The sequence below is a fragment of the Streptomyces sp. NPDC001536 genome (genome assembly GCF_042894505.1).
Taxonomy (GTDB): domain Bacteria; phylum Actinomycetota; class Actinomycetes; order Streptomycetales; family Streptomycetaceae; genus Streptomyces.
The window spans coordinates 1-57671 of sequence record NZ_JBIAVQ010000022.1; the positions used below are offsets into that span (position 1 = coordinate 1).

Here is a 57671-nt window from a genome sequence, read left to right on the forward strand (position 1 = left end):
GCGCTGGGGTTTGTCTCCCCCTGGTTCGGCCCTCACCTAACGCGCCGGGGGCCTTGTTTTCAAACACGTCCCCCCCGGGGGGCGGGCGGGGGCGCGGGGGGGGGGGGGCCCGGGGGGGGCCCCCCCCCCACCGCGTTGTCACACGCTGCGCGTCGGCAGCGGCTTTCCGTACCAGAGCTCGATCAGACGGGCCGCGATCGAGATGCCGTAGGGCGGCAGGACCTCGCCGGAGTCGAAGGCGGCGCTCAGTTCGTCGCGGGAGAACCAGCGGGCCTCGCCGATCTCGTCGCCGTCGACGTTGATCTCGGTGGAGGTGGCGCGGGCCAGGAAGCCGAGCATGAGGCTGGACGGGAAGGGCCAGGGCTGGCTGGCGATGTACTCGACCTGACCGACGGTGATGCCGGCCTCCTCGAAGACCTCGCGGCGCACGGCTTGCTCGATGGACTCGCCGGGCTCGACGAAGCCGGCGAGTGTCGAGAAGCGGCCCTCGGGCCAGTGGACCTGGCGGCCCAGCAGGATCCGGTCGTCCTCGTCGGTGACGGCCATGATCACGGCGGGGTCGGTGCGCGGGTAGTGCTCGGCACCGCAGGCCTGGCAGCGGCGGATGTGGCCGGCCGCTGCGATGACCGTGCGCTCACCGCAGCGGGAGCAGAAGCGGTGGGTGCGCTGCCAGTTCTCCAGACCGACCGCGTGCACCATCAGGCCCGCCTCGCGCGGTGACAGCAGCAGCCCCGCCTCGCGCAGACCCGCGGGGCGCGCGGACTGGTCGATGCGGCCGGGCAGGGCGTCCTTCTGGAGGGCGAAGTAGCTGACGCCCTCCTCGTCGATGCCCAGGAAGTAGCGGTGGGCCTCGGTGAGCGGGGCCTCGAAGGCGGGCGTCATGAGGAGTTCGGTACGGCCGTCGGCCGTCTCGTCGATGAGGACCTGACCGCCGGACACCACGAAGCAGCGGGTCGTGGGGTGGCTCCACGCCGCCGCGAGCCAGGCCTCGTCGAGCCGGTGGTGGGCGGCCCGGTCGATGCCGCTGGGGGCGGTGAGCGAGATGGGTCGATCGGCGGTGTGGTCGGTCCAGGTGGTCACGGGTACTTCCAACTCCCCCGGTGGAACGGATTGTTTCGGCGGGCGGTGCGGCGGGACGTACGGCGGGAGGCGACCGCGTCCGGTGTTCGGCGGTGCGGGACAGCCCTTCCAGTCTGCCCCGCGCTCCGTGCCGGTCCGGACGCTCGGGATGATCAGGGTGCGTGCCGCCAGTGCTCAGCGAGGTCCCCCCACAGGTACGCGGTGGTCTCGACGCCCTTGAGGAGCAGGTCGAGCTCGACCTTCTCGTTCGGCGCGTGCCAGCCGTCGGAGGGGACGGAGATACCGAGGAAGAGCACGGGGGCGCCGAGCACTTCCTGGAGGTCAGCGGCCGGCCCGGAGCCGCCCTCGCGGGTGAAGCGGACGGGCTTGTCGAAGGCGCGGCCCATGGCGCGGACGACGGACTGCAGGGCCGGGTGGTCCAGCGGGGTCAGACACGGGCGGGTGGCCGCGCCGAACGTGATCTCGCAGCGGATCCCGGCGGGCACCTGCTCGGCCACCCACGCGCGGACGGCCTTCTCGATGTGATCCGGGTCCTGTCCGGCGACGAGGCGGAAGGACAGCTTCACCATCGCGGAGGACGGGATGATCGTCTTGCTGCCGGGGCCCTGGTAGCCGCCGCCGATGCCGTTGACCTCGGCGGTGGGGCGGGCCCAGACGCGCTCCAGGGTGGTGTGGCCGGCCTCGCCGTGGGTGGCGTACGACTTGGCCGTGCGCAGCCATTGCCGCTCGTCGAAGGGCAGCTCGGCGAAGAGTTCGCGCTCGCGGTCGGTCAGTTCGACGATGCCGTCGTAGAAGCCGGGGACGGCCACGCGTGCGTGCTCGTCGTGCAGGGCGGCGACAAGGCGGGCGACGGCGGTCGCCGGGTTGGGCACGGCGCCGCCGAAGGAACCGGAGTGGATGTCCTGGTCGGGGCCGTGGAGCCGGATCTCGCACTCGGCGAGGCCGCGCATGCCGGTGCAGACGGTGGGGGTGTCCTCGGCCCACATGCCGGTGTCGGAGACGATCACGGCGTCGGCGGCGAGCCGCTGCGCGCGGTCCTCGACGAGGGCACGGAAGTGCGGCGAGCCGGACTCCTCCTCGCCCTCGATCAGCAGCTTGAGGTGCACGGCGGGCGTGCTGCGGCCGGTCGCGGCGAGGTGGGCGCGGACGCCGAGTGTGTGGAAGAACACCTGGCCCTTGTCGTCGGCCGCCCCTCGCGCGTAGAGCCGGTTCTCGCGGACGACGGGTTCGAAGGGCTCGCTGTCCCAGCCGTCCTCCAGGACGGCGGGCTGCACGTCGTGGTGGCCGTAGACGAGGACCGTCGGTGCCCCGGGGACGTCGGAGGGCCACTCCGCGAAGACGGCGGGGGCGCCGGGCGTCTCCCAGACCTCGGTGGTCGGGAAGCCGGTCTCCTGGAGTCTGGCGGCGAGCCAGTCGGCGCTGCGGCGTACGTCGGGCGCGTGGTCGGGCTGGGCCGACACGGAGGGGATGCGCAGCCACTCGGCGAGGTCGTCGAGGAAGGCGGTGCGGTGCTGCTCGATGTACGTACGGACGGCGCTGACGGCACTGTCAACGGGGTGGCTCATGGTCACGAGCCTATCGGCCCGCACCGACATCCTCGGTGGGCGGTTCCTCACAGTTCGCTTGCGCGGAAGGGGCGGAAGGGACGGAAGGGTCCTCCAGCAGCAGCCGCTCCAGCGCACTGCGGTCCGCGAGGCCGTCCGGCCGGTCGATCTCACCGCTGCGGACGTACAGGAACGCGGCCGTGACCGACTCCAGGGGCACCCCCTGCTGCTCGGCCCAGGCGAGCCGGTACAGGGCGAGCTGAAGCGGGTCGGCGGTGCGGTCGCGGTTGGTCTTCCAGTCGACGATCTCGTACGTCGCCGTCTCGCCGTCGCCCTCTTTGTAGACCGCGTCGATACGGCCCCGCACCACGCGACCGGCGATGGCCAGCTGGAAGGGGGCCTCCACGCGATAGGGCGTGCGATGGGCGTACTCGGTGCGCTCGAAGGCGTCCTTGAGAGCTTCCAGGTCGCGTTCGTCGGCGATCTCGGCCTCGCCGCCGGGCAGTTCCTCCGGTTCCAGCATGGGCAGCGTCAGCGCCTCGAAGCGAGCCTCCACCCATGCGTGGAACCGGGTGCCTCGGCGTGCGGCGGGTTGCGGGGGGCGCGGCATGGGGCGCGCGAGTTCCTGCGCGAACCCGTCCGGGTCGGCGGCCAGACGCAGCAGCTGGGACGCGGTGAGCGACGCGGGCAGGGGTACGTCGGTGACGGCCTCCCGCGCGCGCAGGAGCTCGCCGGTGAGGGCGTCGAGGTCGCGGTCCCAGGAGGCGAGGGTGCGGGCCTCCTCCGGGGTGAGGCGGGGGCGGGCGGGCTCGGTGTCCGGGTCGGGTTCCGCCGGGTGGGCACGCGCGTGCGTGGTCGCGTCCGTGTCCGGTGCCGTCGCCTGGTGCGGGACGGTCGGGCGGTCCGTCGTCCAGGTGTCCCAGTCGGCGGAGTCGTCGAGGTCGCCGGAGTCGTCGGGGAAGGCCTCGTCCTCGTAAGGAGGCTCGTGGTAGGGAGGCTCGTCGTCCTCCGGTGGCGGCCAGTCCGGGTCGCTGTACGTCTCCGGGTCGTGCTCGGCGGCGGGGTGGCCGTCCGCGTGGGTGGCGAGGCGCTCCAGGTGGGTCAGGACCGTCTCGGCGGCGGTGCGGCGGCGGGTCAGGGCGGTGTCGTCGAGGGGCAGGGGCCAGACCTGGTCGACGGTGGCCGCGTGCAGGGCCGGGTTCTCCTCGTCCTCGGCGGGCTCGTCCGCCCACGCCTCGATCTCGCCGTGGCCGGCCTCGCAGTGCTCGTACAGGGCCTGGAGGAAGTCGGACGGGCCGCGGGGCTTCTTCTGGGCGGGCCCCCACCAGTGGCCGGAGCCGAGGAGGAGGGAGCGGGGGCGGGTGAAGGTGACGTAGCCGAGGCGGAGTTCCTCGGTGTGCTGGTGCTCCTTCATGGCCTCCTGGAAGGCCTTGAGGCCGCGGGAGTCCCACGCCTCCACGTCGGGCAGGGTGGCGGCGTCGCCGCGCAGGTCGTGCGGCAGCACCTTGCCCTGGGCGGTCCACTTCTCGCGGCCCTGGGTGCTGGGGAAGGTGCCGGTGACCAGGCCGGGGACGGCGACGACGTCCCACTCCAGGCCCTTGGACTTGTGCGCGGTGAGCACCTTGACCGTGTTCTCGCCGCCGGGCAGGGCGTTGTCGAGGCCCTTCTCGTACTGGGCGGCGGTGCGCAGGAAGCCGAGGAAGGCCAGCAGGGTCGCCTCGCCGTCTCCCGCGGCGAACGAGGCAGCGATGTCCAGGAAGTTGGACAGGGTCTCGCGGCGGCGGGCGGCCAGGGCGTGCGGGGACGCCGACAGCTCGACCTCCAGGCCGGTGACGGCGAGGACGCGGTGCAGGACGTCCATGAGCGGGTCGGCCAGGGAGCGGCGCAGGTCGCGCAGCTCGGTGGCCAGCCGCGCGAACCGCACGCGCGCGTCCGGTGAGAAGGGCAGCCCGTCGTCGTCCCCTCCTCCGTCGAACGGTGTCTCCAGGAAGGTGTCCAGGGCGTCCGCGAGCGATATCACCTCGGACGGGTCGACCCCCTCGACGGCCTCGGCGAGCCGACGGTCCGGGTCGTCGTCGCCGTCCACACGCGCGTGGGACACGAGTCGCCGGGCACGGCGCCCCAGGAGGGCGAGGTCGCGCGGGCCGATGCGCCAGCGGGGGCCGGTCAGCAGCCGGACCAGGGAGGCATTGGCTCCGGGGTCCTGGAGGACCTCGCAGACGGCGACCAGGTCGGCCACTTCGGGCAGGTGCAGCAGGCCGGAGAGTCCGACCACCTCGACCGGGATGTCCCGGGCGACCAACGCGCCCTGGATCTCGGCGAAGTCGGTCGCCGTGCGGCACAGGACGGCGATCTCGCCGGGCGCCTTGCCGGTGTTCACCAGATGCGCGATCGAGCCGGCGATCCAGTCGATCTCCTCGGCGTGGGTGCGCAGCAGGGCGCAGCGCACCATGCCGTCGCGTTCGGCGCCGGGGGCCGGGCGGAGGGCCTCCACGCCCGCGTGCATGGCGCGCAGGGGTTCGGCGAGGCCGTTGGCGAGGTCGAGGAGGCGGCCGCCGCTTCGGCGGTTCTCGCTGAGCGACTGACGGGTGGCCAGCCGGCCGTCGGCGTGGGCGAAGTGCTCGGGGAAGTCGTCGAGGTTGGCGACGGAGGCGCCGCGCCAGCCGTAGATCGCCTGGCAGGGGTCGCCGACCGCGGTCACCGGGTGGCCGGTGCCGGCGCCGAAGAGGCCTGCCAGGAGGACGCGCTGGGCGACGGACGTGTCCTGGTACTCGTCGAGCAGCACCACGCGGAACTCGTCGCGCAGGATGCGCCCCACGTCGGCGATCTGGGCGAGTTCGGCGGACAGGGCGATCTGGTCGCCGAAGTCGAGGAGATCGCGCTCGCGCTTGGCGGCGCGATAGCGGACGACCAGGTCGGCGAGCTCGCGGCGGGCGGCGGCCGCTTTGGGGACTTGCCTCAGAGCGTCATTGCTGAGCTTGGCGCCCTCCAGGGAGAGCAGCAGCTCGGCGTCGTACGCGCGCAGCGCCTCCGGTCGTACGAGGTGTTCGGCGAGCTCGGCGTCGAGGGTGAGAAGGTCGCCGACCAGGTCCGGGAAGGAGCGGGTCAGCGCCGGGTAGGGGCCCGGGGCTTCGCGCAGCACGCGCGCGGCGAGCTGGTAGCGGGTGGCGTCGGCGAGCAGCCTGGAGGTCGGTTCGAGCCCGATGCGCAGACCGTGGTCGGTCAGCAGGCGGCCCGCGAAGGCGTGATACGTCGAGATCACGGGCTCGCCGGGCGGGTTGTCCGGGTCGATGACGTCGGGGTCGGTGACGCCCGCCTTGATGAGCGCCTTGCGGACGCGCTCGGCGAGCTCGCCGGCGGCCTTGTTGGTGAAGGTGAGGCCGAGGACCTGCTCGGGGGCGACCTGGCCGGTGCCGACCAGCCAGACCACGCGGGCGGCCATCACCGTCGTCTTGCCCGACCCGGCACCGGCCACGATCACCTGCGGTGCGGGCGGCGCGATGATGCAGGCCGTCTGCTCCGGGGTGAACGGGATACCGAGGAGCTCCTTGAGCTGATCGGGATCGGTGATGCGGGCGGCCATGTCGGAGAGGCTAGCGGCGCCCACTGACAGTCGAGGACGAATCGCCCTCCAGGCCCTGTCCGGGTCAGAAGAAGCGCAGGTCAGCACGGGTGGTGCAACCGATCACACCAGTGCGGTCACTCGACCACGTGCCGCCCCTCGGGCCGCGCGCTGCACGAGGCCCGGAACGCGCAGTGCGTGCAGTGCTGCCCGGCGCTCGGCGTGAACCGCTCGTCGAGGACCTTGCCGGCGGCCGTGGCGAGCAGATCGCCGACCCACTCCCCTTCGAGCGGCTCCTGTGCCTGCACCTTGGGCAGCGTCTCGCCGCCGTCGCGCTTGGCGGCGCCCTGACGCAGCTGGACGAGTTCCGCACCGCCAGGCTCCGGACGTACCCCGTCGAAGGCCTCGTCGACGGCACCCTCCCGGACGGCCAGCTGGTAGACGGCGAGCTGCGGGTGGTGCTCCACCTCCGCCTTGCTCACCGCCTGCTTGCCGGTCTTGAAGTCGACGACGTAGGCGCGGCCCTCGCCGTCCGCCTCGACGCGGTCCATCTGGCCCCGGATGCGCACCTCGTAGTCGCCGGCTCCGAGGGTGACGTCGAAGTCGTGCTCGCTGGCGACCGGTGTGCGTCCGGTGCGGTCCATGACGTGCCACTGAAGGAAGCGTTCGAGCGCCACGCGCGCGTTCTCCTTCTCCTGCGCCGACTTCCAGGGCGCGTCGAAGGCGAGCGCGTTCCACACCGAGTCGAGGCGTTCCATGAGGACGGCGAGATCGGCCGGGGTGTGCCCGGAGGCGACCTCGTCGGCGAGGACGTGCACGACGTTGCCGAAGCCCTGGGCGACCGTGGCGGGCGCGTCGGCCTTCACCTCGCGGCCCAGGAACCACTGGAGGGCACAGGTGTTGGCGAGCTGGTCGAGGGCGCTGCCGGAGAGCACGACGGGCTGGTCTCGGTCGCGCAGCGGCACCTTGGACTCGGTCGGCTCGAACATGCCCCACCAGCGGTAGGGGTGGGCGGACGGGACGAGCGGTCGGCCGTCCTCGTCTGCGAGTGCGGCGAGCCGGGCCAGCCGGCGGGCGGCGGCCTCCCTGAGGGTGTCCGAGACACGTGGGTCGACGGTGGTGGCACGGAGTTCGGCGACGAGCGCGGCGACGGACAGAGGGCGGCGCGGGCGGCCGGTGACGTCCTTGGGCTCGACGCCGAGTTCGGTGAGGAAACGGGAGGGCTGGTCGCCGTCGTCCGCGGGCGCCTTGACCGCCGTGACGACCAGGCGTTCACGCGCGCGTGTGGCGGCGACGTAGAACAGACGGCGCTCCTCGGCGAGCAGGGCTCCCGGGGTGAGCGGTTCGGCGAGTCCGTCGCGGCCGATCCGGTCGGCCTCCAGGAGGGAGCCGCGGCGGCGCAGGTCGGGCCACAGGCCTTCCTGGACGCCCGCGACGACGACCAGGCGCCACTCCAGGCCCTTGGAGCGGTGCGCGGTCATCAGGCGGACGGCGTCGGGTCGGACGGCACGCCGTGTGAGGGTGTCGGCGGCGATGTCCTCGGCGTCGATCTCCTCCAGGAAGTTGAGGGCGCCCCGGCCGCCGGTGCGCTCCTCCGCGCGCGTGGCGGTCGCGAACAGCGCGCACACGGCGTCCAGGTCGCGGTCGGCGTTGCGTCCGGCCGCGCCGCCGCGCCGGGCGGCGCGCTCCAGGCGCGTGGGCCACGGTGTGCCCTCCCACAGGTCCCAGAGCGCCTCCTCGGCGCTGCCGCCGCCCGCGAGACGCTCACGGGCCTTGCGCAGCAGTGCTCCCAGCCGCTGGGCGCCGCGCGCGTACGCGGGGTCGTGCACGGCCAGCCGCTCCGGCTCGGCGAGCGCCCGCGCGAGCAGCTCGTCGGAGGGCGGCGGCAGCGGGTTGCCGGCGGCCCGCTCCTCGTCGCGCAGGGCCCGTCCGAGGCGGCGCAGGTCGGCGGCGTCCATGCCGGCTAGGGGGGAGGCGAGGAGCGTGAGGGCGGTCTCGGTGTCGAGCCAGCAAGGGGGCGGCTCTTCACCGGGTGCCTCCCCAGCGGGCGCATCCTCAACGGATGCCTGCTCAGCGGACGCCTCCCCAGCGGGAGCAGCCTCCTCGGTGGGTGCTTCCCCAGCGGCGGCCTCCCCCACAGGAACCCCGTCCGGACGCCCCGAGGCCTCCGCCGTCGCCACGGCCCGCAACGCGGTCAGCAGTGGCGCCACCGCCGGTTCGTGCCGCAGCGGCAGATCGTCGCCGTCGATGTCGAGGGGCACCCCCGCCGACGTCAGGGCGCGTCGGACCGTAGGGATGGTGCGTGACCCCGCGCGCACCAGCACGGCCATCTCGCCCCACGGGACGCCGTCCTCCAGATGCGCCCGGCGCAGGATGTCGGCGATGTTGTCCAGTTCCGTGCCGGGTGTCGGGTAGGTGAAGACCTCGACGCGACCGCCCTCCCGGACCGGGGCGAGCTCGCGGTGGGCGCGTACCTTCTCCGCCGGGAGCCGGGTCAGCGGCATCCGCTGGGTCAGCAGCCGGGTCGCGCCCAGCAGGGCTTCGCCGGAGCGGCGGGAGGTGCGCAGGACCTCGACGGGTGCCGGACGGCCGTCCACGCGCGCGAAGGCGTGCGGGAAGTCCAGGATGCCGTTCACGTCGGCACCCCGGAACGCGTAGATCGACTGGTCGGGGTCACCGAAGGCGACGAGGGTGCGGCCACCGCCGGCGAGGGCGTGCAGCAGCCGTACCTGTGCCGGATCGGTGTCCTGGTACTCGTCCACGAACACGGCGTCGTACTGCGCGGCGAGCCGCCCGGCGACCTCGGGGCGGTGGGCGAGGAGCACCGCGCGGTGGACCAGTTCCGCGTAGTCGAGGACACCTTGCAGGTCGAGGACGTCGAGGTACTCGGCGAGGAAGGCGGCCGCGGCCCGCCAGTCGGGGCGGCCGATGCGGCGGGCGAAGGCGTCCAGGGCGCCCGGGCCCAGGCCCAGTTCGCGGCTGCGGGCGAGCACCGCGCGGACCTCGTCGGCGAAACCGCGGGTGGTCAGGCAGGCCCGCAGCTCGTCCGGCCAGCGCACATGCGCGAGGCCGAGGCGCTCCAGGTCGGGCTGGCCGGCGAGCAGGCCGCGTACGGCGACGTCCTGCTCGGGGCCGGACAGCAGCCGAAGCGGCTCCACGAACAGGTCGCTGTCCTGGTGGGCGCGGACCAGGGCGTAGCAGAACGAGTGGAAGGTGGTGGCCCGGGGCGCGCGGGCGGCCCCTGTGCGCAGGGCCATGCGGTCGCGCAGTTCGACGGCCGCCTTGCGGCTGAACGTCAGCACCAGCACGCGCGCGGGGTCACCGCCCCGGGCGATCCTGGCCGCCACGGACTCCACGAGCGTGGTGGTCTTGCCGGTGCCCGGACCTGCGAGGACGAGCAGCGGACCGGCCCTGTGCTCAACCACGGAGCGCTGTGCGGCGTCCAACCGAGGGGGATCCACGCGGGTCGGCGGGGTACGCACCAGTCGGTAAGCGCCACGGCTCCCCTGCCGCACCTGGGGGTGCGGCAGGCGCCTGGTGAAGGAAGAGGAGCTCACGTGGTTCGCCGGTCCTGGTGGGTGTGCTGTTCGGGCGTCCGCCGTGCGTGCAGGGCGGTGATCGCGGGATGAGGGGGACGCGTGCAGCCGACGCTACGCCGACGGAGAGATCGGAAGCAGGTCTTCCGCTTCTTCCCGTACGACCCACACGGCGCTCGCGACACCTGCGTCCCTCGCCCCACGAACGTACGGCATGCCACGGACGTGCCCGCTTTCGTCCGTTTCCCCCGTACGGATCACAGGCTCCCCCCGGACCCGTCCGATGGCGGAAGCTGTCAGGTGTGACCCTCCGCGCGTTCACCGCCGTCCCACCGCGCCCGCTTCATGTCGAGGCGCGGCAGGTGGCCCTCGGCGGCCCTGCTCGCCGTCTTCAGCGGCGTGCCCTCGGCGCGGTAGTGGTCGAGCGCCCGCAGCTCGTGGCCCGGGAGCAGGACACCGTCCGAGCGGACGACCCGCCACCACGGGACGGCTCCCCCGTAGAGGGCCATCACCCGGCCGACCTGGCGCGGGCCCCCTTCCTCCAGCCACTCGGCCACGTCGCCGTACGTCATGACGCGCCCGGGCGGGATGAGTTCCGCCACTTCCAGGACGCGCTCGGCGTACTCCGGCAGGGCGTCGCGCGGAAGACTCTCGTCACTCATCCGCCCCATCCTGCCCCACCCCACCGACAATGTGACGCGCTGACCACCGTGCGTATCCCTCGCCCCGGGGCGGCGCTTCGGGCAGACTGTGCGCCCCCGCGTTTGCACCCTGATGCCCCCGTGTGTCGGTGGGGCATGCCACCATCGTGCGGGCGGTGACCGGTGATACGAGATCAAGAAGAGACGATGAAGCAACAGGGCGTGCACCCGGAGGGCGCGGAGAGCACCTCTGACGCTTCGTCGCGCCCGGACACCAGTGAGGAAGAGACGGCGGCCGAGTTCGAGGACGAGACGCACAGCGACGAGGTCGAGGGCGACGAACCCCTCCTCCCCGCGCGCGTGCACCGTCCGTCGGACCTCATGCGGCTCCTCGTCGGTGTGCTGGCGGTGGTGATCCTGCTGGCCATCGCCGCGTTCGCGCACGGCACCACCTCGGGTCTCGAACAGGACATCAACAAGGGCACCGGACAGGCGCCCGACCTGCTCATCAAGATCGCCGGCCTGGCCTCCAGCATCGCGATCCTGCTGGTGCCGGTCGCCTTCGCGATCGAGCGGCTGATCAAGCGCGACGGGCTGCGCATCGCGGACGGCGTGCTCGCGGCGGTCCTCGCGCACGGAGTGACCCTCGCCACCGACCTGTGGGTCGCCAAGGCCGCCCCCGACTCGATCCAGGAGGCGCTCACCCAGCCCTCCCCCGGTGACATCCAAGCCCTCACCGACCCGGTGCACGGCTATCTCGCGCCGGTCATCGCGTACATGACGGCGGTCGGCATGTCGCGCCGGCCGCGCTGGCGCGCGGTGCTGTGGATCGTGCTGATGCTCGACGCCTTCTCGATGCTCGTCACGGGCTACACCACACCGTTCTCGATCATCCTGACCGTGCTGATCGGCTGGACCGTGGCCTACGGCACGCTGTACGCGGTCGGCTCGCCCAACGTCCAGCCCACCGGGCGGACGCTGATGGCGGGCCTTCGGCACGTCGGCTTCCACCCGGTGAGCGCGGCCCGCGAGGAGGTCGCGGAGACGCCGGAGACCGGCGACCGCGGCCGGCGCTACTTCGTCACGCTGGAGGACGGTCCGCCGCTGGATGTGACGGTGGTCGACCGGGAGCAGCAGGCACAGGGCTTCTTCTACCGCGCGTGGCGCAATCTGACCCTGCGCGGCTTCGCCACCCGCAGCAGCCTCCCCTCGCTGCGCCAGGCCCTGGAGCAGGAGGCCCTGCTCGCCTACGCGGCCATCGCCGCGGGTGCCAACGCCCCCAAGCTCATCGCCACCTCCGAACTCGGCCCCGACGCCGTGATGCTCGTCTACGAGCACACCGGCGGCCGCACCCTCGACTCACTCGCCGACGAGGACATCACCGACGACCTGCTGCGGGACACCTGGCACCAGGTGCGGGCCCTTCAGTCCCGGCGCATCGCCCACCGGCGCCTCGTCGGCGACGCGATTCTGGTGGATCGTTCCGGCACGGTGATCCTCACCGATCTGCGCGTCGGTGAGATCGCGGCCGGTGACCTGCTGCTGCGCATGGACATCTCCCAGCTGCTGGTGACGCTCGGCCTGCGGGTGGGCGCCGAGCGCGCGGTGGCCGCGGCGGTGAGCGTGCTCGGCCCCGACACCGTGGCCGACTGTCTGCCCATGCTCCAGCCCATCGCCCTCAGCCGCTCCACGCGCGCGACGCTGCGCACCCTGGCCAGGGAACGCGCCCAGCGAGAGCGCGACGCGATCCTGGAGGCGTCCCGGCAGGCCAAGCAGGCCCGGCTCGAGGAAGCGCACGACGACGCCGTACCCGTACTCGAGAAGCCCGACAAGAAGGCCGTACGCGCGGAGGCGCGGGCCGAGAAGCGGGCCATCGACGAGGCGCTGGACGAGGCCCGCGAGGAGGACCTGCTCACCCAGATCCGTCACGCGGTGCTGCTCATCAGGCCGCAGGCGCCGGTCGAGCCGGCCCGTCTGGAGCGGGTGCGGCCGCGCACCCTGATCAGCGTCATCGCCGGTGCCATCGGCGCGTACTTCCTGCTGACGCAGCTCACCCACATCGAGTTCGGCCCGCTCATCCAGAACGCCGAGTGGGGCTGGGTCGCCGCCGCCGTGCTGTTCTCGGCGGCGAGCTACTTCGCGGCGGCGATGTCGCTGCTGGGATTCGTGCCCGAGCGGGTGCCGTTCATGAGGACCGTGGGAGCGCAGGTCGCCGGGTCGTTCGTGAAGATCGTCGCGCCGGCCGCGGTGGGCGGTGTCGCCCTCAACACGCGCTTCCTGCAACGCCAGGGGGTGCGGCCCGGGCTCGCGGTGGCCAGTGTGGGCGCCTCGCAGCTGTTCGGGCTCGGCTGCCACATCCTGATGCTGCTGTCCTTCGGCTATCTGACCGGCACCGAGAAGACACCGTCGCTGTCGCCGTCCCGGACGGTCATCGCGGGCCTGCTGACGGTGGCGGTCCTCGTGCTCGTCGTCACCTCCGTGCCGTTCCTGCGGAAGTTCGTCGTCACGCGCGTGCGGTCGCTCTTCGCGGGCGTCATCCCCCGCATGCTCGACGTGCTCCAGCGGCCCCAGAAGCTCCTCACCGGCATCGGCGGCATGCTCCTGCTGACCGCCTGCTTCGTGATGTGCCTGGACGCCTCGATCCGCGCCTTCGGCACCGAGGGCTCCTCGATCAGCCTCGCCAGCGTCGCCGTCGTCTTCCTCGCCGGCAACGCGCTCGGTTCGGCGGCCCCGACACCCGGCGGTGTGGGCGCGGTGGAGGCGACCCTGACGGTCGGTCTCATCGCCGTGGGCCTGCCCAGCGAGGTCGCGGCACCCGCCGTGCTGCTGTACCGGTTGCTGACCCTGTGGCTGCCGGTGCTGCCGGGCTGGCTGGCCTTCAACCACCTGTCCCGCAAGGGCGCGCTGTAGGCACGGACCTACGTCGTACGCGTGCCTCGTACGACCGTCACGCGCGCGTACCTCGTACGGCCCGTGCCCCGAGCGGCCCGGGAGGCCCGACCGCAGGATGGGGTCATGCCGAACCCTCCCCGCCCGCGCGTCGCTGCCCTGGCCGTCTCCGCCGTCCTGCTGTCCACCCTCCTGGCGGGCTGCGGCGACGACTCCGAGGACCAGGACGTCACGGCTCAGAAGCTGAGCTGGAAGGACTGCCCGGCACCGAACGCGGCGGAGGGCGGCGGTGACGCCCCGTCACCTCTGCCGAACGGCGACAAGTGGCAGTGCGCCACCCTGAAGGTGCCCCTCGACTGGGCCGAGCCCAAGGGCGACAAGATCGGGCTCGCGCTGATCCGGGCGAAGGCCAGCGGCGACGAGAGCAAGCGGATCGGCTCCCTGATCTTCAACTTCGGCGGCCCCGGCGGCTCGGGCGTCACCACGCTGCCCGCCTTCGGCGAGGACTACGCGAAACTGCGCACCCGCTACGACCTGGTGAGCTTCGACCCGCGCGGGGTGGGCCGCAGCGCCCCCGTGGAGTGCCTCAACGACCTTCAGCTCGACGCGTACTTCCAGCTGGACGCGACCCCCGACGACGCGGCCGAGCGCACCAAGCTCCTGGACGACACCAAGGAGTTCAACGCGGCCTGCGAGGACAACTCCGAGAAGGTGCTCCCCCATGTGCGCACCACCGACGCGGCCCGCGACATGGACCTCATGCGCCAGATCCTCGGCGACGAACAACTGCACTACTTCGGAATCTCGTACGGCACCGAACTCGGCGGCGTCTACGCCCACCTGTTCCCCAAGAAGGTGGGCCGCGCCGTCTTCGACGCGGTCGTCGACCCGACCGAGGACTCGGAGCAGGGCTCTCTCGGGCAGGCCAAGGGCTTCCAGCTCGCACTCGACAACTTCGCCGAGAACTGTGTGTCGCAGACCGAGGACTGCCCGATCGGCGACAGCGCCCAGGACGTCAAAGCCCGTATCGCCAAGCTGCTGAAGGACCTCGACAGCACGCCGATCCCCGGACTCGGGCTGCGCAGGCTCACCCAGACCGCGGCGACCAGCGGAATCGCCCAGTCGCTGTACTCGCAGGACTTCTGGGAGTACCTCACCGAGGGCCTGGAGCAGGCGTACGCCGGGGACGGCCGGGTGCTGATGCTGCTGGCCGACTCCATGAACGGGCGCAACCAGGACGGCGAGTACAGCAATCTGAGCGCGGCCAACATCGCCATCAACTGCGCCGACGACAAGCCCCGTTACACCGAGGACTACGTGGAGCGGAAGCTGCCCGAGTTCCGGTCCGCCTCGCCGATCTTCGGTGACTACCTGGCGTGGGGCATGGTCAGCTGCACCGACTGGGCGGTGCCGGGCGCCGCCGAGCACCCCGACGTGAGTGCGGTGGGCTCGGCGCCGATCCTCGTCATCGGCAACACCGGCGATCCGGCCACCCCGTACGAGGGCGCGCGGAAGATGGTGGAAGCGCTGGGCGAGGACGTGGGCGTGGAGCTGACGTACAAGGGGCAGGGGCACGGCGCGTACGACAGCAAGAACACGTGTGTGCAGAGCGCGGTGAACGGCTACCTGCTGGACGGGAAGGTGCCGACGGCGGGGACGATCTGCTCCTGACCCGAGGATTCCGGAAAATCAGCAGGTCAGAGCGTTATCCACAGGCATGCGCAGCCGTGATGCGGGCCGCCTACCATGGCATGACCGCCATCCGCGGCACGGTGCGGACGGCCTGCAAGGGGGGACTGCGATGACGCGTTTCGTACGGTGGACGGCTCTGGCCGCCGCCGCGGCACTGCTGGTGGGGGGCTGTAGCGGCGGCTCGTCCGACGACGGCAAGGGCGGCGAGGGGACGAACACGGCCACTCCGTCGTCGGGTGCCTCCGACACCGAGGCGGCGGTCGCGCCGCCGTCCTCGCTGACCTCCCAGAAGCTCGACTGGAAGGGCTGCGAGGGCACGGCGGACTCCCCCGCGCCGAGCAGCGAATGGCAGTGCGCGACGCTCAAGGTGCCGCTGGACTGGGCGAAGCCGGAGGGGAAGACGATCGGTCTGGCGCTGATCCGCGCCAAGTCCCGCGGTGACAAGAGCGAGCGCATCGGCTCGCTGCTGTTCAACTTCGGCGGCCCGGGCGGCTCGGGCGTGTCCATGATGCCGCTGTACGGCGCGACGGTCTCCACCCTCCGCGAGCGGTACGACCTGGTGAGCTGGGACCCGCGCGGGGTGGCCGCCAGCGAGGGCGTCCGCTGTCGCAGCGACAAGGAGATCCAGTCCGCCGAGAGCGTGGACGCCACGCCGGACACCGCGGCCGAGGAAGCGGCGTACTTCAAGGACGCCGCCACCTTCGGCAAGGGCTGCGAGAAGTCCGCCGGGGCACTGCTCGCGCATGTCTCGACCACCGACACCGCCCGCGACATGGACCTCATGCGCCAGGTGCTGGGCGACACGAAGATGCACTACTTCGGCATCTCCTACGGCACCGAACTCGGCGGCGTCTACGCCCATCTGTTCCCGAAGAACGTGGGCCGGCTGATCCTCGACGCGGTCGTCGACCCGAGCGCCGACACGGTGGGCCACGCGGAGAACCAGACCCGCGGCTTCCAGCGGGCGCTCGACGACTACCTGAAGTCGACCGGCCAGGACCCCGAGCAGGGCACGCGGAAGATCGCCGACCTGCTCAAGGAGCTCGACGCGAACCCGCTGCCGACCGGCTCCGACCGGAAGCTCACCCAGACGCTCGCCGTCACCGGCATCGTCCTCCCCCTGTACAGCAAGGCCAGCTGGCCCACCCTGACCAGTGCGCTGGAGGCCGCGGAGCAGGGCGACGGCTCGGAACTGCTGACCCTCGCCGACGGCTACAACGAGCGGGACACCGCGGGGCACTACGGCACGACGACCCACTCGCAGCGGGTCATATCGTGCCTGGACGACAAGCAGCGGCCGACCGCCGCGGAGACGAAGAAGCTGCTGCCGACGTTCGAGAAGCTCTCGCCCGTCTTCGGCGCCTTCCTGGGCTGGGACACGGCCGGCTGGTGCCACGACTGGCCGGTGACCGGACAGTGGGACACCCCGGAGGTCAGCGCTCCCGGTGCTCCGCCGGTCCTCGTGGTCGGCAACACCGGCGACCCGGCGACGCCCTACGAGGGCGCCCGCAAGATGGCGGACGAGCTGGGCAAGGACGTCGGTGTGGTGCTCACCTGGAAGGGCGAGGGGCACGGGGCGTACGGCAGCGGGAGCGACTGCGTCGACTCCGCGGTGAACGCGTATCTGCTCAAGGGCACGGTGCCGAAGGACGGCAAGGTCTGCTCATGACGACGGCGGGGGTTGCCCGCACTCGTGGTGCGTGCAACCCCCGCCGATCGCAGCAGGTCCGGTCAGTACACCGGCTTGTCGGGCTCGATCTGGTTGACCCAGCCGATCACGCCGCCGCCGACGTGCACGGCGTCCGCGAAGCCCGCGGACTTCAGCACGGCGAGGACTTCCGCACTGCGGACACCCGTCTTGCAGTGCAGGACGATCTTCTTGTCCTGCGGCAGGCTCTCCAGGGCGGTGCCCATGAGGAACTCGTTCTTCGGGATCAGCTTGGCGCCCGGGATGGAGACGATCTCGTACTCGTTGATCTCGCGGACGTCGATGATCTCGATGTTCTCGCCGTCGTCGATCCACTCCTTGAGCTGCTTGGGAGTGATCGTCGAACCGGCGGCCGCCTCCTGGGCCTCCTCGGACACGACGCCGCAGAAGGCCTCGTAGTCGATGAGCTCGGTGACGGTCGGGTTCTCGCCGCAGACCGCGCAGTTGGGGTCCTTGCGGACCTTGACCTGGCGGTACTGCATCTCCAGGGCGTCGTAGATCATCAGGCGGCCGACGAGCGGCTCGCCGATGCCCGCGAGGAGCTTGATGGCCTCGTTGACCTGGATGGAGCCGATGGACGCGCACAGCACGCCCAGGACGCCGCCCTCGGCGCAGGAGGGCACCATGCCCGGCGGCGGGGGCTCCGGGTAGAGGCAGCGGTAGCACGGGCCGTGCTCGGCCCAGAAGACCGAGGCCTGGCCGTCGAAGCGGTAGATCGAGCCCCACACGTACGGCTTGTTCAGCAGCACGGCCGCGTCGTTGACGAGGTAGCGGGTCGCGAAGTTGTCGGTGCCGTCGACGATCAGGTCGTACTGGCTGAAGATCTCCTTCACGTTCTCGGCCTCGAGCCGCTCTTCGTGGAGGATCACGTTCACGTACGGGTTGATGCCGAGGACGGAGTCGCGCGCGGACTCGGCCTTGGAGCGGCCGATGTCGGCCTGGCTGTGGATGATCTGGCGCTGCAGGTTCGACTCGTCGACCTCGTCGAACTCCACGATGCCGAGCGTGCCCACGCCCGCCGCGGCCAGGTACATCAGCGCCGGCGAGCCCAGGCCGCCGGCGCCCACACACAGCACCTTGGCGTTCTTCAGCCGCTTCTGCCCGTCCATCCCGACGTCGGGGATGATCAGGTGGCGGGAGTACCTGCGGACCTCGTCTACGGTGAGCTCGGAAGCGGGCTCGACCAGGGGTGGCAGCGACACGGGGACTCCGTTGGTCGGTCAATCACTACAGTTGTTCTCCCCGTAACACTGCCATGGCCTTCTTCATTCCGAGACACCTGTTCCGATCCGCGAGACGATTTCGTCCCAGTAGCCGGGCATGGTCTCCCAGGGATCGATGCGGCCGCCCCGGTCCGTGCGGTCCGTGAAGTAGATGGTGGAGGCGCCCTGCCAGCGGGCTATCCGCAGCGCCTCGTCGAGATGGCCGCCCGGCACCCCGTGGACGAGGTGGCAGAAGCGCTCGGGCGGATGGTCGGCGGTCCACTCCGCCACCTGCGACCAGCGGTAGTCGCTCCACGGGCCGGAGAAGGTGACCAACTGGTCGGCGCTCTCCGCGTAGCCGGGGTGCGGATGGGTGCCGTGGCCCAGGACGACATGGGCGTCGTCGCGGATCACGCGGAGCGTGGCGACCGTGCGGCGGATCTCCGGGAGCGCCGCACGTTCGGTCGGGCAGCGGTCGAGGAGGAAGCCGTCGGCCTTGTACCAGTCGATGTAGCGGTGCGCGTCGGAGATCATCTCGCCGAAGCCGCGCGCTCCGTACGTCGTGTCGATGTGGCCGAGGACCCGGACGCCCGCGTTGCGCAGGCGGCCGGCCGCCTCCAGGCAGTGCGGGTCGGGGCGGCTGCCGGGACCGTCGGCGACGTTGAGGACGACCCAGTGGACGGGGGTGCCGGGGCGGGTGAGTTCGGCCCATTCGGCGGGGGCGACCAGGGGGTGGGCGAAGCCGGGGACACCGACGCCGGTATGGAGTTCGGTGCCGGACGCGGTCTTCTTCGTGCTGGTCAGATGCGGCATGCCGCCTCCATCCAGATGTCGGCGAGGGACTCTTCGAGGTTGATCCGGGGGCGCCAGCCGAGCCGGTCGCGTGCGGTGCGCACATCGGCCTGCTGCCAGCTGCCGCAGCCGTCCGGGTACGGGTACGCGGCCGGAGCGGCATGGTCTGGTTCGGAGCGGGGGTGGCCGATGGATGCCCTCAGCGGGCCGGGAGGTCCGTCGAGTTCGTGGAGCGCGCCCCCGTATCCGGCCACGCGGGCCAGGACGGCGGCGGCGTCCCGGAGGCGGACGGCACGGCCGGAGCCGATGTTGATGACCCCCTGCGCGGCGGAGAGGCTGGCGGCGTGGACGGCTCGGGCGACGTCGCGGACATCGATGAAGTCGCGCTGGGCGCCGAGGCCGCCGAGCTTGAGTTCGCCGTCACCGGACTGCATGGCGCGGCGCATGGCCTCGGCGAGGCGGCCGAGCGGGGAGCCGGCGGGGGTGCCGGGACCGGCCGGTGAGAAGACGCGCAGGACGACCGCGTCCAGGCCGGATCCCAGGACCAGTTCGGTGGCGGCGAGTTTGCTGACGCCGTACGGGCCGCCGGGGCGGGGGACGGCGTCCTCGGCGGTGGAGGAGCCGGGCTGGCTCGGGCCGTACTCGGCACCGCAGCCGATCTGGACCAGCCGTGCCCCGCAGCCGCTGCGGCGCAGGGCCTCGCAGACGGTGGCCACGGCGACGGTGTTGTGGCGGGCGAGGTCACGGGCGCCGCCGCGGGTGGCGCCCGCGCAGTTGATGACCACGCCGGGGTGGACCGCGTCGAGGAAGCGGGTGAGTGCTCCGGGGCTGCCGGACGCGAGGTCGAAGCGGACGTCGGCGTCGTCGCCGCGGCCGAGGGCGGTGAGCTGGACGGCCGGGTCGGCGAGCAGGCGGTCGGCGACGAAGCGGCCGAGGTAGCCGTTGGCTCCGATCAGCAGGACCCTCATCGTGCGGCTCCCGTCGCCGGGTCTTCGGGTCGGGAGGTGTTCATGTGGTGCTCTCCTGTCAGAACGGTGTGCCGCCGATGGTGGGGCGAGATGCCCGCGGCGGCCTGGTGGTGTGGGTGGGGGCGCGCGGGGCGCCGCCGTACTGCTTCGTCGTGCGATGTCGGGTCCACGCCCCGTCGCCTCACCACTGCTGGTCCGTGGGGGCGTGGGCCGAGGCCCTTGTGAGCCTGCGGGTCGCGTGCAGCAGGAGGGTGAGCGCTCCGGCCGCGCAGGCGAGCGTCGGGACGCCGCCCGGGCCCCAGGCCTCGGTGAGGGTCTCGATCGGGGTGCCCAGGAAGTCGCAGCCCGGGAGGCGGGCGGTGAAGACCGAGGCGATGGCCGTGAGCTCCGCCATGACCGTGACGGTCAGGACGAGTGCGGGGGCGTGGGTGAAGCCGTGGGTGGTGAGGAGACGGGACAGGAAGAAGAGGGCGCCCAGGGTGAGGGTCTGGGCGGGGCGGGCGGGTTCGTCCAGGGCTGCCGAGGTCGGGATCAGCAGGGCCGTCAGGGCGCACAGGTACAGGGCGAACACGCCGAACAGCAGCGGCAGTACGGAGGCGGTGAAGTCCTCCAGGCCCCGGCTGAGCGTGAGTCTGCGGCGGGCTCGGGTCGTGAAGAGGTGGGCGGTCCAGGCCGCGGGGGCGCAGGACAGGGTGAGGGCCAGGACGGGGGCGGCCGTCAGGGGCCAGGGGCCGTCGGGGGTGCCGGTGGGGAGGGCGTCGGGGCCACCGCCGACGGCTGCCTGGAGCAGGCCGTCGCCGAGGAGGGCGTAGGCGATCAGCCAGCAGGTCAGGGTGAGGATGCGGGGTGGTGAGTGGTGGGTGGCGCTCAGGGGGCCGCGGGTCAGTGCGGCGCGCAGCGACAGAGCCACGGCGACCGTGCCCACGACCGCCGCGACCAGGCGGGGCTGACCGTCGGTGAGTCGGAGGCCGGCCACGGTCGCGGCGCACAGGGCGCCCGGTAAGAGGGTGAGCAGGATCCAGTCGGCGCTTGCTCGGGGCGCGTCGGTGGGCGTGGCGGGTGCGGGGGTTTCGCCGTCTCTCGACACGCGCGCGTACATCTCCTCCGCGAGGGAGAAGACGTCCCGGTGGCGGAAGCGGGTCGCGGTGCGGTCGGTGACGCCGTGCGCCTCCAGGCCCGCCGCGATCTCCAGGGGGTCCACGGCCCGTTCGCACAGCTCGCGGTGGCGGTGGATCAGGGCCTTCACGGGGTCCGCGGCGGCGCGGCGGGGGGCTGGGGGCTGTCTGCGGGCCGGGGTCGCCTCGGGGGCGCGGGAGGTCTTGCGGCCCTCGTCTCCGGTGGCTGTGACGGTTTCGGCGCCGTCGGCCTCGACGCCCGCGCCCTCAGCACCGTCACCCTCAGCGCCGTCGGCCTCGGCACCCGCCCCCTCAGCACCGTCGCCCTCAACGCCCTCGCCCTCTGCGCCCTGTGCGCCGCCGCCGTCCCCCGCCAGCCACTCCTCCGACCGCGCGTCCCACGGGCCGGGGCTGGCCGGGGTGCCGGGGCGGTCCAGTTCGCCGAGGTCGCTCATCGCGCTCCCTCCGTGGCGGGCAGCGGGCTGTTGGCACGTACCGGAGGACCTGCCGCCCAGCCGGGGCCGCCACGGGCCACGACCCGTGCCCCGGAGTCCGTCCAGCGGCCGGGCATATGGGCCTCGGCGGGGACGGCGAACGGGAGCGGCTCTCCTGTGGTGCCGTCGAGGACGACCCGGCGGACCGGGTGCCGCGAGACGATCTCCAGGTAAATGCCGTGAAATGCCGTGATGTTCTGGTCGACGGTGAACAGTTCGAGCGCACGCGCGCGTGCGGCGGCGCCCAGGCGCTCACGGCGCTCGGGGTCGCGCAACAGGGTCACGCACGCCTCGGCGAGCGCCCGCGGATTGCGCGGGGGCACGACGAGTCCGGTGCCGCCGATGACCTCCACCACCGCGCCCACGTCCGTGGACACGGTCGCGCGGCCGCAGAACATGGCCTCCACCAGGCTGATCGGGAAGCCTTCGACCACGCTGGACAGGACGGTCACGGCGCCCGACGCGTACGCGTCGGCGAGGGCCGGGACGTCCGGGCCGCCGATCTCCCCGAAGGAGACCGGGTTGTCGCCGACGGCGTGCAGTCCGTCCGCCTCGTCCGGGAAGAGCTGCGCGGCCAGCGCCTTGCAGTGGCCGAGGTAGGCCGTGCCCTCGGGTCCGGCGGGCACGCCGATGATCCGCAGCCGGGTCTTCGGCTCCTCCTTGCGGATCTCCGCGAAGGCGTGCAGGAGGGAGATGAGGTCCTTGGTCGGTTCGATACGACCGACCCAGATCAGGGTGTCGGGGTCCGCGCCCTCCGGGGACTCGCCGACCTCCGCGAAGCGGGCGGCGTCCATGCCCGGATAGACCGTGCGGATCTTGTCCCGGTCGGCACCGCAGCGCTCCTGCCAGCGGCGGGCGTGCGTGTTGCCGGGGGTGACGAGCGCGGCGCGGCCGTAGATCTCGGCGGCGAGCCGGCCGTGGAAGGCGGCGAGCAGCGACCGCACCGACGGCGAGGCCTCCGTGGCGGACAGGTAGTGCGTCCGCAGCCGCACCCCGTACTCGGTCACCAGCAGGGGCACGTCGGAGAAGTGGCGGGCGAGCAGTCCGGGCAGCGCGGCCGGACCGCCGGAGGCGGCGTGGCACAGGTCGACCGAGCCGAGCCCGTCGTCCTCGTACCAGTCGAGGGACAGGGGGCGCAGCGCACGCTCCAGGTGGGCGGCCACGGCGAGCAGATCGGGTACCCGCGCCTCGCGGGCCGGGCGGCCGGCGCCCGGCGCACGACAGGCGCGTTCGAGGGCGCGTACGGCGGCCTCGGAGCGGAGCGCGCCCACCAGCCCGCCCTCGTCGCGGGCCAGTTCGGCGAGACCGTACAGGGCGTTGCCGAAACGGTCCGCCTCAAGGGCCGACGGCTCCTCGGAGGGCCCCGCGCAGAGCACGGCCGCCAACTCGCCGTAGCACTCGGCGAACCGTCGGCGCGCGCGGCGCCCGTACCCGACGCCGTCGTCCTCGGCCGTCCACAGGGGCGCCGTACGCACCCGGCTGACCTGCGGAGGAAGCGGGACCCAGCCCTCGTCCTCCTGCTGCTCGCTGCGGCTGAGCGCGTAGATGTCGAACTCGTGCTGCCCGAGCCCGCGCACGAGCCGGTCGCACCAGAGCCTGGCGTCACCGCTCACATACGGATAGCCACCCTCCGTAAGCAGTCCGATGCGCACGAGCGCACCCCCGATCTCCCGTATGGGGAGCCGCCGTTGGTCCGACGGCTCGCAGCGGGACGAACGTATGCGGACATGACGGTGGCGCGACGGACGGTTGTCCATCGCGCCACCAAAAGGGGTGAACGGTCGTAACTTTCCCGTGCGGGCCGCGTTCGATCGCGCTAAGAGATCAAGCAGTTACGTTACGTCAGGCCGCGGCCAGCTCCCTGCGTGCCGCTCTGCGCCTCGCGGCCACTTCGGGATCGAGCGCCGGTACGGCGGCCAGGAGCTGCCTGGTGTACGGGTCCTGGGGGTTGTCGTACACCTCGTCAGCGGGCCCCGACTCGACGATCCGGCCGCGGCGCATGACCGCGACCCGGTCGCTGACCTGCCGTACCACGGCGAGGTCGTGGGCGACGAAGACGAGCGCGAGTCCGAGTTCGCGCTGCAACTCGCCGAGCAGGGCGACCACCTGGGCCTGGGTCGTCACGTCGAGCGCGGAGACCGGCTCGTCGCACACGATGACGCGCGGGTCGGCCGCGAGCGCCCGCGCGATTCCCACGCGCTGGCGCTGTCCGCCGCTGAACTCGTGCGGATAGCGGTCGTAGTGCGCCCCTTGGAGCCCCACGCGCTCCAGCAGCTCCGTCACGCGCCCCCTGATGCGGGTCTCGTCCTTCTCGCCACGCGCGCGTAGCGGGTCGGCGATCGACTCGCCCACACTGCGCCGGGGGTTGAGGGAGGAGACCGGGTCCTGGAAGACCATCTGGACGTCGGGGCGCACCCCGCCGCCCGGCCTGATCTCCCCCGCGGTCGGCTCCAGCAGCCCGACCAGCATGCGCCCGAGCGTCGTCTTGCCGCTGCCGCTCTCCCCGACGATGCCGAGGGTCTCCCCGCGGCGGATCGTCAGCGACACGTCGTCCACGGCGGCGAACGCCCGCTTGCCGCGGCCGAACTCGCGCCGGAGACCGCGCGCTTCGAGGACGACGTCCGCGGCCTCGGCAACGGTCCGAGCCGACGGCTCCGGATCCGAGGGCGCGTCCGAGGCCGACGTCGAACGCGCACCCGAGGCCGGCGCCGAAGACGCGTCCGGCGATTCCACCGGCGCGCCCGATGCGGCACCGGCCGCCCCGGCCGCCCCAGCGACCGCGCCCGCCGTCACCCGCCGCGCGTCCACCCGGGGCACCGCCCCCAGCAGCTCCCGCGTATACGTCTCGGAAGGAGCCGTCAGCACGTCCCCGACCGCCCCGTGCTCGACCACGCGCCCGTGCCGCATCACCAGCACCTCGTCGACGCTCTCCGCCGCCACGCCCACGTCGTGCGTGACGAGGAGCAGCCCCATGCCGGTCTCCTCGCGCAGCGTGTGCAGCAGGTCGAGGATCTGGGCCTGGACGGTGACGTCGAGGGCGGTGGTCGGCTCGTCGGCGATCAGGAGGTCCGGTTCGCAGGCCAGCGCCATGGCGATGAGCGCGCGCTGGCGCATGCCGCCGCTGAACTCGTGCGGGCGGGACCGGGATCGCCTCACCGCGTCCGGAATCCCCACCCGCTCCAGCACCTCGACGCCACGCGCGCGTGCCGCTCGTCGCGACACACGCGCGTGCACGCGGTACACCTCGGCGATCTGGTCGCCGATCGCGTAGTACGGGTCGAGGGACGACAGCGGGTCCTGGAAGACCATCGCGGCCTTCCCGCCCCGCAGCCTCCGCAGCTCCTCGTCCGACGCCGCCGGTACGTCGACGCCCGCGACCTCGATCGCACCGCCGACCTTCGCGCCCGTGCCGCGATGCAGCCCCAGCAGGGCGGAGGCGACCGTGGACTTGCCGGAGCCGGACTCACCGACCAGGGCGAGGGCGGCGCCCTGCTCCAGCCGGAAGGAGAGTCCGTCGACGGCCCGCAGCTCGCCGAACTCGACCGTCAGGTCGGTCACTTCCACCAGACTCATGCGAGCACCACCCGTCGGTCGGCCACCGCGTACAGCACGTCCGCGACGGCGTTGGCGACGACCACGAAGAAACCGATGACCAGGACCATGCCGACCACGACCGGCAGGTCGATCACATTGACGGCATGGACGAGCTCCTGACCGATGCCCGGCAGGCCGAAGAGCGTCTCGGTGAGGACGGCTCCGCCCACCGCGCCGCCGAAGTTGTTGGCGTTCAGCGCGATGACCGGCGCGAGCGCCCCGCGCAACGCGTGCCGCCCGATGATCGACCGCTCCCCCACGCCGTACGCGCGGAAGGTGCGGATGTGGTCCTCGGCGAGCGTCTCCAGCATCGACGCGCGCGTGAGGCGCGCGAACGCGGCCGCCTCGATGAGTGCCAGCGAGAGCCAGGGCAGCAGCAGGTTCCACGCCCACTGCTCGGGGTCGTCGGTGAAGTTCACGTACTGCGGGAACGGCAGCAGTTGCAGCTGCCCGCAGACGACGATCATCAGGACCAGGCCGATGACGAAGACCGGCGTGGCCACGCCCGCGAGCGTGATGCCGGTCAGCACCCGCTCGGTGAGCCGGCCGCGCCGCCACGCGGACAGGATGCCCGTGCCGACACCCAGGATCAGCCACAGCACCATCGCGCCGAACACCAGCGACAGGCTGACCGGCAGCTTGGTCAGGATCAGCTGGGTGACCTGCTGGTCGCTCTGGTACGACAGCCCCAGGCAGGGCGCCGAGCAGTGCTCCACGGCGGTGCCGGTCGAGTAGTCCTGGCCGGCGACGAGTCCTTGCAGGAAGTGCCAGTACTGCGTGTACAGCGGGTCGTTGAGGTGCAGTTGGTCGGCGACCTGCTGCACCTGGGCGGGCGAGCAGCGCGGGCCGCAGGTGATCTGGGCGACGTTGCCGGGGGTGACGTAGAAGACGACGTAGACGATCACCGAGATGGCGAACAGGGTGACCAGGGCGCCGAGGAGGCGCCGCAGCACGAAGCCGGTGAAGCCGCTCATGCCTTGGCCTCCCTCTTGCGGCCCGTGCCGACGCGCAGACGGGATGCCGCGCGCGGGTCGAGCGCCGTGCGGACGCCGTCGCCGAGGACGGTGAGGGCCAGCACCGTCACGAAGAGCGCGCCGGCGGGCAGCAGCAGGTACTGCGGGGCCGCCTGGTACCAGACGTCGGCGGCGGTCAGCATCTGTCCCCAGGAGGGCGTCGGGGGCTTCACGCCGACGCCCAGGAAGGACAGCGCGGCCTCGACGGTGATGTTGATCGGGACGAGGAGCGCGGCGTAGGTGATGACCGGCGCGGCGAGTCCGGGCAGCAGCTCCCGGCGGGCGATCCGCCAGGTGTTCCAGCCGCTGAGCCGGGCCGCGGAGACGTAGTCGAGTTCCTTGAGGGTGAGCGTCTGCGCGCGCGTGATCTTCGCGATGGTGCCCCAGGCGACGAAGCCGATCACCAGGGCGACCAGGACGGGTCGCGGGAAGTCCGACGGCACGATCGCGAGCAGGGCCAACGCCATGATCATGAGGGGCAGGGAGACGATGATGTCGGTGAGCCGGCTCAACAGTTGATCAACCCATGGACTGCCGAGTGCGGCTGTCACGCCCACCACGACGCCGATCAACACCTGTACGACGGTGGCGGCCAGCGCGACGCCCAAGGACACCCGGGCCCCGTACACGAGCCGCGCGAACATGTCGCGCCCCGTCTGCGGTTCGACGCCGAGCCAGTGGTCGCCGCTGACGCCCCCGAAGGAGCCGATGGGCACGCCGCCGCGCGCGGAGTCCACCAGGGCCGGGTGGTAGGAGGTCGGGTCCTGGCCCTCGATGGCGACCAGCAGCGGTGCCGCGAGCGCGACCAGGACGAGCAGCGCGACGACGACCGCCGCGCCGAGGGCGGCGCGCTGCGTCCGCAGCCGCCGCCAGAACTGACGGGCCCCCGAAGCCCCCGAGGCGACGGACGCCTCGGGGGCCTGGGTGGCGACAAGTGCCTCGCTCACGGCGCTACTTGACCGCGACCTGCGAGATGTCCAGCACACCGGTCCAGTCGCTGATCACGACGTTCCTGATGTCCTTGCCCACCAGACGCTTGTAGACCGGGTGGAACAGCGGCACGGTCAGTGCCTGCTCACCGATCTTCTTGTCCAGTGCACCCCACCGCTTGGCGGCAGCGTCAAGATCGGTCAACTTGTTGATCGCGTCAATCTCAGCATTGACCGACTTGTCATTGAGCAGGCCCGTGTTGAAGTTCGCACCGTCCTTCACGATCTGTCGACCATCGAAGATCGGCGCGAGGAAGGGACCGCCGGACGGCCAGTCCGCACCCCAGTGGGCGAGGAAGAAGCCGGGCTCCGTCTTCACGTTGTGGATCTTGTCGGAGTAGTCGTTGTCCTCCAGACCCTGGAGCTTGACCGTGATACCGGCCTTCTTGAGCGCGTCCTGGATCGCGGTCGCGATCTCCGGGCTGGTCTCGAAGTCCTTGGCGTTGGAGTGGGTCAGCGTGATGGTGAGCCCGTTCGCGTAACCGGCCTCCTTCAGCAGCTCCTTGGCCTTCGCCGCGTTGCCGGAGTCACCCGCCGGGAACAGGTCGTAGGGCTCGTAGCCGAAGGACTTCTGGTTCGGCAGGAAGGTGGTCGCGGCCTCGGCCAGCGAGGATCCACCGGCCGCATTGACCACCGACGAGCGATCAATGGCGTACGAGATCGCCTGCCGCACCTTGACGTTGTTGAACGGCTTGACCGTCGGGTTGAACGCTATGTAGTTCGTGTAGCCGAAGTGCCCGGTGCCGACGCGCGCGGCCAGCTCCTTGTCGCCCGTCACCTTGGCGAGCTCGGCCGGTCCGAGGTTGGTGTCCGTGGTGACCGCGGTCGAGTCCGCCCCCTGAGACGCGGACAGCCGCTGGTTGATCACGGAGGAGTCGAGCCCGGACCGTACGTCGACCTTGTCCGGGTAGGCCTTGCGCTCGGCGTCCGTCGCGGCGGACCAGTGCGTGTTGCGCTCCAGGACGAGGTGCTCACCGTCGTTCTCGTTCTTGACGACCTTGTACGGGCCGGACGAGATCGGGTGCTCCTCGTACTTCGTCCCAGTGTCCTTGGCCTTCGGCACCGGCGTGAACTGCGTCTGCGTGGCCAGGTACGGGAACTCGCCCTCGGGCTTGTTCAGATGGAAGACGATGGTCCGGTCGTCCGGCGTCTCGATCGCGTCGAGGCCGCCCTTGTCCTTGTACGGGCCCTGGTAGTCGGCGGCACCGACCAGCCAGTCCCGCAGATAGGGGGCGCCACCGGAGAGTTCGGGGGCGAAGGACCGCTCGATGCCGTACTTGATGTCGGCGGACGTGATCGCGGTGCCGTCCTCGTACTTCAGGCCCTTCTTCAGGGTGTACGTCCACACGGTCGCGTCCTTGTTGGGGCGCCCCGTGTCGGTCGCGAGGTCCGGGACGACCTCGGCACCGGCCTCACCGTTCTCGCGGTTGCGGGTGGTGAGCGTACGGAAGACCAGGGACGGAACGTTTCCGCCGCCGGAGGTGTAGAGACGGGCCGGGTCGAAGTCCTGCTGCGGGTTGGAGTTCAGGACCGTCAGGGTGCCGCCCTTGTGGGGCGTGGAGTCACCGGCGGAGCCCTTGGCATCGTTGTCTTCCGGCCCGCAGGCGACAGCGCCCACTGCCAGAACCAGGCCTACGGACACCGCCCGCCACGCGGCGGCGCTGTTTACGGACGGTTGACGCATCGGAGACGACCTCTCGAATGGTGAGACAGACAGACAAGGGGTGAGACGAAAGTGAACAGAAGTCTGCCCGGGCGTCAGGTCGTCGAAAAACCGTGACCAGGTCACGGGAAAGGAAAAAGATCGCGACGCGAACGCCTCAGGGCGGACGTCAGCGACAGTGAATGTCGGCCACGCACAGAGCGGTCACGCCGATGAGCGCCAGCTCTATGGCGGCGCGAACGGAGGCGTGACGGGGCGACATGCGCAGCAATATGTACGACTTTTCTGCGCATGTCAACGCGACACCTGGGGCGATGCGAGAGGCGCCCGTCAACTCCCGGGGTATGCCCAGGGGTTGGCCTTGCACGTGATCCCGTCATGGTTCAGGAACTTGGTCTGCTGCTGCATGACCGGGGCGAGTTCGCCGTCCTTGTCGCAGGTCACGTGATGGTTGCCGAGGCGATGACCGACCTCGTGATTGATCAGCATCTGCCGGTAGGCGTGAATTTGATCACCGTAGGTCTTGGACCCCTGCGCCCACCGATAGGCGTTGATCATCACGCGCTCGGTGGAGGCGGAATCGCAGGACACGTTGTCCACGGTGGTGTCCAGACCGGACTTCGCACACCACTCCGCGGTCGTCCCCGGACTGGCGAGCGTGATCACGAAGTCGGGCTTCCCGGAGTAGACGCGCTCGAAGGTACGGGCCCCGTTGTGGGCCCAGCTCCGGTCGTCGTTGAGCGTCTTCTGCACGGCTTCGGCGAACAGTTCGCCGTCCAGCCCGAGCCCTTGCTCGACATCCACCCGGTAGGTGAACTTCTGCCCCGTGCCGGGCGCCTTGTCGATGCCCTTGATCGCGTCGAACTTCCCCGACCCGTCGAGCGTCGCGCTGAGGGGGTACGTCTGGTCCATCTTCTGCTCGTACGTCAGCGTCGCCACGTTCGGCGACGAGGACGGCGTCGGCCGCCCGTCCGAGCGCGAGGCCGAATCCCGGGCGTCCCGCGCCTGGTCGGTGGCCGATTGCGACTGTACGGCGTCGTCGTCCCGCCCGTCGGTCACCTGTCCCGCGACGACGATGGCGAGCACGGTGGTGACGGCGGCCGCCGCGATGCCCGTGAAGGCCCGCCCCTTGCCGCCCTTCTGCTGCGTGGGCTCACCGGTGGGCGGCTCGTCGTCGTCACCGTCCGGAGCGGGCTGCCAGTCGGTGACGGAGGCGTACGGGTCGGCCGGTCCTTGCGGGGAACGGGGCGCGAAGACGTCCGCGTCCCCGAAGGCGTCGAGATAGTCCTGCCGAGGGCTCGCGGCCCCCGCCCGCCGGGGTCCTCCAGGAGGCGCCTGCCGCTGCCGCGGTATCGCGACACCGGGCGCGGCAGCCATGCCGTGCGCCCCCAACTCACCCCATGCACCGCCCGCTTCACGCTGCTCGGGGTGACCGCCACGGACCCGGGGGGTGCCGTCGGCGAACCGGGGTGTGCCGTGCGCGGGAGTGCCGTCGGGAAGGCGCGGCACACCATGGGCGGGGGTGCCGTCCGCGAACCTCGGCACACCTTGCGCAGGCGTCCCGTCGGCCAACCTCGGCACACCACGAGCCGGCGTCCCGTCAGCCAAGCGCGGAACCCCCCGGGCGGGCGTCCCGTCCCCGAACCGCGGTACCCCCTGCGCCGGCGTCCCGTCGGCGAACCTGGGTACCCCCTGCGCGGGCGTCCCGTACCCGAACCGCCGAGCTCCCTGTGGAACCGCCCGGTAGACCGGATCCCCGTACACCGAGGGCCCGCTCGGCGCCGGCGGCCCCTGCCGCGGCGGAGCGCCCTGCGGCGGCCGTACGGCTCCTTGCCGGGGCGAAGCACCCTGGGGCCCCGGAGCGCCCCCGGCGTCCCGCCCACCTCGTCCTGCAGTTATGTCCGCGGGGTCACTCTTGGAAGCAGACCCGCGGCGGCGACTGTGTCGTCCCACCCCGCCCCTCAGCTCCCCGCGCTCGCGGCCTCGGGCGCACCGGCACCCGCGGACCCGGCCGCATCACCGGACGCCCCCACGGACGCGCCCCCACCGTCCGGGCCCTCCGTGTCCGCCAAGAACTCCCGGAACGCCCGGGCCACCGTGTCCGGATACTCCATCATCGCCACATGCCCCGCCTCCGGCAGGCTCAGCAGCCGGGAGTCACGGAAGGACCGGACCGCCTTCCGGGCCATGCGATAGCCGACGAGCTGGTCGCGTCCGCCATAGACGAGCAGGGTCGGCGCGAGGACCCGCTCCGCCTGGCGCCACAGCGCGTGCTGCCCGCCGAGCGTGTAAGCGTTGACCAGACCGCGCGCGGAACGGGTCATCGCGTCCCAGAAGTACGGCAGTTGCTGCCGGCGCTCCATCTCCTCGACGGCGTGCCGGAACCCCTCCGGTGAGACCCGCGCGGGATCGCCGTAGCAGAGCGCCGTGACGCCGCGGACGCGCTGCTCGGCCGTCCAGTCACGGCTGAGCCGAGTGAAGAGCGCCGCCATGCCGGGCACCGCGAGGAGCGCGGTGGGCACCGCGCTGCGCTGCACGCGGATCTCGGGGAGCGCCGGCGACACGAGTGTCAGCGTCCGCACGAGGTCGGGGCGTACCGCGGCCACGCGCGTGGAGACCGCGCCGCCGAGGGAGTTGCCGAAGAGGTGCACGGGCCCGCGGCCGGAAGCGTCCAGAAAACGAATCACCGCACGCGCGTGTGCGGTGATCGAGTAGTCGCCGTCGTCCGGCGGCGGCGAGTCCCCGAACCCGGGCAGGTCGACGGCCTCACCGTCGAGAACGTCCTCGAGCTCCAGCATCAGCGCGGACCAGTTCTGCGAGGAACCGCCGAGGCCATGGACGTAGAGCGCGGGTGGCAGCCCCTCGCGCGCGGGCGGTCTCGAACGCACCGAGAGCGTGATCCCCGGCAACCCCACCGACCTGAGCCGCTCGCCCTCCGCCACCCTGACGGGTGTCACCTTCGGGAGCACGTTCGCGGCCGGTACGGACGGCAACTCGGTCGAAGACATGCGGCAATGTTACGAGACGATCACGCACTGGTTCATGTGTTCGCCGTCACAAAGACCACGCACATCGCATAGCGTCCGGATCGTGTGTCTCCTAGGCTCGTACGCAGGGCACCCGCATGTGGCCCCCTGCATCAGTCAGGGACGTTCTAGGAAGGGAGCCCGCAATGGCCTACGACCCCAGCGACCCCGAGACCTTCGAGGACAGCGGCGGTGACGTCGAGCTCGACGTGGAGGCACCCGAGGGCGACGCCGCCGAGCAGCAGACGGAGGTCTCCCAGGAGCGCGACGACCCGCTGACCGGCGTCGACACGGGTCAGGCCGACGAGGCCGACCTCATCGAACAGGCCCGTGTCGTCCAGATCGACGAGGACGACTATCGGTGACGCCCCGGGAGGTGGCACTGAGCCGGAGCGCGACAGGCGTTGCCCGGTAAGTACCCCTTTGAAACCTTCGCAGGGCTTTCGTCACCGTCCGGTACGTGAAATTCTGCGCTCGCACCGCGCACACCACGGTTACCGAAAAGTACGATGGCGGCGCGGCGCACACCGCAAGTGGACGACTTATGGGAGGCGGCGTGACAGCCATCGAGCAGACAGAGGCGGCACGCCCTCGAGGTACGCGCCTGCCGCGCCGTGCCCGACGGAATCAGCTGCTGGGCGCCGCACAGGAAGTCTTCGTGGCGCAGGGCTACCACTCGGCCGCGATGGACGACATCGCTGAGCGGGCCGGAGTCAGCAAGCCGGTGCTCTACCAGCACTTCCCGGGCAAGCTCGACCTCTATCTCGCACTGCTGGACCAGCACTGCGAGTCCCTGATCCAGTCCGTACGGCACGCGCTCGCCTCGACGAGCGACAACAAGCAGCGCGTACGGGCGACCATGGACGCCTACTTCGCGTACGTCGAGGACGACGGCGGCGCCTTCCGCCTGGTCTTCGAATCGGACCTGACGAACGAGCCCGCCGTGCGCGAGCGCGTCGACAAGGTCACGACCGAGTGCGCCGAGGCGATCTGCGAGGTCATCGCCGAGGACACCGGCCTCTCGCGCGCGGAGTCGATGCTGCTGGCCTCGGGCCTGGGCGGCCTCGCGCAGGTCGTGGCCCGCTCCTGGCTGCACAGCGACCGCAGCGTGCCGCGCGATCAGGCGGTCCAGCTGCTGACGTCCCTGGCATGGCGGGGCATCGCCGGTTTCCCGCTGCACGGCATCGATCACCACTGACCCGACACTTTGTTCCCGCCCGCTGTTCGCTCCTGGCGTTCTTGCGCGGAGCGTGAACGTCCCCTCACCGGGCTAATGTGTGCTGGGTACGGCGCGGATGGACGCGCACTTCACTGACCGTCGGAGGGACATAGCCGTGGAGGTCAAGATCGGCGTGCAGCACGCGCCCCGCGAGATCGTTCTGGAGAGCGGTCAGAGTGCCGAGGAGGTCGAGCGTGTGGTGGCCGAGGCACTGGCCGGAAAGTCGCAGCTGCTGAGCCTCACGGACGAGCACGGCCGCAAGGTCCTGGTCCCGGCGGAGCGCCTGGCCTACGTGGAGCTCGGCGAGCCGGCTCCGCGCAAGGTGGGCTTCGGCGCGCTGTAGACGACGCCTACGAGAAGGGCCCGGCGACTTGGAGTCGCCGGGCCCTTCTCGTCGTACGAGCAAAGCCCCGCAAGATTTTTTTCTCCACATATGGAGCACAAGGCACCCACAGAGGAGGATTGCATTCCGCAGGTCACGGGTAAGACGGGCTACGACCGCAATGCGCAGCGTGACCGTGTGGGAGGGACCCCAAATAATGTTGCTGGAAGCGCTCGGCTCCGCACTGCTCGGTCTCGTCCTGGCCGCGGTGGCAGCCCACCGGCTGGCCCACCGCCTACCCGCCCGCTCCCTGGTCCTGGCGACCGGCGTCGCCGGCGCCCTGTTCGGCGCCTTCGTGACGCACAGCGCGCTGGGTTCGAGCGGCATCCTGGTCAACCTGATCGGCGCGGTGGTCGTCTCGGCCGCGTCCCTCTCGCTCCTGCTCCGCCCCGCGGGAAGATTCCGCCGTAGGTCGGCACCGGCGTAGGGCCCGAAGTCCCCAACGCCCTTCAGGGCAACGCCGGTAGGGGCGCCGGGAACGGCGCGACAAGCCCCCACCGGCCCGCGGCCGCGAAGCAGCCGAAACCGCCCCTCACAGAGCGCTAGGCCGCCAACCCCAGCGCAGCCATCCGCTTCGTGTGCGCCTCCGTGATCCGCGAGAACATCCGCCCGACCTCGGCCAGATCGAACCCGTCGGCCACCCCGCCCACGAGCATCGTCGACAACGCGTCCCGGTCCGCGACCACCCGCTGCGACTGCGACAGGGCCTCACCCATGAGACGCCGGGCCCACAGCGCGAGACGCCCACCCACACGCGGATCGGCATCGATCGCCGCCCGTACCTTCTCCACGGCGAACCCGGCATGCCCGGTGTCGTCCAGCACCGCCAGGACCAGCTCACGCGTGTCCGAGTCCAGCCGCGCCGCGACCTCACGGTAGAAGTCACTGGCGATCGAGTCGCCGACATACGCCTTGACGAGCCCCTCCAGCCAGTCCGAGGGCGCCGTCTGCCGGTGGAAGCCGTCGAGCGCGGCGACGAACGGCTCCATGGCCTCCGTCGGCTCCGCGCCGATCTCGGTCAGCCGGTCGCGCAGCTTCTCGTAGTGGTGGAACTCCGCCGACGCCATCTTGGCCAGCTCCGCCTTGTCCGCCAGCGTCGGCGCCAGCTTGGCGTCCTCCGCGAGCCGCTCGAACGCCGCCAGCTCCCCGTACGCGAGCGCGCCGAGCAGGTCCACGACAGCGGCCCGGTACTGCGGATCGGCGGAGGCCTTCGCCCAGTCCTGGGCGGCGACTCCGGTGGGTTCGGCAGAAGCGTCGGAGGTGTTGTCAGGCGTCGTCATGAAGCGCACAATAGCCCGCTCCCCGCGCGGCGGAAGTCCCTGGTGAAGCAGTGTGACGACGACTACGTGACCAAATCGGCCATCGCATGTGCGCGTTTCCGGGGTATGGTGGTAATGCGCCTGCTGAGTACGCACGTCCATGAGGACTGCGTATCTCCACAGGCCGCACGTATGAGGATGCCCGGTCGGTGGCCCGATCGGCTCCGACCTGACAGCTCTCCTTGGCCGTACGGCACTGTGCGTACGGCATCCGGAGGGACCCTCAGCGGTTCGAGCGCTTGAGCGTCGGCAGAGGTCCCGTGCCGTTACGGCTAGCCCGTAAGGCAGTCGACGTCCCCAGCACGGTCCTAGACGACCCCCGAGCTCGCCTCGCACCGCGCACACAGAAGAGGCAAAACCCTGACTACGACGTTCAGAGATCTCGGAATCCTTCCCGAGACCGCCGAGGCCCTTGAGGCCGTCGGCATCATCAACCCCTTCCCCATCCAGGAGATGACGCTCCCCGTCGCCCTTTCCGGCACGGACGTCATCGGCCAGGCCAAGACCGGCACCGGCAAGACGCTGGGCTTCGGCCTCCCGCTCCTCGAGCGCGTCACCGTCCCCGCCGATGTCGAGGCCGGCCGCGCGAAGCCCGAGGACCTCACCGACGCCCCGCAGGCCCTCGTCGTCGTCCCCACGCGCGAGCTGTGCCAGCAGGTCACCAACGACCTCCTGACCGCGGGCAAGGTCCGCAACGTACGCGTTCTCGCCATCTACGGCGGCCGGGCGTACGAGCCGCAGGTCGAGGCCCTCAAGAAGGGCGTCGACGTGATCGTCGGCACCCCGGGCCGGCTGCTGGACCTCGCGGGCCAGAAGAAGCTCAGCCTCAAGCACATCAAGGCACTCGTCCTGGACGAGGCCGACGAGATGCTCGACCTGGGCTTCCTGCCCGACGTCGAGAAGATCATCAACCTGCTGCCGGCCCGACGTCAGACCATGCTGTTCTCGGCGACCATGCCGGGCGCGGTCATCGGTCTCGCGCGCCGCTACATGTCGCAGCCCACGCACATCCGCGCCACCGCGCCGGACGACGAGGGCCAGACGGTGCGCAACACCGCGCAGTTCGTCTACCGCGCGCACAACATGGACAAGCCCGAGATGGTCGCGCGCATACTGCAGTCCGACGGCCGGGGACTGGCCATGGTCTTCTGCCGCACCAAGCGCACCGCCGCCGACCTCGCCGACCAGCTCAAGCAGCGCGGCTTCGCCGCCGGCGCGGTCCACGGCGACCTCGGCCAGGGCGCGCGCGAGCAGGCGCTGCGGGCCTTCCGCAACGGCAAGGTGGACGTCCTCGTCTGCACCGACGTCGCCGCCCGCGGTATCGACGTCGAGGGCGTCACGCACGTCATCAACTACCAGTCCCCCGAGGACGAGAAGACGTACCTGCACCGCATCGGCCGTACCGGCCGCGCGGGTGCGAAGGGCATCGCGATCACCCTCGTCGACTGGGACGACATCCCGCGCTGGCAGCTGATCAACAAGGCGCTGGAGCTCAACTTCAACGACCCGCCGGAGACATACTCCACCTCCCCGCACTTCTACGAGGAGATGAACATCCCCGCGGGCACCAAGGGTGTCCTGCCGCGAGCCGAGCGCACCCGCGCGGGGCTTGAGGCGGAGGAGCTCGAGGACCTGGGCGAGACCGGTGGCCGTGGTGGCCGCGGTCGCGGTGACCGCAACGACCGGGGTGGCCGTGGTGGCCGGGACGAGTCCCGTTCCGCCGACAGCGAGCGCCCGGCCCGTACGCCGCGCCGTCGCCGTCGTACGCGCAATGGCACCCCGCTGGACGGGACCGCCGCACCGGTGGAGACGACCGCGCCGGAGGAGACCGCGGTGTCCGAGGACGCGTCCTCGCCCCGCACCCCGCGCCGTCGTCGCCGCACCCGTAACGGAGCGGCCTCTCTGGAGTCGGTGCCGACCACGGCCACGACGTCCGAGGCCGCGGAGGTCGCGGTCGACACGGCCGAGGCCGCGGAGACCAAGCCGCGCCGCCGCCGGACCCGTAGGTCCACGGAGACCGCCGCCGTCGAGACGCCGGTCACCGTCGAGGCGACCGAGGTCGTCGCGGAGGTCAAGGAGCCCGAGGCGCCCGTCGCCGAGGTCACCGAGACGAAGCCCCGCCGCCGGACCCGCAAGGCGGCCGCCGAGACGGTCGCCGTCGAGGTCGTCGACGCCGAGGCCCCCGTCGCCGCGCCGCGTCGCCGTACCCGCAAGACGGCTGCCGCCGCCGAGGCCGCGGTGGACACGGCGGAAGGCACGGAGGCCAAGCCGCGCCGCACCCGCAAGGCCGCCGCCGCTCCCGAAGCCGCCGTCGACACCGCCGAGGCCGTGGAGACCAAGCCGCGACGTACGCGCAAGACGGCCGCCACCGCCGTGACCGTGGTCGACACGGCCGAGGCCGCCGAGGCCAAGCCCCGGACCCGCCGTACCCGCAAGGTCGCCGAGCCCGCCGCGACTGTCGCCGAGATCCCGGCACAGACCACGGAGGAGCCGGAGGCCAAGCCGCGCCGTACGCGCAGGACGGCCGCCGCCGCGGAGACCGCGGTGGACACGGCCGAGGGCACGGAGACCAAGCCGCGCCGCACCCGCAAGACGGCGGCTGCCGCCGAGACCGCGGTCGACACGGCCGAGGCCCCCGCCGCCGCGCCGCGCCGCCGTACGCGCAAGGTCGCCGAGGCAGCCGAGGCAGTGGTCGACACCGCCGAGGCCGCGGAGGCCAAGCCCCGGACCCGGCGCACCCGCAAGGTCGCCGAGACCGTCGAAGCCGCTGCGGCTCCGGAGGTCACCGAGGCCAAGCCGCGCCGTACGCGCAAGACGGCCGCGGCCGCCGAGACCTCGGTCGACACGGCCGAGGGCACGGAGACCAAGCCGCGCCGCACCCGCAAGACGGCCGCAGCCACCGAGGCCAAGCCGGCTCGCGCGCGGAAGACGGCCGCAGCCGCCGACATCCCGGCCCAGGCCGCCGAGGAGCCGGAGGCCAAGCCGCGCCGCCGCACCCGCAAGGTCACGGCCGCCGCGGAGTCCACGGAGAGCTGACCGCTCACCCGATGGCCCGGCCCACATCACGTGGGCCGGGCCATCGGCGTTCCGGCGCCCACCTGAAGCACGAGCCCAGCTCACCCACCCACGTGGCCCAGCCGCGAGACCGCCGCCTCACCAACCCGCCCCGCAGCTCACCCACCCGCATGGCGGAGCAGCAAGACAGCCGCCTCCCTCGCCCACCCACTTCACACGAACCACGCCGCACCGGCCCGCTTCACACGAACCGCGCCGCACCCGCCCCTCCACCCCGGCCCACTCGCGTCACCGGCACCGCGCTTCGCTGGCACCGCGCTGCACCGCCCCCTCCACCCCAGCCCCCCACGCTGCCCGCCCCGCCCCGTCACACCCCGCAGTGCACCCGCATGGCCCACCTCACACCACCACCCCCGCCCTCCGCCCGCCCCTCCGGATAGCCTCATGGCATGAGCAGGCCCCCCACCTTCGCGCCACCCCCCGGCGCCCGCGCCCACTCCCTGCGTACCGCTCGCGGTGAGTTCGCCGTCGTCGACGCGCCCGCGGCGGACGGCGTCGCGCCCAGGGGGACCGCGCTGCTGCTGCCCGGGTTCACCGGCAGCAAGGAGGACTTCAACCCGCTGCATGTGCCGCTCGCGGCGCGCGGGTACCGGACGGTCGCGGTGGACGGACGGGGGCAGTTCGAGTCCGACGGCCCGGCGGACGATGAATCGGCGTACGCGCAGGACGAGTTGGCGAAGGACGTGCTGGCACAGGCCGCGGCCCTCGACGGACCCGTGCATCTCCTCGGGCACTCCCTCGGCGGGCAGATCGCGCGGGCCGCCGTCCTCCTGGACCCCGCCCCCTTCCGCTCCCTCACCCTCATGTCCTCGGGCCCCGCCCAGATCTCCGGCTCCCAGCAGCAGCGCGTGAAGCTGCTCCGGGACGCGCTGACCGTGATGAGCATGGCGGAGGTGTGGGACGCGATCCAGGCCATGGAACCGCCCGAGGAGACCGACACCGGAGGTGAGTTGGACTCCGGGCTCGACGACCGGGAGGACCTGCGCCGGCGCTGGATGGGCAACAAGCCCGCCCAACTCATCGCCACCGGCCGCCAGTTGTGCGCCGAGCCGGACCGGGTGGCCGAACTGGCCGCCGCACCGCTGCCGTTCCACGTGCTGTCCGGCTCGCACGACGACACCTGGCCGGTACCGCTGCTCGACCACATGGCCGTCCGTCTGCGGGCCCGCAGGACCGTGATCCCCGGCGCCGAGCACTCCCCCAACACGGACCGCCCCCTGGAGACGGCCCGCGCGATAGCCGACTTCTGGGACGGCACCCGGTCGCCCCGTTAGGGCCGGGCGGCGAAGAACCGCTAGTACTGCCCCTGCAAGTGCTCCCAGAACCCGTCCCGCAGCGCCCGCCGCAGATCCGCCTGCCCCCGCAGCGAGTACTGCAACAGCCCCTCCGCCTCCACCAGCAGATCCTGGTCCACCGACCCCGGCAGATACGGATGCCCGGGCAGCAGCTCCCCCACCGTCTCCCGCCCCCGCGCCGCCAGCCACTTCGCCGCGATCTGGGCGCCCACGAAGCGGACGTCCTCGCGACTGGGCCGGTTCGCCGAGGCCTCGTAGGCGGCGGACGTACGCCGTGACACGTACGGCTTGAAGAAGTCGAGGTCGAGGACGCGCTGGCTGTCGACCTCCCAGAGCAGCGGCTCGGCCTGGTTGCGTCCCTCGGGCGCCTCGATGCCCCACAGGTGGACGCGGGCTCCGTACCCCTGGGCCGCCTCGACCGCCGAGACCAGGTCCTCGTCGCCGCCGAGCAGGGCCGCGTCGCTGATCGCCCGGTGCCGGGCGAGGGACTCCAGATCGGTCCTGATCAGTGAGTCGACGCCCTTCTGCTGGTTGTTGGCGTTGAGATTGCCCAGCCGCACCTTGACGTCCGGAAGCTCGGCGATCGTCTGCTGCTCGGCGGTGTGGATACGCCGCCGGGCGCCGTCGTACCAGTAGACCCGCAGCAGCCTGCTGTCGGCGAAGATCGTGCGGGCCTTGTCGATGAGCGCCTCGATCAGCCCCTCGGCGTCCAGGTCGAAGGCCCGGCGGTCCTCGGTCCCGGCGACCAGGCGGCCCGCGGCCGCGTACAGATACCCCGCGTCGACGAAGATCGCATGGGTCGAGGGCGTCTTCGCCACCTCGGCGAGCATGCGCGTCAGCAGCTCGTTGGTGTGGTCGATGCGGGCGGTGAGGGCCGCGAGGTCGTCGTTCATCGCCTCCATTGTCCCGGCGGTCACGCTGCGAACACAACCGGTCCCGGTCGGTCTCCGAAGAGGCGGCGGAGAGTCGCTTACCGGTCAGTAGTTAGCTGTTCGAAAAATTTCTTTAGCGTAGGGAATGTTTGTAACGCGCACCCCGTTGACTACCTACGTACGCAGTAATTCTCCGCAGGAGGATGACCAGACGAAGGGAGAAGCCCATGCGCTTCGAAATCATGCGACTCGACGACGTCGACGGCACGCCCGTGGACAGCACCGTTGTGGACGCCGCCTCCGTCAATCGGATCGTTCAGCAGGCCGCCTCGATAGGCCAGCGACTCTGGATCCGCCCGACCGAGGCCGCGGCCTCGTAACACATACGAAGCATCACCCAGGCTTCAGAGCCCCCGTACGGCAACGATGTCGTACGGGGGCTCTGCGCTGTCCGGCCACGGGGATCAGCTCCCCTGGATCACCTGGGTGATGCCGTTGATGATCTGCTGTACGGCGATCGCGGAGAGCATCATGCCCGCGAGCCGGGTCACCAGGACCACACCGCCGTCCTTGATGACCCGGATGATCAGCAGCGAGTAGCGCATCACCAGCCACAGCACGACATGGATGGCGAGGATCGCCGCCCACACCGACACCTGAGTGGCGACGCTGTCGGCCTTCTGCACGGCGAGGATGACCGACACGATCGCACCCGGCCCGGCCAGCAGCGGCATGCCCAGCGGTACCAGCGCCACATTGACGTCCTTGGTCTGCTTGGGCTCGTCGGTCTTGCCGGTCAGCAGGTCCAGGGCGATCAGCAGGAGCAGCAGTCCGCCCGCGATCATCAGCGCGGGGACGGAGACATGCAGATAGTCGAGGATCTGGTGCCCGAGGAGCCCGAAGACGGTGATGACACCGCCGGCGACACAGACGGCCTGGAAGGCCATCCGCTTCTGCACCTTGGCGGGCCGGCCGGAGGTCAGCGCCAGGAAGATCGGGGTGATCCCGGGGGGATCCATGATGACGAACAGGGTCAGGAACAGGGAGCCGAAAACGGCAGCGTCGAACACAGGGAAGCCTTGCGAGGAGAAAAGAAAAAGAGATCAGGTGGACGCGAGAGCGAGTCTCACGCTCCGCCGGTCCCGGGCACCGGGAACGCGCCGGTGGCACGCCGGGTGATCTCGCCGTACACCTCGGGGTCGGTCCGGTACTCGCCGAGCGTGACGGTCTTGCGGCTGCCGTGGTAGTCGGAGGAGCCCGTGACCAGCAGCCCCAGCTCGGCGGCGAGCCCGCGCAGCCCGGCCCGTGTCTCGTCGTCGTGGTCCATGTGGTCGACCTCGATACCGTCGAGCCCGGCCGCGGCCATCTCGACGATCGCGGACTCCGGCACCGTACGCCCGCGCTTGCTGGCGCCCGGGTGCGCGAAGACGGTGACCCCGCCCGCGGCCTTGACCAGCCGGATCGCCTCGAAGGGGTCGGTCTCGTGCTTCTCCACGAAGGCCCGCCCGCCGTCGGCGAGCCACTCCTCGGTGAAGGCGTCGCTCACGGTCGATACGACCCCGAGCTCGACGAGCGCGGTGGCGACATGCGGCCGCCCCACGGACCCGTCCCCGGCGATCCGCATCACCTGGTCCCAAGTGATGGGCACACCCAGCTCGTTGAGCTTGGCGACCATGCCCCGCGCCCGCGGCACCCGGTCGTCCCGCACCAGCTCCCGCTCGGCGAGCAGCTCCGCCTCCTCGGGGTCGAAGAGGTAGGCCAGCATGTGCATGGACACACCGTCGATACGACAGGACAACTCGGCCCCGGTGACAAGCGTGAGCCCCTCCGGCAGCGCGGCGATCGCCTCGGCATACCCACGCGTGGTGTCGTGATCGGTCAGCGCGACAACGTCCAGCCCAGCGGCGGCGGCATTGCGCACCAGCTCAGCGGGCGTGTCCGTGCCATCGGAAGCCGTGGAGTGGGTGTGCAGATCAACACGCACGACACGAACTCCAGACACTGACGGGACACAAGGGACGGCTCAAGGATAACCGGATTTTCAAGAACCCCTGTCACACCCGAAACCTGCGAGAGACCTTTACACAGACCCACCCAGGGGCGCGGGGAACTGCGCGACAAGCCACAGACAAGCCACAGACAACCCGCAGCCGCCAACGCACCCGTAGCCCCCACCCCGTAGGCGCTACGGCTCAAGCAAGCGCGGCGACAACGCCCCGCAGGGCACCAACTCCACCTCCGCCCCCGCATCCCGCAGATCCGTCAGCACCAGCTCGTCGTACATCAACAACCCCGACTGCTCGGGCCAGACAACCGCCCACAGCCACAACCCACGAGCCTCACCCGCGAAGACCGCCCGATCGTCCGGCGTCCCGGAGACATGCCACAGCGGCGTGGGCCGCCCGGCGGCAAGCACCTTCGCCTGCGGCGGTTTCTCGACGCTCATGTACGGTCCCGGATCCGGCCCGTCGATCCCCGCGTACCGCGCCCCGAGCCCCACACCGAGTTCCTCGGCGACCAGGATCAGCTCCCCGATACCGCCGAGCGGCCCCGGACCCGTGCATGCCACGGCCGTCGCCCGGCCCCCGCTGCGATCGTCGCCCGCGCAGCCCACACCCGTGAAAAGCCAGCCGACCGGCAGTGGCCACGGCATCCACACCGGTACCTGCGTGCGGTGCACCACGACGCCGAGAGCCTCGACGCTGGGCGGGATCACCGGCTGGAGCGGATGCACCGTCCCGTGCACATCGCACTGCCAGGTGTCGGCGAAGAGTCCGGGAGCCCTGACCCGGCCACCACACTTCGGGCAACTGGGTTCGCCCCTCATAGGGCCCCACGGTCCTACCCCTTCTCCGCCACGTCAAGGACGATCACCCGTCCGGGCGGAACCGGCTCGCCGCGGCCTCACCAGGGGAAAGTAGATGTAGCTTGCATTAATTAGCAGCCCTAACTTACTATGTGCATATACCAACCATCTCCTCGCCGGAATTGGAGAAACCATGGACGCCTTCGACGCGGGAGCGGGCAGCCTCCTGCGACAGCCCAAGGCGGTCTGGGCCACGGCCGGTGCCTCCGTCGTCGCCTTCATGGGCATCGGACTGGTGGACCCGATCCTCCCGTCCATCGCCCAGGGGCTCGACGCCACCGCCAGCCAGGTCTCCCTGCTCTTCACCTCGTACTTCCTCATCACCGCCGTCGCGATGCTGGTCACCGGCTTCGTCTCCAGCCGCATCGGCGGCCGCAAGACCCTGCTGCTCGGCCTCGCGTTCGTCGTCGTCTTCGCCGGCCTCGCGGGCACCTCGGACTCGGTCGCCGAACTCGTCGGCTTCCGTGCGGGCTGGGGCCTCGGCAACGCCCTCTTCGTCTCGACGGCCCTCGCCGTCATCGTCGGCGCGGCGGCGGGCGGGAGCGCCGCGGCGATCCTGCTGTACGAGTCGGCGCTCGGCCTCGGCATGGCGTGCGGCCCGCTGCTGGGCGCGCTGCTCGGTGACGCCAGCTGGCGCTACCCGTTCTTCGGCACGGCCTTCCTGATGGCCATCGGCTTCCTGTGCATCACGGTGTTCCTGAAGGAACAGCCCAGGCCGGCCCGCAAGACCTCACTGCTCGACCCCATCAAGGCCCTCGGCCACGGCGGCCTCGCCTCCGCCGCCGCCTCGGCGTTCTTCTACAACTACACGTTCTTCACCGTGCTGGCCTTCACGCCGTTCGTGCTGGACATGACCCCGTACAAGTCGGGTGCCGTGTTCTTCGCCTGGGGCGTGCTGCTCGCCGTGTTCTCGGTGCTCGTGGCACCACGTCTGCAACGGCGCTTCGGCTCGCTGAAGGTGCTCGGCGGCTCGCTCGTCCTGCTCGCCGTCGACGTACTCGCCCTCGGCTACGGCAGCCACACCACCGCGATCGTCTGCACGATCCTCTCCGGCGCGTTCATCGGGGTGAACAACACCGTCTACACGGAGTTGGCGCTCGGCGTGTCGGACGCGCCGCGCCCGGTGGCGAGCGCCGGTTACAACTTCGTGCGCTGGTTCGCGGCCGCCGCGGCGCCCTACTTCGCGCCGAAGATCGAGGAGTGGAGCGACATCCACATCCCGTTCGTGGTGGCGGCGGTGACCGCCGTCCTCGGCGCGCTCGTGGTGCTCGTACGACGGAACGCGCTCACTCACGAGGCGGAAGAGCTGGAGTCGAAGCACGCTACGGAGGACAGCGTGGCCGTCTTCGCCAACTGACGCTTTTCAGCCACCGGTTGGTGAGATCAGTCACTCCAGCGGGACGGACTTCCGGGACGGATCCCGGAGGTCCGTCCCGTTCGTCAGCCAGCGCTCCTGGAGGGCCTGAGCACCGTGGACGCGCTTCCAGGCGGCCTCGTTCGGGGTCATGGGCAGCAGCGGCAGGAACTGGACCGGGTCCATGGGCTCGTCGAGCTCCAGATCCTCGACCAGGCCGCCCGGTTCGGCCACCAGGACCGAGGTGAACGGGGCGCCGGGCCACAGGGGTTCGCCTACGTCGAGGGAGGCGCCGGGGGCCACGATCACGCCCTCGACCTGCGGGGACGCGGCGAGTACGGCGAGCGGGCGGAGCACCTTGTCGGTGTCGGCGAGGCCGGTCCGTACAGAGAGGACCAGCTCGGCGCGCGGTCCCTTGACCGGGTCGGCGAGCATCGCGGTAGGGTCACCCATCGGTTGCGCGGACATGCCGAGCGTGGCGTAGCGGACGATGTCGCCCTCCTGGAAACGCAGCACCTCGACGCGGTCCGTGCCGAGGAAGGTGACCGCGGCGCGCGCGTCCGGTTCGCCCAGCGCCGTACGCAACCGGGCCTCGACCAGAGGAAGAACATCAGCCATGCCGCGAGCATAGAACTCGTCAGTACCGGGCAAAGCAGCGCCTTGACTATTCAGTCGGCTGATACTCTTTGCCGGTGGTTCGGGGCAGCACGCAGAAGCGTCGCTATCGAGTCCCGACGCCGTGAGACTCCCCCTACGGGGAATGGATCGTCCCTTACGAGGGACCGGCCGGAGGAGGTGGGGCTGTCATGGATCGAAGTCGACCTGGTAGTACCACTCGCTCTTCCGGCCACTGATGTAGCTGATCCGCCTTCGGCCGATCGCCGCCTCTCACGCTCGCGTCTTCACCATCGGAAGAGCACTTCGTCTCGTTTTGTCTGATCTGTTTGATCTGTATCAGCAGCGAAACCCGCTACCGCAATGGTGCGGTGCTCCCCGCTTTGTGGACGTGCCAAACATCCGCAGTCAGGACGTCCTCATTCCGGGCAGTTCCAGCCCTTGAAGCGGCTTTTCGTTGCCTGTAGCGAAGGAGCCCGCCATGTCGATGATCCGCGACCTGCGTGCCGTGGTCCGCCCCTCCCGTGTCTCGCTGCGCAAGAGCAGCGGCACCGATTACGACACCACCCGTGACCCCGGTACGCCCTCGGCCGTCGTCGACTGCGCCGTCTACCGCGACGGTGCCCGCGTCGAGACGCCGACGGCGCTGACGCCGCACGAGGCGATGCGTCAGGTGCGCCGCGACGGGGGCTTCGTGTGGATCGGGCTGCACGAGCCGACCGAGGCCGAATTCTCCGGTATCGCAAGCGAGTTCGGGCTGCACCCGCTGGCCGTGGAGGACGCTGTGCAGGCCCATCAGCGGCCCAAGCTGGAGCGCTACGACGACTCCCTCTTCACCGTCTTCAAGACCATCCACTACGTCGAGCACGAGCAGTTCGACGCCAACAGCGAGATCGTCGAGACCGGCGAGGTCATGTGCTTCACCGGACGGGACTTCTTCATCACCGTCCGGCACGGCGGCCAGGGTTCCCTGCGGGCTCTGCGCCACCGCCTCCAGGACGACCCCGAGCTGCTCTCCAAGGGCCCCTCCGCCGTCCTGCACGCGATCGCCGACCATGTCGTGGACGGGTACATCGCGGTAGCCGACGCGGTGCAGGACGACATCGACGAGGTGGAGACGGAGGTCTTCTCGCCGGGGCGCAAGGGCTCGCCGCGCGGCACGGACGCCGGCCGGATCTACCAACTCAAGCGTGAGGTCCTGGAGTTCAAGCGGGCCGTCTCGCCGCTCCTGCGTCCCATGCAGCTGCTGAGCGAGCGGCCGATGCGGCTCATCGACCCCGACATCCAGAAGTACTTCCGGGACGTCGCCGACCACCTCGCCCGCGTCCAGGAGCAGGTCATCGGCTTCGACGAACTCCTCAACTCGATCCTCCAGGCCAACCTCGCACAGGCGTCCGTCGCCCAGAACGAGGACATGCGGAAGATCACCTCGTGGGCGGCCATCATCGCCGTACCGACGATGGTGTGCGGTGTGTACGGCATGAACTTCGAGCACATGCCCGAGCTGCACTGGCGGTACGGCTACCCCGTGATCATGATGATCACCGGCGTCATCTGCCTCGGTATCCACCGGACGCTGAAGCGCAACGGCTGGCTGTGACCACGGCTCGCTAGGCTGGGCGCATGACAAGCGAGCTGCTCGACCAGGCCCTCGTCGAGGAGGCCACGAAGAAGTCCGGCCTCGTCTGGGTCAGGGGTCCCGAGGGTCCGGCCCGCGCGCTCTGGCACGTGTGGCACGAGGGTGCCCTGTGTCTGGTCGGCGACGGGCCGGGCGAGCAGCCGCTGCCGGGGCTCACCGACGGGAGCGAGGCCGAGGTGACCGTCCGCAGCAAGGACAAGGGCGGGCGTCTGGTGGCCTGGACGGCGAAGGTGGTCGAGCTGTCCGCCGGGTCCGAGACCTGGGACGCGGCGGTCGCCGAGCTCAAGGGCAAGCGGCTCAACGCGCCCGACGGCGAGGCGATGACGGGGCGCTGGGCGCGCGAGTGCCGGGTGCTGCGCCTTGAGCCGACGGGGTCGACGCTGCCGCTGCCCGACGGGGATCTGGCCGAGGCGCCGGTCCCCACGACGGCCACGACCCGCCGACCGATCCCCGCGGGACTTCCGAAGCTGCTGCTGAAGCGGCGCAAGCGGAAGTAGTCAGGACGTCGGCAGCTGCTTGCCGTAATCCACCGTCTCGTCCTTGTCCGGCTTCTCCAGCGTGAAGGACGTGCCCCAGCCCGAGAAGGTCAGCGTGCCCGCGCCGCCCGCGCGCTCCAGGCGCAGCGGATACGGCTGCCCCTCCAGGGAGACGTCCAGCTTGCCGCCGGAGCCGTCGTCGCCGGTGATACGGATCGTGCGGACGCCGGACTGCTCGTGGTGGCCGTCGGTGGACAGCTCGCCGTGGAGGGTCAGCAGGCCCGCCAGGAGGACGTCCTTGTCGGTGAAGCCGCTGAACTTCTTGTACGAGGGGTCGCCCTGCGGCACCTTCACGAACTTGTCGTCGAGCTTGTCGGCGGCGGCCGTGTCCGCGCCGGAGTCGCCCTTGCCGTCCTGCTGTCCCCAGAACTCGGCGTCGGCCTTGAGATAGAGCTGCTCACCGATCCGCAGCAGCCGGAAGGTGGCCCCCTCGGAGGTGACCGAACCCGAGCCGCCGTCGGACTTGAGACGCATGTCGAGTTTGTAAGTGCGCCCGCTGGTGACCACGTTTCCTGAGAGACGTACCGTGTCAGCGGACTGGGCAGCCGCTTTGGTCTTCGTCTGGATCTGCTCCGCTGACAGCTTGCCGACGCCGTTGGTGCCGGCGTCGGGGTCCTCACTGCACCCTGTCAGGCCCGTTCCCGTCACGACCAGGGCGCACATCGCGCCCAGCAGTCCGGTCCGGCGGGTGCGGCCCTGGGGAATCGCAGTCACAGGTGGGGCTGCCTTTCTGACGAGGGTCCATCGGAGGCGTACCGCAGAGTACCGGGGCGCCGCGGGCCCGGCGGAGCCAGTCCGTCCGGACCGCCCACCAGGGCGTACCGCATCGGGACGGGCTAGCCTGAAGCCCACCCGAGCGGGCAATTGGCGTAAAACAAGGAGGCGCAGGCATGGCAGGGGGTGTCCCCAGGATCTTCGTCTCGCACCTCGCCGGTGTCGCCGTCTTCGATCCGAACGGCGACCAGGTGGGCCGGGTGCGCGACCTGGTCGTCATGCTGCGCGTCGGACGGCGGCCGCCGAGGGTGCTCGGCCTCGTCGTCGAACTGTCCACCCGGCGCCGCATCTTCCTGCCCATGACCCGTGTGACCAGCATCGAGTCCGGCCAGGTCATCACCACCGGGGTGCTCAACGTCCGGCGCTTCGAGCAGCGGCCCACCGAGCGCCTGGTCTTCGGCGAGCTCCTCGACCGGCGCGTCACGCTCGTCGAGGCCGAGGAGGAGGTCACCGTCCTGGATGTGTCCGTGCAGCAGCTGCCGGCCCGCCGGGACTGGGAGATCGACCGGGTGTTCGTACGGAAGGGGAGGAGCGGCACCTTCCGGCGGGCCAAGGGCGAGACGCTGACCGTCGAGTGGTCCGCCGTCACCGGTTTCTCCCTGGAGGAGCACGGACAGGGCGCCGAGAGCCTCCTCGCCACCTTCGAGCAACTGCGCCCCGCCGACCTGGCGAACGTCCTGCACCATCTGTCTCCGAAGAGGCGCGCGGAGGTGGCCGCGGCCCTCGACGACGACCGCCTGGCCGACGTGCTGGAAGAGCTCCCGGAGGACGACCAGATCGAGATCCTCGGCAAGCTCAAGGAGGAGCGGGCCGCGGACGTCCTGGAGGCCATGGACCCCGACGACGCGGCCGACCTGCTCTCCGAGCTCCCCGAGGAGGACCAGGAGCGGCTGCTGAGCCTGATGGAGCCCGCCGACGCGGCCGACATGCGGCGCCTGATGTCGTACGAGGAGCACACGGCCGGCGGTCTGATGACGACCGAGCCGATCGTCCTACGGCCGGACGCCACCGTCGCCGACGCCCTCGCCCGGGTCCGCAACGCCGACCTCTCCCCCGCGCTCGCCGCCCAGGTCTACGTCTGCCGCCCGCCCGACGAGACACCGACCGGCAAGTACCTCGGCACGGTCCACTTCCAGCGCCTGCTGCGGGACCCGCCGTACACCCTGGTCAGCGCGATCATCGACGACGACCTCCAGCCGCTGGACCCGGACGCCGCGCTGCCGGTCGTCGCCGGGTTCTTCGCGACGTACGACATGGTGGCGGCGCCCGTCGTGGACGACTCCGGGTCGCTGCTGGGCGCGGTGACCGTGGACGACGTACTGGACCACATGCTGCCCGAGGACTGGCGGGAGACCGAGTTCCACCTCGACGAGGACGAGGTGACTCCGCATGGCTCCTGAGCGCGAGACGGGCCGTGAGCGCACCCCCGCGGGCGCCACCGCCACCACACGCCCGCGTGCCCGTCTGGACCAGCCCCGGCCGCCCCGGCGACGCCTGCTGCCCGAGTGGGACCCGGAGGCCTTCGGACGGCTCTCCGAGCGCATCGCGCGGTTCCTCGGCACCGGGCGGTTCATCGTCTGGATGACGATCGTCATCATCGTGTGGGTGCTGTGGAACATCTTCGCGCCGGACGACCTGAAGTTCGACAACTACCCCTTCATCTTCCTGACCCTGATGCTGTCCCTCCAGGCCTCCTACGCGGCCCCGCTGATCCTGCTCGCGCAGAACCGGCAGGACGACCGCGACCGGGTCAATCTGGAGCAGGACCGCAAGCAGAACGAGCGCTCGATCGCCGACACCGAGTATCTGACCCGCGAGATCGCCGCCCTGCGGATCGGTCTCGGCGAGGTCGCGACCCGGGACTGGATCCGCTCCGAGCTGCAGGACCTGATGAAGGAACTGGAGGAGCGTGGGGACGGGCACGGCGTATTCCCGGCAGAACGGTCGCCCGGACGTGACGTAGAAGACCGCTGACGGGCATCACGGGGGCAGGCTACCGAGCCGTACCATCGTCCTATGGCTAGCGAAGACGCGGTGCGCGAGGCACTGGCGACGGTGAACGACCCCGAGATCAACCGACCCATCACCGAGCTGGGGATGGTCAAGTCGGTGGACATCGGCGCGGACGGAGCGGTCGCGGTCACCGTCTACCTGACCGTTTCCGGCTGCCCGATGCGCGAGACGATCACCCAGCGCGTGACGGACGCGGTCGCGGCGGTCGAGGGCGTCACCCGCGTCGACGTCACGCTCGACGTCATGAGCGACGAGCAGCGCAAGGAGCTGGCGACCGCCCTGCGCGGCGGCCAGACCGAGCGCGAGGTCCCCTTCGCCAAGCCGGGCTCGCTCACGCGCGTGTACGCGGTCGCCTCCGGCAAGGGCGGCGTCGGCAAGTCCTCGGTGACGGTGAACCTGGCGGCGGCGCTGGCCGCGGACGGGCTGAAGGTGGGCGTCGTGGACGCCGACATCTACGGCCACTCCGTGCCGCGCATGCTGGGCGCCGACGGGCGGCCCACCCAGGTCGAGAACATGATCATGCCGCCGTCGGCGCACGGTGTGAAGGTCATCTCCATCGGCATGTTCACCCCGGGCAACGCCCCGGTGGTGTGGCGCGGTCCGATGCTGCACCGGGCGCTCCAGCAGTTCCTCGCGGACGTGTACTGGGGCGACCTCGACGTCCTCCTCCTCGACCTTCCGCCGGGCACGGGCGACATCGCGATCTCCGTGGCCCAGCTGGTCCCGAACGCCGAGATCCTGGTCGTCACGACCCCGCAGCAGGCGGCCGCCGAGGTGGCCGAGCGGGCGGGCGCCATCGCCGTCCAGACCCACCAGAAGATCGTCGGCGTGGTCGAGAACATGTCCGGCATGCCCTGCCCGCACTGCGACGAGATGGTCGACATCTTCGGCACGGGCGGCGGCCAGCTGGTCGCCGACGGTCTCACGAAGACGACCGGTGCCACGGTCCCGGTCCTCGGCTCCATCCCGATCGACGTCCGCCTGCGCGAGGGCGGCGACGACGGCAAGCCGGTCGTCCTGAGCGACCCGGACTCCCCGGCGGGCGCGGCCCTGCGGGCGATCGCGGGCAAGCTGGGCGGACGCCAGCGCGGCCTCGCGGGGCTGTCCCTGGGGATCACCCCGAGGAACAAGTTCTGAGTTCTTCCGCTACGACGACGGGGGCGCCGACTTGATGAGTCGGCGCCCCCGTCGTCGTAGCACCGGCTATGCGTAAGCCGAGATGTCCTTGATCATGGCGAAGCCGAGCCCGTACGCGCTCATGCCCCTTCCGTACGCCCCCACGTGCACGCCCTCCGGCGTGGACCCGGCGAGGACCCAGCCGAACTCGGACTCGCGGTAGTGGAAGGGCGTCGGCACCCCGTCCACGGGGAGCGACAGGGTCGACCAGTCCGAGCCGTCGAGGTCGTCGGCCAGGGCCCACGCCGTCTCCGTCTGCTGGTCCAGCCAGTCGTCGCGCAGCGAGTGGTCCATCGAGCCGGGCCAGGTGAAGGACAGCAGTCCCACCCCCGCGAGCCACGCCGCCGAGGAGACGGACGTGGCCTCCAGCAGGCCCGTGCCGTCGGCGCTCCGCCGGGACGGGTTCGCCGCGACGGTCACCACCACCGCGAACTTCTCCTTGTCCTCCGACGCCTCGTTCCGCACGGAGGGCTCGTCACCGTGCCCGATCGAACCGTGCTCGACGGCACCGTCGGCCGCCGTCCCGACCTGCATCAGCCAGCGCGGACCCGTGAAGGCCTCGTCGAGGCCGTACCACGGGAAGGGCGCCAGCAGGTAGCCGTCGACCGTGCGCCGGGCGGAGGGGACCTGCTGTCCGCCCTCCGTGGCCGGGGCCTGCGCGACCGCCTGACTCGTCGTCTCCATGTGCCCGGACGCCTCCTCGTTCCTCGTCGGTCCGGAACGGCCCGCCCCCCTTCGGGCGACTCGTCCGGTCCGCACAACAACTCGGCAGCATAGCCACCCCACTGGGACCAGCAGGGAAAGCGCCCGGCGCGTGGGGCGTCCGGGCGTCGGGTTCAGGCCGTGCGGAGGCGTGGCGGGGTATGAAACGCGTCACGTACGACTGAGCCGCACGTCACTGACGTGCGGCTCTTGAGCAGGTGTACGACTGCGGTGCTACGGCGTTCAGGTGGCGTCCGCGTCGAAGACCGGGCGGTCGTCCTTGCCGTCGTCGGGCTTCTTGGTCATGTCGATCCGGCCACCGGAGGAACCGGAGGACGAGGACGACGAGGAGGAGTCCGAGTCGCGGCCGTGGACCGCGTCCGTGACCTCGGCCATCTCCTTCTTGATGTCGAAGCCGTTGCGGATCTCCTTGAGCCCCAGCTCGTCATTGTCCAGCTGCTTGCGGATGAACGTCTTGGGGTTCAGGTCCTCGAACTCGAAGTCCTTGAACTCGGGACCCAGTTCCGAGCGGATGTCCTGCTTGGCGCTCTCCGAGAACTCCCGGATCTTCCGGACGGTCCGCATGACGTCCTGGATGACCTTCGGGAGCTTGTCCGGACCGAAGACGAGCACGGCGAGGACAACGAGCGTCACCAGCTCGAGCGGTCCTATGTCATTGAACACCTGAAGCTCCTTGCGATGTCCGGGCCGGGTCCACGGTACCCGGCGATCCGGTACGACCGGTACTGTCCCGAGGCCTCCGAGTGCGCGCGCATGAGCGGTTTTGAGGGTTGTTTGCCTTGTGGGACCGGGTTTGCGGGCGTGCCTGTGAGGTTTCTGTCGATCGGTGCGCTCAATCGCCGTCCGAGGATCCGAGCACCAGGGAGATGGTCAGCTCCTCGCCGCCGCGTTCCACGGTGAGCTCCAGCCGGTCGCCCGGGCGGTGCGCGCGGGTCTTGACGATCAGTTCCTCGCCGGAGTGGATGCGCTGGCCGTCGACCTCGGTGATGACGTCGCCCGCCTTGATGCCGGCCTTGTCGCCGGGGCCGCCGGCGTTGACCGCGGCGCCGCCGTCATTGCCCTTCGTACCGACGCGGGCGCCGTCGCCCGAGTAGTCCATGTCGAGGGTGACGCCGATGACCGGGTGGGTCGCCTTGCCGGTGTTGATGAGCTCCTCGGCGACGCGCTTGCCCTGGTTGATGGGGATGGCGAAGCCGAGCCCGATGGAGCCGGACTGGGCGCCGCCGGATTCGGATCCGTCGTCGGCGGAGCGGATGGCGGAGTTGATGCCGATGACCCGGGCCCTGGAGTCGAGGAGGGGGCCGCCGGAGTTGCCGGGGTTGATGGGCGCGTCGGTCTGGAGGGCGTCGACGTACGACACGTCGCTGCCGTCGCCGCTCTCGCCGCCGGCCGTGATGGGCCGCTCCTTGGCGCTGATGATCCCGGAGGTGACGGTGCCCTCCAGGTCGTAGGGGGCGCCGATGGCGACGACCGGGTCGCCGACCTGGACGCTGTCGGAGTTGCCGAGGGTCATGGGCTGGAGCCCGCTGACTCCGGTGACCTTCACGACGGCGAGGTCGTAGCCGCTGTCCCGCCCGACGACGGTGGCCTCGGCGGTGTCTCCGCTGTGGAAGGTGACGGATATGTCCCCGTCGGCCCCGGCGGGCTCGACGACGTGGTTGTTGGTGAGGATGTGGCCCCGGTCGTCCAGCACGAACCCGGTGCCGGTGCCCTGCTCCTCGGCGCCGCTCACATGGAGGGTCACCACACTGGGCAGCGCCCGTGCGGCGATCCCCGCCACACTGTCCGGCGCCCGCCCTGCGGGCTCGGCATCGGCCTGCGGCAGCTCTACGTCCCCCACACCGCCGTTGCGCTCCAGATAGGCGCCTACGGCCCCGCCGACGCCTCCGGAGACGAGCGCGAGCAGCACGGCACCGATGACGAGGGCCTTCTTGGTCCGCTTGCGGCGCCCGTCGACGGCGGCGCCGTTCTGCTGGAGGGGGGTGGGGACGGGGGCCCAGGGGTCGTAGTTCTGCCAGGGGTTGGCGGGGGTTGGTGGGGCGGCGGCGGTTTCGGCGTAGGGGGCTGGAGGGGGCGCGTCCGTGTAGGAGGGGGCGCTGGGGGCCGGCGACGGCGCGGGGGCGCTGTGCGCGGGTGTGCCGTGAGTCCGCGGGGGCGCCGGTATCGCCGTGCCGTGGGACGGGGTGGTCGCCGGGTGCTGGACCGGCGGGGCCGGGGCCCAGGGGCCGGGCTCGCCGTACGGCGGGGTGCTGTACGGGTCGGGGTCGTGCAGGGGCTTGGGAGAAGGAGCCGCTGTGTCCTCCTCCGCCGCGGCGGACCGCGTGAGGGGCAGGCTCAGCTCGAAGTCACCGTCACCGTGGCGCCCCGCGGGAACGGCCTCGGACGGACCGTCCTCGCGGGCGGCGTCCCGAGGTGACCTCAGCTCGAAGTCGCCCCCGGCGTCGGCCTGGTCGGCCACAGTCCGAGGCTGCCTCAACTCGTAGTCACCGTCGGCGGTGAGAGCCGGCACCGGAGGTGCCCCCTCGGTCCCCGCGCTGTACTCGCCCGGCGCGTCCGGAGCCCCCTCCGCCTGGTCCGCAGGGTCCTGCGGACGCGGCCGGCTCCACCACTTCGCCTTCGTGGGCTTCCCCTCGTTCATGCTCTCCCCACAGCCAGGGCCTGGCCGGCACGTCGGCCCCGCTCACCTGCGCCTGTCAGGCACGCTGCCGCCGTCACGGCCTGATCTGCCGGACAGGCACGGGCACGGCTCTCCCTGGATTCAACCAGGTTCGGGGGCCGGCGCGCAGAGGCCGGGTCAGCGGGTGGTGCCGGAGGGGGAGGAGGTCGCGTCGGGGACGGGTGCGGCGAGCAGGCCACGCGGGGTGAGGTCACGGGCCGTGGACCAGGAGGTCAGGGTGAGCGGCGGGGTCGCGCTGAGCGGACGTATCAACGGGGACATGGCGGCCGCGCCGGCCACCACGGGTGCGGTCAGCGTGGCTTCGTGCGCCTGGGTGCCGGGGACCAGCGGGGCGGACACCTCGGCCGGGGCGACCGGGGCGTCCATCCGGGACTGGTCCTGGGCGAACAGCGGACCCACCGCACGGCGACGCTGGCTGTCGGGCGTCGCGGCGCCCGTGCCGCCCTGGGTACGGGCCGGGGTGACATTGCTGCCGCCCGAGCCGCCCCGGGCGTCCGTGTCGGCCGGCGCGACGGTGGTGACGCCGCCCAGCGCGATCGCAGCCAGCGACACCGCCCCGCCCACGACGAAGGCGAACCGCATACCGCGCGACGCCGATCGCTCGGCCTCGTGCCGGCTGACGTCATGGATGCGGAAGCCGCCGACGGCAGGGGTGAGCGCGGAGCCGTGCGTCGTCGCGGGGACGTAGTCGAAGTCGAACCTCTCGCCGCGCTTCACGCCGAAGACCCCGGCGGTGCCGGGTCTCCCGGAGAAGCCGTCGGGAATTCCTCCCCCGAACGGCGAGCCGCCGTCCGAGTCACCTCCCGCGGGCAGCCCCTGGAGGCGGGCGAGGAAGCTCTCGGAGGGAGGCGGGGGCGCCGCCTCCGCGAAGACGTTCTTCAAACGACGCTGGGCGTCGGCCTCGGCTCTGCACCTGGTGCAGGTGGCAAGGTGCGCGAGGACGCGCTCGCGCGTCTCATGACCGAGCTCGCCGTCGACCAGCGCGGCAAGTCGGTCTCCCAGATGATGCTCGGTGAACCGCCCCTCGGCGGGATTGGGCCGTGATCCACTCACGCGGTCGCGCCCCCTCCCCCCAGAGCGGGGACGCGGGGCACGAAGGAGCGACGCTCGGCCCGGGCCTCCGGCGAACGGTGCGCGAGGGCCTTGCGCAGCTGGGAACGGCCGCGATGGATACGCGAGCGGACCGTGCCGAGCTTGACGCCCAGGGTCGCGGCGATCTCCTCGTACGACAGTCCTTCGATGTCGCACAGGACGACCGCGGCGCGGAACTCGGGCGCGAGGGTGTCGAGAGCCTGCTGGACGTCCGCGTCGAAGTGCGCGTCGTTGAAGACCTGCTGCGGCGACGGCTCGCGGCTGGGCAGGCGCTCCGCCGCGTCCTCGCCGAGGGCGTCGAAGCGGATGCGCTGCTTGCGCCGGACCATGTCCAGGAACAGGTTGGTGGTGATGCGGTGGAGCCAGCCCTCGAAGGTGCCGGGCGTGTAGGTCGACAGCGAGCGGAAGACGCGGACGAAGACCTCCTGAGTGAGGTCCTCGGCGTCGTGCTGGTTGCCCGTCAGGCGGTAGGCGAGCCGGTAGACCCGGCCGCTGTGCGTGCTGACGATCTCCTCCCACGTCGGAGGAGTCCAAGCCTGCGCGTCCGCGTCGGTGGAGAAGGTCGCGGTGGCGTATTCGCCGTGGCTGTGGTCAGCAGCGGTGTCGTTCACGGATTTCGGCCTACCCGCCGATCCGAGGAAGCGCCGCAGCACTCCTCCCCGATCCTCAGGCGCAGCCGCACCTCCCCTATCGGCTCTGGTGGTGTCCAGTGGAGCCCCTACCATAGCCACCTCGCCCGTTAGCTCCGGATAAGCGGTTTTACGAGAATTTGATCTGGGCTGATACCGCTCGTGCGGCTGCGTCACCGCCCGCTCGGGCCCCTGCTCCGCATCGTGATCCAACTGTGTCCCCCCGGGTGCGTCTCCACCCCTCTAAACGCCCGGTCCCATCTGCGGGTTCCCGGCCCCAACGGATACAGTCACGCCCAGGCAACCACGGGGACAGGAGAGGGTCATTACCGCCAACCGGCAGACGAGCTGGGCGTTCGCCGACGCCTACGTCGCCGAGGACGAAGTGCTGCGCTGGGCCCGTGACCGGGCCCGTGAAGCGGGCCTGCGCTCGGTGTCGCCCGGCGCGGGCGCAGCGCTGCGGTTGCTGGCGGCCTCCGTCGACGCGAAGGCGGTCGCCGAGATCGGCACCGGCACCGGTGTCTCCGGTATCCATCTGCTGCACGGCATGCGGCCGGACGGGGTGCTCACCACGGTCGACCCCGAGCCCGAGCACCAGCAGTTCGCCCGCCAGGCCTTCCGCGCCTCCGGGTTCGCCAGCAACCGGGCCCGCTTCATCCCGGGCCGCGCCCTGGACGTCCTGCCCCGCCTCGCCGACGCCGGCTACGACCTCGTCTTCTGCGACGGCGACCGGCAGGAGGTCATGGACTACCTCGCTGAATCGTTGCGCCTGCTGCGGCCGGGGGGCCTGGTGGTCTTCGAGGGTGTCTTCGCGCACGGCCGGACGGTGGACTCGGGTCCGCAGCCCACCGAGGTGCTGCGGCTGCGCGAGCTGCTGCGCACGGTACGGGAGAGCCCGGAGCTGGTGCCCTCGCTGCTGCCGGTGGGCGACGGGCTGCTGTGCGCGGTCAAGCGCTGACCCTCGCACCGCGCTGACCTGGGTAAACAGCTGCCCCGGCACCGATATCGATGCCGGGGCAGCTGAAAGGGTATGGTCGCTTCCGCGTCAGCCGACGACCTTCTTGAGGGCGTCACCGAGCGCGTCGGCCTCGTCAGGGGTCAGCTCGACGACGAGCCGACCGCCGCCTTCGAGCGGAACGCGCATGACAATGCCCCGCCCCTCCTTGGTCACCTCGAGCGGGCCATCGCCCGTCCGCGGCTTCATGGCCGCCATGCTCGTTCCCCTTCCTGAAACCAGCTCATCGTCAAAGCCGACGGCCCTGGGAGGGCACGCGTGTCGTGCGTGGGCACGCGACACCGGCATCGAACACATTGCTTCCAGGCCATTATCCCGCATCTCAGGACCCGATGACCAACATCAGTCGGCATCGCTTGGGCAACGCGCGCGAGCAAAACCACTCAATTCGGCGATGTGACTGCGATACTGCGCGGCCGCACACGTATCCGGCGAGCGATTTCGGCCGCAGATTCTTTGACGCAGGTCACACGTCCGTTCCGGTCGTTCGGCGGTGATCTCCGCCATGCTGTCCTTCGGATACGAAAATGTACTGGCGAGTAGGTCCGGTACTTCAGACCGCGACACCGGAAAACACCGGAGGGGACACACCATGGCCGACACCGTGCTCTACGAGGTGAGCGACGGACTCGCGACGATCACGATCAACCGGCCCGAGGCGATGAACGCGCTCAACATCGCGACGAAGGTCGCGCTGCGGGAGGCGGTGCAGGCGGCGGCGACGGACGAGGCCGTACGGGCCGTGCTGCTGACCTCCGCCGGGGAACGGGCGTTCTGCGTGGGGCAGGACCTCAAGGAGCACATCGGGCTGCTGGTGTCCGACCGGGAGACCGGGTCCCGGCACACGATGAGCACGGTGAAGGAGCACTACAACCCGATCGTGCGGGCGCTC

General features: G+C 71.2%; 48 protein-coding genes (1 of these 48 running past the window's edge). 18 read left to right on the forward strand and 30 right to left on the reverse strand.

Translation table 11 applies throughout. The features are described 5' to 3' along the window. Positions 1-138: 138 nt before the first annotated feature. The 5 genes from nudC to ACFY0U_RS40870 all read right to left on the reverse strand — a co-directional run bounded on the left by nudC (position 139) and on the right by ACFY0U_RS40870 (position 10384). Complete coding sequence (gene nudC, locus ACFY0U_RS40850; protein WP_388644957.1) at positions 139-1080, reverse strand: NAD(+) diphosphatase; 942 nt, start codon at positions 1078-1080, stop codon at positions 139-141. A gap of 152 nt (positions 1081-1232) precedes the next feature. Further along, positions 1233-2645 carry a dipeptidase gene (locus ACFY0U_RS40855; protein WP_388644958.1) on the reverse strand — a complete coding sequence of 471 codons (1413 nt, stop codon included), beginning with the start codon at positions 2643-2645 and terminating at the stop codon, positions 1233-1235. A gap of 10 nt (positions 2646-2655) precedes the next feature. Continuing rightward, positions 2656-6207, reverse strand: a complete 3552-nt coding sequence (locus tag ACFY0U_RS40860; RefSeq protein ID WP_388644959.1) for a UvrD-helicase domain-containing protein — start codon at positions 6205-6207, stop codon at positions 2656-2658. Positions 6208-6323: 116 nt separating this feature from the next. Continuing rightward, complete coding sequence (locus tag ACFY0U_RS40865; RefSeq protein WP_388644960.1) at positions 6324-9743, reverse strand: ATP-dependent helicase; 3420 nt, start codon at positions 9741-9743, stop codon at positions 6324-6326. 275 nt (positions 9744-10018) lie between these two features. Next, positions 10019-10384, reverse strand: coding sequence for an MGMT family protein (locus tag ACFY0U_RS40870; RefSeq protein WP_266888333.1), 366 nt, complete (start codon positions 10382-10384; stop codon positions 10019-10021). A 186-nt stretch (positions 10385-10570) separates the two neighbouring features. Between ACFY0U_RS40870 and ACFY0U_RS40875 the strand changes: the two genes are divergently transcribed. The 3 genes from ACFY0U_RS40875 (at position 10571) to ACFY0U_RS40885 (ending at position 16613) form a co-directional block, all read left to right on the forward strand. Further along, complete coding sequence (locus ACFY0U_RS40875) at positions 10571-13273, forward strand: lysylphosphatidylglycerol synthase domain-containing protein (RefSeq protein ID WP_388644961.1); 2703 nt, start codon at positions 10571-10573, stop codon at positions 13271-13273. Between the two features lie 105 nt (positions 13274-13378). Further along, a complete protein-coding gene (locus tag ACFY0U_RS40880) occupies positions 13379-14923 on the forward strand; it encodes an alpha/beta hydrolase (RefSeq protein WP_388644962.1) in 1545 nt (514 codons plus the stop codon). Positions 14924-15053: 130 nt separating this feature from the next. Beyond that, positions 15054-16613: an alpha/beta hydrolase gene (locus ACFY0U_RS40885; RefSeq protein WP_388644963.1), complete on the forward strand. Its 1560-nt coding sequence runs from the start codon at positions 15054-15056 to the stop codon at positions 16611-16613. A gap of 62 nt (positions 16614-16675) precedes the next feature. Here ACFY0U_RS40885 and moeZ read toward each other — a convergent pair whose 3' ends face one another. The 12 genes from moeZ to ACFY0U_RS40945 all read right to left on the reverse strand — a co-directional run bounded on the left by moeZ (position 16676) and on the right by ACFY0U_RS40945 (position 31490). After that, a complete protein-coding gene (gene moeZ, locus ACFY0U_RS40890) occupies positions 16676-17854 on the reverse strand; it encodes an adenylyltransferase/sulfurtransferase MoeZ (protein ID WP_388644964.1) in 1179 nt (392 codons plus the stop codon). 63 nt (positions 17855-17917) lie between these two features. Continuing rightward, positions 17918-18667, reverse strand: a complete 750-nt coding sequence (locus ACFY0U_RS40895) for a spherulation-specific family 4 protein (RefSeq protein ID WP_388644966.1) — start codon at positions 18665-18667, stop codon at positions 17918-17920. Beyond that, the gene (locus tag ACFY0U_RS40900; protein ID WP_388644968.1) at positions 18655-19614 is read right to left on the reverse strand and encodes an NAD-dependent epimerase/dehydratase family protein; all 960 of its coding nucleotides are present in this window, start codon (positions 19612-19614) and stop codon (positions 18655-18657) included. Before ACFY0U_RS40900 ends, ACFY0U_RS40895 begins: the two co-directional genes overlap by 13 nt. 181 nt (positions 19615-19795) lie before the next feature. Further along, on the reverse strand, positions 19796-21184 hold the full coding sequence (locus ACFY0U_RS40905) for a hypothetical protein (RefSeq protein WP_388644969.1): 1389 nt from the start codon (positions 21182-21184) through the stop codon (positions 19796-19798). Next, positions 21181-22875: a DUF3492 domain-containing protein gene (locus ACFY0U_RS40910; RefSeq protein ID WP_388644970.1), complete on the reverse strand. Its 1695-nt coding sequence runs from the start codon at positions 22873-22875 to the stop codon at positions 21181-21183. Before ACFY0U_RS40910 ends, ACFY0U_RS40905 begins: the two co-directional genes overlap by 4 nt. A gap of 190 nt (positions 22876-23065) precedes the next feature. Further along, positions 23066-24796: a dipeptide ABC transporter ATP-binding protein gene (locus tag ACFY0U_RS40915; protein WP_388644972.1), complete on the reverse strand. Its 1731-nt coding sequence runs from the start codon at positions 24794-24796 to the stop codon at positions 23066-23068. Further along, the gene (locus ACFY0U_RS40920; RefSeq protein WP_388644973.1) at positions 24793-25791 is read right to left on the reverse strand and encodes an ABC transporter permease; all 999 of its coding nucleotides are present in this window, start codon (positions 25789-25791) and stop codon (positions 24793-24795) included. Before ACFY0U_RS40920 ends, ACFY0U_RS40915 begins: the two co-directional genes overlap by 4 nt. After that, complete coding sequence (locus ACFY0U_RS40925) at positions 25788-26777, reverse strand: ABC transporter permease (protein ID WP_388644975.1); 990 nt, start codon at positions 26775-26777, stop codon at positions 25788-25790. Before ACFY0U_RS40925 ends, ACFY0U_RS40920 begins: the two co-directional genes overlap by 4 nt. Positions 26778-26781: 4 nt before the next feature. Further along, on the reverse strand, positions 26782-28503 hold the full coding sequence (locus ACFY0U_RS40930) for an ABC transporter substrate-binding protein (protein WP_388644976.1): 1722 nt from the start codon (positions 28501-28503) through the stop codon (positions 26782-26784). A gap of 148 nt (positions 28504-28651) precedes the next feature. Further along, the gene (locus ACFY0U_RS40935; RefSeq protein ID WP_323185132.1) at positions 28652-28744 is read right to left on the reverse strand and encodes an Ms4533A family Cys-rich leader peptide; all 93 of its coding nucleotides are present in this window, start codon (positions 28742-28744) and stop codon (positions 28652-28654) included. A 68-nt stretch (positions 28745-28812) separates the two neighbouring features. Then, positions 28813-30435: a DUF3152 domain-containing protein gene (locus tag ACFY0U_RS40940; protein WP_388644977.1), complete on the reverse strand. Its 1623-nt coding sequence runs from the start codon at positions 30433-30435 to the stop codon at positions 28813-28815. Between the two features lie 8 nt (positions 30436-30443). Next, the gene (locus ACFY0U_RS40945; RefSeq protein WP_388644978.1) at positions 30444-31490 is read right to left on the reverse strand and encodes an alpha/beta fold hydrolase; all 1047 of its coding nucleotides are present in this window, start codon (positions 31488-31490) and stop codon (positions 30444-30446) included. Between the two features lie 164 nt (positions 31491-31654). Here ACFY0U_RS40945 and ACFY0U_RS40950 point away from each other — a divergent pair, with 164 nt between their 5' ends. The 4 genes from ACFY0U_RS40950 (at position 31655) to ACFY0U_RS40965 (ending at position 33536) form a co-directional block, all read left to right on the forward strand. Next, positions 31655-31873, forward strand: coding sequence for a hypothetical protein (locus ACFY0U_RS40950; protein WP_388644979.1), 219 nt, complete (start codon positions 31655-31657; stop codon positions 31871-31873). Between the two features lie 191 nt (positions 31874-32064). After that, a complete protein-coding gene (locus ACFY0U_RS40955; RefSeq protein WP_388644981.1) occupies positions 32065-32706 on the forward strand; it encodes a TetR/AcrR family transcriptional regulator in 642 nt (213 codons plus the stop codon). 136 nt (positions 32707-32842) lie between these two features. Continuing rightward, positions 32843-33070: a DUF3107 domain-containing protein gene (locus tag ACFY0U_RS40960; RefSeq protein ID WP_171146544.1), complete on the forward strand. Its 228-nt coding sequence runs from the start codon at positions 32843-32845 to the stop codon at positions 33068-33070. 196 nt (positions 33071-33266) lie between these two features. Continuing rightward, positions 33267-33536, forward strand: coding sequence for a hypothetical protein (locus ACFY0U_RS40965; protein ID WP_388644982.1), 270 nt, complete (start codon positions 33267-33269; stop codon positions 33534-33536). Between the two features lie 115 nt (positions 33537-33651). Here ACFY0U_RS40965 and ACFY0U_RS40970 read toward each other — a convergent pair whose 3' ends face one another. Then, positions 33652-34389 (reverse strand): ferritin-like fold-containing protein, encoded by a 738-nt coding sequence (locus ACFY0U_RS40970; protein WP_388644984.1) that lies wholly within the window; start codon positions 34387-34389, stop codon positions 33652-33654. A 492-nt stretch (positions 34390-34881) separates the two neighbouring features. Between ACFY0U_RS40970 and ACFY0U_RS40975 the strand changes: the two genes are divergently transcribed. Together ACFY0U_RS40975 and ACFY0U_RS40980 are read left to right on the forward strand one after the other, a co-directional pair. Next, positions 34882-37464: a DEAD/DEAH box helicase gene (locus tag ACFY0U_RS40975; protein WP_388644986.1), complete on the forward strand. Its 2583-nt coding sequence runs from the start codon at positions 34882-34884 to the stop codon at positions 37462-37464. A gap of 428 nt (positions 37465-37892) precedes the next feature. Beyond that, positions 37893-38777: an alpha/beta fold hydrolase gene (locus tag ACFY0U_RS40980; protein ID WP_388644987.1), complete on the forward strand. Its 885-nt coding sequence runs from the start codon at positions 37893-37895 to the stop codon at positions 38775-38777. A 20-nt stretch (positions 38778-38797) separates the two neighbouring features. Here ACFY0U_RS40980 and ACFY0U_RS40985 read toward each other — a convergent pair whose 3' ends face one another. Then, positions 38798-39691, reverse strand: a complete 894-nt coding sequence (locus ACFY0U_RS40985; protein WP_388644988.1) for an NYN domain-containing protein — start codon at positions 39689-39691, stop codon at positions 38798-38800. A gap of 206 nt (positions 39692-39897) precedes the next feature. Here ACFY0U_RS40985 and ACFY0U_RS40990 point away from each other — a divergent pair, with 206 nt between their 5' ends. Continuing rightward, entirely contained in the window at positions 39898-40050 is a 153-nt protein-coding gene (locus ACFY0U_RS40990; RefSeq protein ID WP_266888363.1) for a hypothetical protein, read from the forward strand. Positions 40051-40134: 84 nt separating this feature from the next. Here ACFY0U_RS40990 and ACFY0U_RS40995 read toward each other — a convergent pair whose 3' ends face one another. The 3 genes from ACFY0U_RS40995 to ACFY0U_RS41005 all read right to left on the reverse strand — a co-directional run bounded on the left by ACFY0U_RS40995 (position 40135) and on the right by ACFY0U_RS41005 (position 42497). Continuing rightward, entirely contained in the window at positions 40135-40740 is a 606-nt protein-coding gene (locus ACFY0U_RS40995; protein WP_388644990.1) for a MarC family protein, read from the reverse strand. Positions 40741-40796: 56 nt separating this feature from the next. After that, positions 40797-41654: a PHP domain-containing protein gene (locus ACFY0U_RS41000; protein WP_388644991.1), complete on the reverse strand. Its 858-nt coding sequence runs from the start codon at positions 41652-41654 to the stop codon at positions 40797-40799. Between the two features lie 201 nt (positions 41655-41855). Continuing rightward, complete coding sequence (locus ACFY0U_RS41005) at positions 41856-42497, reverse strand: DUF6758 family protein (protein ID WP_388644993.1); 642 nt, start codon at positions 42495-42497, stop codon at positions 41856-41858. 172 nt (positions 42498-42669) lie between these two features. On the opposite strand from ACFY0U_RS41005, the gene ACFY0U_RS41010 reads away from it, so the two are divergent. Further along, positions 42670-43893: an MFS transporter gene (locus ACFY0U_RS41010; protein WP_388644995.1), complete on the forward strand. Its 1224-nt coding sequence runs from the start codon at positions 42670-42672 to the stop codon at positions 43891-43893. A gap of 30 nt (positions 43894-43923) precedes the next feature. Here ACFY0U_RS41010 and ACFY0U_RS41015 read toward each other — a convergent pair whose 3' ends face one another. Then, entirely contained in the window at positions 43924-44508 is a 585-nt protein-coding gene (locus ACFY0U_RS41015; protein ID WP_388644997.1) for a suppressor of fused domain protein, read from the reverse strand. Between the two features lie 478 nt (positions 44509-44986). Here ACFY0U_RS41015 and ACFY0U_RS41020 point away from each other — a divergent pair, with 478 nt between their 5' ends. After that, on the forward strand, positions 44987-46105 hold the full coding sequence (locus ACFY0U_RS41020; protein WP_388644999.1) for a magnesium and cobalt transport protein CorA: 1119 nt from the start codon (positions 44987-44989) through the stop codon (positions 46103-46105). A 23-nt stretch (positions 46106-46128) separates the two neighbouring features. Beyond that, positions 46129-46641, forward strand: coding sequence for a hypothetical protein (locus tag ACFY0U_RS41025; RefSeq protein WP_388645001.1), 513 nt, complete (start codon positions 46129-46131; stop codon positions 46639-46641). Here the strand turns inward: ACFY0U_RS41025 and ACFY0U_RS41030 are convergent, their stop codons facing one another. After that, a complete protein-coding gene (locus ACFY0U_RS41030) occupies positions 46642-47394 on the reverse strand; it encodes a hypothetical protein (protein ID WP_388645003.1) in 753 nt (250 codons plus the stop codon). A gap of 176 nt (positions 47395-47570) precedes the next feature. On the opposite strand from ACFY0U_RS41030, the gene ACFY0U_RS41035 reads away from it, so the two are divergent. Genes ACFY0U_RS41035 through ACFY0U_RS41045 form a run of 3 tightly spaced genes read left to right on the forward strand, consistent with a single transcriptional unit; the run spans position 47571 to position 50604 of the window. Next, on the forward strand, positions 47571-48854 hold the full coding sequence (locus tag ACFY0U_RS41035) for a magnesium transporter MgtE N-terminal domain-containing protein (protein WP_388645005.1): 1284 nt from the start codon (positions 47571-47573) through the stop codon (positions 48852-48854). Further along, positions 48844-49428 (forward strand): DUF1003 domain-containing protein, encoded by a 585-nt coding sequence (locus ACFY0U_RS41040; protein WP_388645007.1) that lies wholly within the window; start codon positions 48844-48846, stop codon positions 49426-49428. The genes ACFY0U_RS41035 and ACFY0U_RS41040 overlap by 11 nt, the downstream gene beginning before the upstream one ends. 42 nt (positions 49429-49470) lie before the next feature. Next, complete coding sequence (locus ACFY0U_RS41045; protein ID WP_388645009.1) at positions 49471-50604, forward strand: Mrp/NBP35 family ATP-binding protein; 1134 nt, start codon at positions 49471-49473, stop codon at positions 50602-50604. 66 nt (positions 50605-50670) lie between these two features. Here ACFY0U_RS41045 and ACFY0U_RS41050 read toward each other — a convergent pair whose 3' ends face one another. The 5 genes from ACFY0U_RS41050 to sigE form a co-directional block, all read right to left on the reverse strand. Beyond that, positions 50671-51327 (reverse strand): hypothetical protein, encoded by a 657-nt coding sequence (locus ACFY0U_RS41050; RefSeq protein ID WP_388645010.1) that lies wholly within the window; start codon positions 51325-51327, stop codon positions 50671-50673. 261 nt (positions 51328-51588) lie between these two features. Then, positions 51589-52029, reverse strand: a complete 441-nt coding sequence (locus ACFY0U_RS41055; RefSeq protein WP_388645011.1) for a sec-independent translocase — start codon at positions 52027-52029, stop codon at positions 51589-51591. 169 nt (positions 52030-52198) lie between these two features. Continuing rightward, positions 52199-54004: a trypsin-like peptidase domain-containing protein gene (locus ACFY0U_RS41060; RefSeq protein ID WP_388645013.1), complete on the reverse strand. Its 1806-nt coding sequence runs from the start codon at positions 54002-54004 to the stop codon at positions 52199-52201. Positions 54005-54160: 156 nt separating this feature from the next. Beyond that, positions 54161-55096, reverse strand: coding sequence for an anti-sigma factor family protein (locus ACFY0U_RS41065; protein WP_388645015.1), 936 nt, complete (start codon positions 55094-55096; stop codon positions 54161-54163). Continuing rightward, on the reverse strand, positions 55093-55788 hold the full coding sequence (gene sigE, locus ACFY0U_RS41070) for an RNA polymerase sigma factor SigE (RefSeq protein ID WP_388645017.1): 696 nt from the start codon (positions 55786-55788) through the stop codon (positions 55093-55095). The genes ACFY0U_RS41065 and sigE overlap by 4 nt, the downstream gene beginning before the upstream one ends. A gap of 301 nt (positions 55789-56089) precedes the next feature. Here sigE and ACFY0U_RS41075 point away from each other — a divergent pair, with 301 nt between their 5' ends. Beyond that, positions 56090-56722, forward strand: a complete 633-nt coding sequence (locus ACFY0U_RS41075; RefSeq protein WP_388645108.1) for an O-methyltransferase — start codon at positions 56090-56092, stop codon at positions 56720-56722. 87 nt (positions 56723-56809) lie between these two features. Here the strand turns inward: ACFY0U_RS41075 and ACFY0U_RS41080 are convergent, their stop codons facing one another. Beyond that, positions 56810-56977 (reverse strand): DUF3117 domain-containing protein, encoded by a 168-nt coding sequence (locus ACFY0U_RS41080; RefSeq protein WP_003966491.1) that lies wholly within the window; start codon positions 56975-56977, stop codon positions 56810-56812. Between the two features lie 394 nt (positions 56978-57371). Here ACFY0U_RS41080 and ACFY0U_RS41085 point away from each other — a divergent pair, with 394 nt between their 5' ends. After that, on the forward strand, positions 57372-57671 hold the start of the coding sequence (locus ACFY0U_RS41085) for an enoyl-CoA hydratase/isomerase family protein (protein ID WP_388645018.1). Its footprint extends 504 nt past the window's final position; 300 of the gene's 804 nt are visible here — the first part of the coding sequence; it begins with the start codon at positions 57372-57374; its stop codon lies off the right edge, out of view.

Excerpts from the sequence above, each read along its gene's own strand:
- ACFY0U_RS40855 (WP_388644958.1), bottom strand. The coding sequence starts at position 2,645 with ATGAGCCACCCCGTTGACAGTGCCGTCAGCGCCGTCCGTACGTACATC.
- ACFY0U_RS40860 (WP_388644959.1), bottom strand. The coding sequence starts at position 6,207 with ATGGCCGCCCGCATCACCGATCCCGATCAGCTCAAGGAGCTCCTCGGT.
- ACFY0U_RS40870 (WP_266888333.1), bottom strand. The coding sequence starts at position 10,384 with ATGAGTGACGAGAGTCTTCCGCGCGACGCCCTGCCGGAGTACGCCGAG.
- ACFY0U_RS40875 (WP_388644961.1), top strand. The coding sequence starts at position 10,571 with ATGAAGCAACAGGGCGTGCACCCGGAGGGCGCGGAGAGCACCTCTGAC.
- ACFY0U_RS40880 (WP_388644962.1), top strand. The coding sequence starts at position 13,379 with ATGCCGAACCCTCCCCGCCCGCGCGTCGCTGCCCTGGCCGTCTCCGCC.
- ACFY0U_RS40885 (WP_388644963.1), top strand. The coding sequence starts at position 15,054 with ATGACGCGTTTCGTACGGTGGACGGCTCTGGCCGCCGCCGCGGCACTG.
- ACFY0U_RS40895 (WP_388644966.1), bottom strand. The coding sequence starts at position 18,667 with ATGCCGCATCTGACCAGCACGAAGAAGACCGCGTCCGGCACCGAACTC.
- ACFY0U_RS40900 (WP_388644968.1), bottom strand. The coding sequence starts at position 19,614 with ATGAGGGTCCTGCTGATCGGAGCCAACGGCTACCTCGGCCGCTTCGTC.
- ACFY0U_RS40905 (WP_388644969.1), bottom strand. The coding sequence starts at position 21,184 with ATGAGCGACCTCGGCGAACTGGACCGCCCCGGCACCCCGGCCAGCCCC.
- ACFY0U_RS40915 (WP_388644972.1), bottom strand. The coding sequence starts at position 24,796 with ATGAGTCTGGTGGAAGTGACCGACCTGACGGTCGAGTTCGGCGAGCTG.
- ACFY0U_RS40920 (WP_388644973.1), bottom strand. The coding sequence starts at position 25,791 with ATGAGCGGCTTCACCGGCTTCGTGCTGCGGCGCCTCCTCGGCGCCCTG.
- ACFY0U_RS40930 (WP_388644976.1), bottom strand. The coding sequence starts at position 28,503 with ATGCGTCAACCGTCCGTAAACAGCGCCGCCGCGTGGCGGGCGGTGTCC.
- ACFY0U_RS40935 (WP_323185132.1), bottom strand. The coding sequence starts at position 28,744 with ATGTCGCCCCGTCACGCCTCCGTTCGCGCCGCCATAGAGCTGGCGCTC.
- ACFY0U_RS40945 (WP_388644978.1), bottom strand. The coding sequence starts at position 31,490 with ATGTCTTCGACCGAGTTGCCGTCCGTACCGGCCGCGAACGTGCTCCCG.
- ACFY0U_RS40950 (WP_388644979.1), top strand. The coding sequence starts at position 31,655 with ATGGCCTACGACCCCAGCGACCCCGAGACCTTCGAGGACAGCGGCGGT.
- ACFY0U_RS40965 (WP_388644982.1), top strand. The coding sequence starts at position 33,267 with ATGTTGCTGGAAGCGCTCGGCTCCGCACTGCTCGGTCTCGTCCTGGCC.
- ACFY0U_RS40970 (WP_388644984.1), bottom strand. The coding sequence starts at position 34,389 with ATGACGACGCCTGACAACACCTCCGACGCTTCTGCCGAACCCACCGGA.
- ACFY0U_RS40975 (WP_388644986.1), top strand. The coding sequence starts at position 34,882 with ATGACGCTCCCCGTCGCCCTTTCCGGCACGGACGTCATCGGCCAGGCC.
- ACFY0U_RS40980 (WP_388644987.1), top strand. The coding sequence starts at position 37,893 with ATGAGCAGGCCCCCCACCTTCGCGCCACCCCCCGGCGCCCGCGCCCAC.
- ACFY0U_RS40985 (WP_388644988.1), bottom strand. The coding sequence starts at position 39,691 with ATGAACGACGACCTCGCGGCCCTCACCGCCCGCATCGACCACACCAAC.
- ACFY0U_RS40990 (WP_266888363.1), top strand. The coding sequence starts at position 39,898 with ATGCGCTTCGAAATCATGCGACTCGACGACGTCGACGGCACGCCCGTG.
- ACFY0U_RS41005 (WP_388644993.1), bottom strand. The coding sequence starts at position 42,497 with ATGAGGGGCGAACCCAGTTGCCCGAAGTGTGGTGGCCGGGTCAGGGCT.
- ACFY0U_RS41010 (WP_388644995.1), top strand. The coding sequence starts at position 42,670 with ATGGACGCCTTCGACGCGGGAGCGGGCAGCCTCCTGCGACAGCCCAAG.
- ACFY0U_RS41015 (WP_388644997.1), bottom strand. The coding sequence starts at position 44,508 with ATGGCTGATGTTCTTCCTCTGGTCGAGGCCCGGTTGCGTACGGCGCTG.
- ACFY0U_RS41020 (WP_388644999.1), top strand. The coding sequence starts at position 44,987 with ATGTCGATGATCCGCGACCTGCGTGCCGTGGTCCGCCCCTCCCGTGTC.
- ACFY0U_RS41025 (WP_388645001.1), top strand. The coding sequence starts at position 46,129 with ATGACAAGCGAGCTGCTCGACCAGGCCCTCGTCGAGGAGGCCACGAAG.
- ACFY0U_RS41035 (WP_388645005.1), top strand. The coding sequence starts at position 47,571 with ATGGCAGGGGGTGTCCCCAGGATCTTCGTCTCGCACCTCGCCGGTGTC.
- ACFY0U_RS41040 (WP_388645007.1), top strand. The coding sequence starts at position 48,844 with ATGGCTCCTGAGCGCGAGACGGGCCGTGAGCGCACCCCCGCGGGCGCC.
- ACFY0U_RS41045 (WP_388645009.1), top strand. The coding sequence starts at position 49,471 with ATGGCTAGCGAAGACGCGGTGCGCGAGGCACTGGCGACGGTGAACGAC.
- ACFY0U_RS41050 (WP_388645010.1), bottom strand. The coding sequence starts at position 51,327 with ATGGAGACGACGAGTCAGGCGGTCGCGCAGGCCCCGGCCACGGAGGGC.
- ACFY0U_RS41060 (WP_388645013.1), bottom strand. The coding sequence starts at position 54,004 with ATGAACGAGGGGAAGCCCACGAAGGCGAAGTGGTGGAGCCGGCCGCGT.
- ACFY0U_RS41080 (WP_003966491.1), bottom strand. The coding sequence starts at position 56,977 with ATGGCGGCCATGAAGCCGCGGACGGGCGATGGCCCGCTCGAGGTGACC.